The organism is Janthinobacterium algoris (genome assembly GCF_051380935.1).
Classification (GTDB): domain Bacteria; phylum Pseudomonadota; class Gammaproteobacteria; order Burkholderiales; family Burkholderiaceae_D; genus Janthinobacterium.
In genome coordinates this window covers 12,306-69,976 of record NZ_JBNYXZ010000004.1, presented here as the reverse complement: position 1 = coordinate 69,976, position 57,671 = coordinate 12,306, and the positions used below count along the sequence as shown (strand labels likewise).

The 57,671-nt window shown below is 65.0% G+C and carries 45 protein-coding genes and 5 pseudogenes (1 of these 50 only partly in view); 35 read left to right on the top strand and 15 right to left on the bottom strand.

What is annotated here, in order from left to right:
• From ACQ4W7_RS07255 to ACQ4W7_RS07225, 7 genes and pseudogenes are all read left to right on the top strand, one after another.
• Window positions 1–396, top strand: the 3' end of a protein-coding gene (locus ACQ4W7_RS07255; RefSeq protein WP_436529473.1) for a multidrug efflux RND transporter permease subunit. 2,751 nt of this gene lie to the left of the window's left edge; only the last 396 of its 3,147 coding nucleotides appear in the window; its start codon lies off the left edge, out of view; the stop codon is at window positions 394–396.
• On the top strand, window positions 396–1,766 hold the full coding sequence (locus tag ACQ4W7_RS07250) for an efflux transporter outer membrane subunit (protein WP_436529471.1): 1,371 nt from the start codon (window positions 396–398) through the stop codon (window positions 1,764–1,766). Before ACQ4W7_RS07255 ends, ACQ4W7_RS07250 begins: the two co-directional genes overlap by 1 nt.
• A gap of 291 nt (window positions 1,767–2,057) precedes the next feature.
• A complete protein-coding gene (locus ACQ4W7_RS07245) occupies window positions 2,058–3,704 on the top strand; it encodes a DUF4394 domain-containing protein (protein WP_436529469.1) in 1,647 nt (548 codons plus the stop codon).
• A gap of 122 nt (window positions 3,705–3,826) precedes the next feature.
• The gene (locus ACQ4W7_RS07240) at window positions 3,827–5,107 is read left to right on the top strand and encodes an arsenic transporter (protein WP_436529467.1); all 1,281 of its coding nucleotides are present in this window, start codon (window positions 3,827–3,829) and stop codon (window positions 5,105–5,107) included.
• A 46-nt stretch (window positions 5,108–5,153) separates the two neighbouring features.
• The gene (locus ACQ4W7_RS07235) at window positions 5,154–5,783 is read left to right on the top strand and encodes a Rossmann-fold NAD(P)-binding domain-containing protein (protein ID WP_436529465.1); all 630 of its coding nucleotides are present in this window, start codon (window positions 5,154–5,156) and stop codon (window positions 5,781–5,783) included.
• Between the two features lie 46 nt (window positions 5,784–5,829).
• Window positions 5,830–6,255, top strand: a pseudogene (locus tag ACQ4W7_RS07230) (GNAT family N-acetyltransferase); the annotation flags it as partial.
• A complete protein-coding gene (locus ACQ4W7_RS07225) occupies window positions 6,256–6,861 on the top strand; it encodes a flavin reductase family protein (RefSeq protein ID WP_426074432.1) in 606 nt (201 codons plus the stop codon).
• Here the strand turns inward: ACQ4W7_RS07225 and ACQ4W7_RS07220 are convergent, their stop codons facing one another.
• The 4 genes from ACQ4W7_RS07220 to ACQ4W7_RS07205 all read right to left on the bottom strand — a co-directional run bounded on the left by ACQ4W7_RS07220 (window position 6,862) and on the right by ACQ4W7_RS07205 (window position 10,424).
• On the bottom strand, window positions 6,862–7,782 hold the full coding sequence (locus ACQ4W7_RS07220) for a DUF2145 domain-containing protein (RefSeq protein WP_436529463.1): 921 nt from the start codon (window positions 7,780–7,782) through the stop codon (window positions 6,862–6,864).
• 8 nt (window positions 7,783–7,790) lie between these two features.
• Window positions 7,791–8,222, bottom strand: coding sequence for a hypothetical protein (locus ACQ4W7_RS07215; protein ID WP_426074433.1), 432 nt, complete (start codon window positions 8,220–8,222; stop codon window positions 7,791–7,793).
• A gap of 112 nt (window positions 8,223–8,334) precedes the next feature.
• The gene (locus ACQ4W7_RS07210) at window positions 8,335–9,168 is read right to left on the bottom strand and encodes an HDOD domain-containing protein (protein ID WP_436529461.1); all 834 of its coding nucleotides are present in this window, start codon (window positions 9,166–9,168) and stop codon (window positions 8,335–8,337) included.
• 158 nt (window positions 9,169–9,326) lie between these two features.
• Complete coding sequence (locus tag ACQ4W7_RS07205; RefSeq protein ID WP_436529459.1) at window positions 9,327–10,424, bottom strand: acyl-CoA dehydrogenase family protein; 1,098 nt, start codon at window positions 10,422–10,424, stop codon at window positions 9,327–9,329.
• Window positions 10,425–10,603: 179 nt separating this feature from the next.
• Here ACQ4W7_RS07205 and ACQ4W7_RS07200 point away from each other — a divergent pair, with 179 nt between their 5' ends.
• Window positions 10,604–11,050, top strand: a complete 447-nt coding sequence (locus ACQ4W7_RS07200; RefSeq protein WP_426074361.1) for a PaaI family thioesterase — start codon at window positions 10,604–10,606, stop codon at window positions 11,048–11,050.
• Window positions 11,051–11,072: 22 nt separating this feature from the next.
• Here the strand turns inward: ACQ4W7_RS07200 and gstA are convergent, their stop codons facing one another.
• Window positions 11,073–11,687, bottom strand: coding sequence for a glutathione transferase GstA (gene gstA, locus ACQ4W7_RS07195; protein WP_426074362.1), 615 nt, complete (start codon window positions 11,685–11,687; stop codon window positions 11,073–11,075).
• A gap of 147 nt (window positions 11,688–11,834) precedes the next feature.
• Window positions 11,835–12,227, bottom strand: a pseudogene (locus ACQ4W7_RS07190) (LysR family transcriptional regulator); the annotation flags it as partial.
• Between the two features lie 85 nt (window positions 12,228–12,312).
• Here ACQ4W7_RS07190 and ACQ4W7_RS07185 point away from each other — a divergent pair.
• The 6 genes and pseudogenes from ACQ4W7_RS07185 to ACQ4W7_RS07160 all read left to right on the top strand — a co-directional run.
• The gene (locus ACQ4W7_RS07185) at window positions 12,313–12,522 is read left to right on the top strand and encodes a hypothetical protein (RefSeq protein WP_436529457.1); all 210 of its coding nucleotides are present in this window, start codon (window positions 12,313–12,315) and stop codon (window positions 12,520–12,522) included.
• Window positions 12,523–12,837: 315 nt separating this feature from the next.
• On the top strand, window positions 12,838–13,617 hold the full coding sequence (locus tag ACQ4W7_RS07180; protein WP_436529830.1) for an MFS transporter: 780 nt from the start codon (window positions 12,838–12,840) through the stop codon (window positions 13,615–13,617).
• Window positions 13,618–13,734: 117 nt separating this feature from the next.
• The gene (locus tag ACQ4W7_RS07175; RefSeq protein WP_436529455.1) at window positions 13,735–14,529 is read left to right on the top strand and encodes a TOTE conflict system archaeo-eukaryotic primase domain-containing protein; all 795 of its coding nucleotides are present in this window, start codon (window positions 13,735–13,737) and stop codon (window positions 14,527–14,529) included.
• Window positions 14,530–14,652: 123 nt separating this feature from the next.
• Window positions 14,653–15,303: a DUF1579 domain-containing protein gene (locus ACQ4W7_RS07170; protein WP_436529453.1), complete on the top strand. Its 651-nt coding sequence runs from the start codon at window positions 14,653–14,655 to the stop codon at window positions 15,301–15,303.
• Window positions 15,304–15,407: 104 nt separating this feature from the next.
• The gene (locus tag ACQ4W7_RS07165) at window positions 15,408–16,649 is read left to right on the top strand and encodes a hypothetical protein (RefSeq protein ID WP_436529451.1); all 1,242 of its coding nucleotides are present in this window, start codon (window positions 15,408–15,410) and stop codon (window positions 16,647–16,649) included.
• Window positions 16,650–16,725: 76 nt separating this feature from the next.
• Window positions 16,726–16,947, top strand: a pseudogene (locus tag ACQ4W7_RS07160) (hypothetical protein); the annotation flags it as partial.
• Window positions 16,948–17,112: 165 nt separating this feature from the next.
• Here ACQ4W7_RS07160 and ACQ4W7_RS07155 read toward each other — a convergent pair.
• Entirely contained in the window at window positions 17,113–17,466 is a 354-nt protein-coding gene (locus ACQ4W7_RS07155) for a YybH family protein (RefSeq protein WP_436529449.1), read from the bottom strand.
• Window positions 17,467–17,567: 101 nt separating this feature from the next.
• Window positions 17,568–18,464, bottom strand: coding sequence for an AraC family transcriptional regulator (locus ACQ4W7_RS07150; RefSeq protein ID WP_436529447.1), 897 nt, complete (start codon window positions 18,462–18,464; stop codon window positions 17,568–17,570).
• Between the two features lie 135 nt (window positions 18,465–18,599).
• Between ACQ4W7_RS07150 and ACQ4W7_RS07145 the strand changes: the two genes are divergently transcribed.
• From ACQ4W7_RS07145 to ACQ4W7_RS07135, 3 genes are all read left to right on the top strand, one after another.
• A complete protein-coding gene (locus tag ACQ4W7_RS07145; RefSeq protein WP_436529445.1) occupies window positions 18,600–19,343 on the top strand; it encodes an SDR family NAD(P)-dependent oxidoreductase in 744 nt (247 codons plus the stop codon).
• 86 nt (window positions 19,344–19,429) lie between these two features.
• Window positions 19,430–19,843, top strand: coding sequence for a VOC family protein (locus ACQ4W7_RS07140; protein ID WP_436529443.1), 414 nt, complete (start codon window positions 19,430–19,432; stop codon window positions 19,841–19,843).
• A gap of 11 nt (window positions 19,844–19,854) precedes the next feature.
• Complete coding sequence (locus tag ACQ4W7_RS07135; protein WP_436529441.1) at window positions 19,855–20,841, top strand: saccharopine dehydrogenase family protein; 987 nt, start codon at window positions 19,855–19,857, stop codon at window positions 20,839–20,841.
• 26 nt (window positions 20,842–20,867) lie between these two features.
• On the opposite strand, the gene ACQ4W7_RS07130 is transcribed toward ACQ4W7_RS07135, so the two are convergent.
• The gene (locus ACQ4W7_RS07130) at window positions 20,868–21,929 is read right to left on the bottom strand and encodes an NAD(P)H-dependent flavin oxidoreductase (protein ID WP_436529439.1); all 1,062 of its coding nucleotides are present in this window, start codon (window positions 21,927–21,929) and stop codon (window positions 20,868–20,870) included.
• Window positions 21,930–22,028: 99 nt separating this feature from the next.
• Between ACQ4W7_RS07130 and ACQ4W7_RS07125 the strand changes: the two genes are divergently transcribed.
• A complete protein-coding gene (locus tag ACQ4W7_RS07125) occupies window positions 22,029–22,904 on the top strand; it encodes a LysR family transcriptional regulator (protein ID WP_436529828.1) in 876 nt (291 codons plus the stop codon).
• Here ACQ4W7_RS07125 and ACQ4W7_RS07120 read toward each other — a convergent pair.
• Entirely contained in the window at window positions 22,865–23,083 is a 219-nt protein-coding gene (locus ACQ4W7_RS07120) for a hypothetical protein (RefSeq protein WP_436529437.1), read from the bottom strand. The two genes, ACQ4W7_RS07125 and ACQ4W7_RS07120, sit on opposite strands and share 40 nt — an antisense overlap.
• Window positions 23,084–23,124: 41 nt before the next feature.
• Here ACQ4W7_RS07120 and ACQ4W7_RS07115 point away from each other — a divergent pair, with 41 nt between their 5' ends.
• On the top strand, window positions 23,125–23,415 hold the full coding sequence (locus ACQ4W7_RS07115; RefSeq protein WP_436529435.1) for a YbfB/YjiJ family MFS transporter: 291 nt from the start codon (window positions 23,125–23,127) through the stop codon (window positions 23,413–23,415).
• Between the two features lie 3 nt (window positions 23,416–23,418).
• Here the strand turns inward: ACQ4W7_RS07115 and ACQ4W7_RS07110 are convergent, their stop codons facing one another.
• Genes ACQ4W7_RS07110 through ACQ4W7_RS07100 form a run of 3 tightly spaced genes read right to left on the bottom strand, consistent with a single transcriptional unit; the run spans window position 23,419 to window position 26,287 of the window.
• Window positions 23,419–24,480 (bottom strand): serine hydrolase domain-containing protein, encoded by a 1,062-nt coding sequence (locus tag ACQ4W7_RS07110; protein ID WP_436529433.1) that lies wholly within the window; start codon window positions 24,478–24,480, stop codon window positions 23,419–23,421.
• Between the two features lie 2 nt (window positions 24,481–24,482).
• The gene (locus tag ACQ4W7_RS07105; protein ID WP_436529431.1) at window positions 24,483–25,274 is read right to left on the bottom strand and encodes an alpha/beta fold hydrolase; all 792 of its coding nucleotides are present in this window, start codon (window positions 25,272–25,274) and stop codon (window positions 24,483–24,485) included.
• Window positions 25,271–26,287: a M14 family zinc carboxypeptidase gene (locus ACQ4W7_RS07100; protein WP_426074371.1), complete on the bottom strand. Its 1,017-nt coding sequence runs from the start codon at window positions 26,285–26,287 to the stop codon at window positions 25,271–25,273. The genes ACQ4W7_RS07105 and ACQ4W7_RS07100 overlap by 4 nt, the downstream gene beginning before the upstream one ends.
• Window positions 26,288–26,496: 209 nt before the next feature.
• Here ACQ4W7_RS07100 and ACQ4W7_RS07095 point away from each other — a divergent pair, with 209 nt between their 5' ends.
• The 11 genes from ACQ4W7_RS07095 to ACQ4W7_RS07045 all read left to right on the top strand — a co-directional run bounded on the left by ACQ4W7_RS07095 (window position 26,497) and on the right by ACQ4W7_RS07045 (window position 51,533).
• A complete protein-coding gene (locus ACQ4W7_RS07095; RefSeq protein WP_436529429.1) occupies window positions 26,497–27,240 on the top strand; it encodes a hypothetical protein in 744 nt (247 codons plus the stop codon).
• Window positions 27,237–27,812 (top strand): RNA polymerase sigma factor, encoded by a 576-nt coding sequence (locus ACQ4W7_RS07090; protein ID WP_426074373.1) that lies wholly within the window; start codon window positions 27,237–27,239, stop codon window positions 27,810–27,812. Before ACQ4W7_RS07095 ends, ACQ4W7_RS07090 begins: the two co-directional genes overlap by 4 nt.
• 8 nt (window positions 27,813–27,820) lie before the next feature.
• Entirely contained in the window at window positions 27,821–28,798 is a 978-nt protein-coding gene (locus ACQ4W7_RS07085) for a FecR family protein (RefSeq protein WP_436529427.1), read from the top strand.
• A gap of 143 nt (window positions 28,799–28,941) precedes the next feature.
• The gene (locus ACQ4W7_RS07080) at window positions 28,942–41,616 is read left to right on the top strand and encodes a filamentous hemagglutinin family protein (RefSeq protein WP_436529425.1); all 12,675 of its coding nucleotides are present in this window, start codon (window positions 28,942–28,944) and stop codon (window positions 41,614–41,616) included.
• On the top strand, window positions 41,613–42,326 hold the full coding sequence (locus ACQ4W7_RS07075) for a sigma-70 family RNA polymerase sigma factor (protein ID WP_436529423.1): 714 nt from the start codon (window positions 41,613–41,615) through the stop codon (window positions 42,324–42,326). Before ACQ4W7_RS07080 ends, ACQ4W7_RS07075 begins: the two co-directional genes overlap by 4 nt.
• 76 nt (window positions 42,327–42,402) lie before the next feature.
• The gene (gene paoA / locus ACQ4W7_RS07070) at window positions 42,403–43,062 is read left to right on the top strand and encodes an aldehyde dehydrogenase iron-sulfur subunit PaoA (RefSeq protein ID WP_436529421.1); all 660 of its coding nucleotides are present in this window, start codon (window positions 42,403–42,405) and stop codon (window positions 43,060–43,062) included.
• On the top strand, window positions 43,059–44,018 hold the full coding sequence (locus tag ACQ4W7_RS07065; protein WP_436529419.1) for an FAD binding domain-containing protein: 960 nt from the start codon (window positions 43,059–43,061) through the stop codon (window positions 44,016–44,018). Before paoA ends, ACQ4W7_RS07065 begins: the two co-directional genes overlap by 4 nt.
• Window positions 44,019–44,022: 4 nt before the next feature.
• Window positions 44,023–46,221 carry an aldehyde oxidoreductase molybdenum-binding subunit PaoC gene (gene paoC / locus ACQ4W7_RS07060; RefSeq protein WP_436529417.1) on the top strand — a complete coding sequence of 733 codons (2,199 nt, stop codon included), beginning with the start codon at window positions 44,023–44,025 and terminating at the stop codon, window positions 46,219–46,221.
• Window positions 46,222–46,343: 122 nt separating this feature from the next.
• A complete protein-coding gene (locus ACQ4W7_RS07055) occupies window positions 46,344–47,981 on the top strand; it encodes a response regulator (protein ID WP_426074381.1) in 1,638 nt (545 codons plus the stop codon).
• On the top strand, window positions 47,978–49,006 hold the full coding sequence (locus ACQ4W7_RS07050) for an ABC transporter substrate-binding protein (RefSeq protein WP_436529414.1): 1,029 nt from the start codon (window positions 47,978–47,980) through the stop codon (window positions 49,004–49,006). The genes ACQ4W7_RS07055 and ACQ4W7_RS07050 overlap by 4 nt, the downstream gene beginning before the upstream one ends.
• A 10-nt stretch (window positions 49,007–49,016) precedes the next feature.
• A complete protein-coding gene (locus ACQ4W7_RS07045; RefSeq protein ID WP_436529412.1) occupies window positions 49,017–51,533 on the top strand; it encodes an ATP-binding protein in 2,517 nt (838 codons plus the stop codon).
• On the opposite strand, the gene ACQ4W7_RS07040 is transcribed toward ACQ4W7_RS07045, so the two are convergent.
• Window positions 51,530–52,165 (bottom strand): class I SAM-dependent methyltransferase, encoded by a 636-nt coding sequence (locus tag ACQ4W7_RS07040; RefSeq protein WP_436529410.1) that lies wholly within the window; start codon window positions 52,163–52,165, stop codon window positions 51,530–51,532. The genes ACQ4W7_RS07045 and ACQ4W7_RS07040 overlap by 4 nt on opposite strands.
• A 74-nt stretch (window positions 52,166–52,239) precedes the next feature.
• On the opposite strand from ACQ4W7_RS07040, the gene ACQ4W7_RS07035 reads away from it, so the two are divergent.
• Both ACQ4W7_RS07035 and ACQ4W7_RS07030 read left to right on the top strand, forming a co-directional pair.
• Complete coding sequence (locus ACQ4W7_RS07035) at window positions 52,240–52,491, top strand: hypothetical protein (protein WP_436529408.1); 252 nt, start codon at window positions 52,240–52,242, stop codon at window positions 52,489–52,491.
• Window positions 52,492–52,571: 80 nt separating this feature from the next.
• A complete protein-coding gene (locus tag ACQ4W7_RS07030; RefSeq protein ID WP_143451831.1) occupies window positions 52,572–53,204 on the top strand; it encodes a hypothetical protein in 633 nt (210 codons plus the stop codon).
• Between the two features lie 226 nt (window positions 53,205–53,430).
• On the opposite strand, the pseudogene ACQ4W7_RS07025 reads toward ACQ4W7_RS07030, so the two are convergent.
• Window positions 53,431–54,725: pseudogene (locus tag ACQ4W7_RS07025) on the bottom strand (integrase core domain-containing protein); the annotation flags it as partial.
• 341 nt (window positions 54,726–55,066) lie between these two features.
• On the opposite strand from ACQ4W7_RS07025, the gene ACQ4W7_RS07020 reads away from it, so the two are divergent.
• From ACQ4W7_RS07020 to ACQ4W7_RS07010, 3 genes and pseudogenes are all read left to right on the top strand, one after another.
• A complete protein-coding gene (locus ACQ4W7_RS07020) occupies window positions 55,067–55,222 on the top strand; it encodes a helix-turn-helix domain-containing protein (RefSeq protein WP_143451830.1) in 156 nt (51 codons plus the stop codon).
• 492 nt (window positions 55,223–55,714) lie between these two features.
• Window positions 55,715–57,267: pseudogene (locus tag ACQ4W7_RS07015) on the top strand (IS3 family transposase).
• A 99-nt stretch (window positions 57,268–57,366) separates the two neighbouring features.
• On the top strand, window positions 57,367–57,671 hold a 305-nt coding region (locus ACQ4W7_RS07010; protein ID WP_436529406.1), incomplete at its 3' end, for a hypothetical protein.

The window sequence follows — 57,671 nt, the reverse complement described above, 5'->3', positions numbered from 1 at the left end:
GTCTTCTTCAAGGTGGGCATGATCACGATCATCGGCCTGTCGGCGAAGAACGCCATTTTGATCGTCGAATATGCGCGCCAGTTGCAGGCGCAAGGCAAGGGGCTGGTCGAGGCGACGGTGGAGGCGGCCAGGTTGCGTTTGCGCCCGATCCTGATGACATCATTGGCGTTCGCGCTGGGCGTGGTGCCGCTGATGCTGGCCACGGGCGCCAGCGCCGAAACCCAGCACGCGATCGGCACGGGCGTGTTCGGCGGCATGATCACCGCCACCGTGCTGGCCGTCTTTTTCGTGCCCGTGTTCTTTGTCGTGGTGCTGGGCGCCGTCGACAAGGTGGGCAGCTATTTCAAGAAACGCAATAATCACACTGCGATTAAAGCGGTGGAAGGAGAGTTGTAATGCGTTTGATTTTTATCACGCCCCTGGCCGCGCTGGTCTTGTCGGCCTGTTCCTTGACGCCGCCGCTGGTCAAGCCGGCGGCGCCCATTCCCGCCAGTTACGAGGCGACGCCGTCATTCGCCGCGGGCAGTGCCGCCGACCTGGGCTGGCGCCAGATGCTGCTCGATGCGCGCCTGCAGCGCCTGGTCAGCCTGGCGCTGGAAAACAACCGCGACTTGCGCGTGGCATCCCTCAACGTGGAAGCCGTGCGGGCCCAGTACCAGATCCAGGATGCGGGCCGCTATCCCGCCATCGGCGCCAATGCGGGCGGCGTGCGCCAGCGCGGCGCCGATGCGGTGACGCAAAATCAGTTCACGGCGGGCATCGCCATGAGCGCGTTCGAGATCGACCTGTTCGGCCGCCTGCGCTCTTTGTCGGATGCCGCGTTTGCCCGCTACCTGGCCACGCAGCAGGGACAGCGCGCCGCGCACATGGCCCTGATCGGGGCCGTCGCCGATGCATATCTGGAACAGCGGCTGGCCGAAGAGCAGCTGGCGCTGGCCCGCCAAACCCTGGCCGACTGGCGCCAGGCGTTGGTCCTGACACAGCGCCTGCACGGCGCGCAGCAGGGCAGTGGCCTGGACGTGGCGCAAGCGCAAGGGCAGGCGGCCACGGCGGAAGCGGATGTGCAGGCACGGGAGCGGGCCAGCGCCTTGGCGCGCAACAACCTGGAATTGCTGCTGGGCGCGCCGCTGCCCGCCGACTTGCCGGCTGGCCGGCCGCTCGATGGCCAGCCCGTGCTGACGCAACTGCCGCCCGGCCTGCCGTCGGACTTGCTGGCGCGCCGTCCCGACATCCTGCAAGCCGAATCTGCGCTGGTGGCGGCGAATGCGGAAATCGGCGCCGCCCGCGCCGCCTTCTTCCCGCGCCTGTCGCTGACGGCGTCGCTGGGCCTGGCCAGCCCGGAGCTCGGTGATCTGTTCCGTGGCAGCGCGCGCAGCTGGTCGTTCGCGCCGCAAGTCACGCAACCCTTGTTCCAGGGCGGCCAGCTGCGCGCGGAACTGCAACTGTCGCGCCTGCGCAAGGACGTGGCCGTGCTGCAATATGAGCAAGCCATTCAGACAGCCTTCCGCGACGTGCGCGACGGCCTGGCGGGCAGCGCCACGTATGCGCAGCAGATCGATGCGCAGCAGCGGGTGGTGGCGGCTGCCGAACAGCGGCGCAAGCTGTCGGCCTTGCGCTATGGCGCGGGCCAGGACAGCCGGCTGGAATTGCTCGATGCGCAGCGCCAGTCGTATGCGGCCCGGCAAACCCTGCTCGACGTGCGGCGCGACCAGTTCAAGTCGTCCGTGGCCTTGTACAAGGCGCTGGGGGGAGGGCTGGAGGAGTAGCCGCCTTGCGGGCTTAGCCCGTAAAGGCGCCGATAGGCCGCTTGCGTGCCAGGCTCCAGCCCGCCGTGTGTTGGGCGGCAGTCTTGCCGTCCGCCTGCTGCACGCTGTAGGTGCAGAGGATTTCCGTAAGGCTTAACTTGAATTAAGTTGTCCAAAGGTAAGCATAAGCGGGGGCAAAAATTTTTTCGCGCCGCTGCATCCAAATGCGCGCATGGCGAGTAGTACAGGGGTGCGCTCGCCGCAACGGCGGCACGAGCGGCACTTCCACTCACTCTTTCAGGGGCCACGACCATGCCGATATTACCGACCTTGCCATTTGCCGAGCTGCTGCTCGTTTCCGCCATCGCCATGACCTTGTCCGCCTGCGGCGGCGATGACCATGATGATGTTGTCGTCACGCCACCGCCGCCCGTGGCGGTGGCCGGCGATGTCTTCGTGTTGACAAACAGCAACAAGCTGCTGTCGTTCGACCGCGCCACGCCGGCCACCATCCGCACAGCGGTGACGGTGACGGGCCTGCAGGCCGGCGAAAACTTGCTGGGCATAGATTTCCGTCCCGCTGATGGCCAGCTGTATGGTGTCGGCAGCACGGGCCGCATCTACACCTTGAATGGTGTAACGGGCGCGGCCACCCTGAAGGCGAGCCTGGCGGCCGATGCGGCCGACGCGACGTCGCCCTACACGGCGCTGGCCGGTACGGAGTTTGGCGTCGATTTCAACCCGGTCGCCGACCGCCTGCGCATCGTCAGCAACACGGGGCAAAGCTTGCGCATCAATGCCGATACGGGCGCCACCACCACGGATGGCAACATCAACGGCGGCGTGGCCAGCACCGCCATCACGGCTGCAGCGTATACCAACAGCCTCGCGGGTACGGCCAGCACCACCCTGTACGTCATCGATGGGGCCAACGCCACCCTATACACGCAAAATCCGCCGAATAACGGCACCCTGGCCGGCGCCGTGCCGTTGGGCGTGGCGGCCACCAGCGTATCCGGTTTCGACATCGATGCACGCACGAACACAGGCTATGCCGTCATGACGGTGGCCGGCGCGCGCAACCTGTACACCCTGAATCTGGCGGCTAGCACCGCGCCGGCGACCCTGGTGGCGGCCATTGGCGTGACGGAAGAACTGCGCGGCATCGCCTTGAAGGCGCCGGCGACGCCCATCGCCTATGGCTTGACGGACGACAATCGCATCGTCACCTTCAAGACGGCCACGCCAAACACCCTGGACGCCAACGTGGCCGTCACGGGCTTGGCGGCGGGCGAGCGCCTGCTGGGCGTTGACATTCGTCCCAAGGATGGCCTGCTGTACGGGATTTCCTCGGCCGGGCGTATCGTCACCATTGACCCGGCCACGGGCGTGGCCAGCGTCAAGGCGACGCTCACCGCCGATGCGTTGGATACCACCGCACCCTACGCAGCCATCGCCGGCACGGCCTTCGGCGTGGATTTCAACCCCGTCGCCGACCGCCTGCGCGTGATCGGCAATACGGGGCAAAGCCTGCGCATCAATGTCGACACGGGTGCGACCACCACCGACGGCGCCGTCAACCGCACGGGCGCGGCGCCCATCGTCACGGCAGCCGCCTATACCAACAGCTTTGCGGGCACTACGGCGACCATGCTGTTCGATATCGACACGGCCAGCGTTTCGCTCGCCTTGCAAAATCCACCGAATGACGGCACCCTGGTCAATATAGGGCTGCTGGGTGTCGCGGTGGCGGGCGACGTGGGCTTCGATATTGCGGGCGGCGCCAACGGGCTGGCGCTGGCGGCCCTGCGCACGACGGCCGGCGGCCCCAGCTCCCTGTACCGCATCGACCTGGCGACGGGCGCGGCGGTGCTGAGCGGCGGCGCGGCCACGCCGGCCGCATCCGCCATCGGCAATGGCGCTGTGGGACTGGTCGATATCGCCATCGCACTGAAGTAAGGGAGTACCGCCGCGGCCTTTGCATTCATTCAATAATTCCAGTATTATGGAATTATTGTTGACATTCACAGGCTGCGGCGCATGGTGCCCGCGACGCCGCATTTGCACGGGACCATCACCGCATGCTGACCGCTTTCCTCATTTTCCTCGCCACCCTGACCCTGGTCATTTGGCAGCCGCGTGGCCTGGGCATCGGCTGGAGCGCCGTCATCGGCGCTTGTGTCGCCTTGCTGGCAGGCGTGATCCACTGGGGCGACATCCCCGTCGTCTGGCATATCGTGTGGAATGCCACCGGCACCTTCGTCGCCGTGATCATCATCAGCCTGTTGCTGGACGCGGCCGGCTTCTTCGAGTGGGCCGCGCTGCACGTGGCGCGCTGGGGCGGCGGCAGCGGACGCAAGCTGTTCGTGCTGCTGGTCTTGCTGGGCGCGGCGGTATCCGCCGTGTTCGCCAACGACGGCGCCGCGCTGATCCTGACGCCCATCGTCATCGCTATGTTGCGGGCGCTGAAGTTTTCCACCAAAGCCACGCTGGCCTACGTGATGGCGGCCGGCTTTATCGCCGACACGGCCAGCCTGCCGCTGGTGGTGTCGAACCTGGTGAACATCGTTTCCGCCGATTTCTTCAAGATCGGCTTTGCCGAGTACGCTGCCGTGATGGTGCCCGTCAACGTCGTCGCCGTGGCCGCCACCCTGGGCGTCTTGCTGCTCTTTTTCCGCCAAGATATCCCGCGCGACTACGATGCGTCGCAACTGAAGCGCCCGGACGCCGCCATCCGCGACTTGCCCACCTTCCGCGCCGGCTGGCTGGTGCTGGCGCTGCTGCTGGTGGGATTTTTCTCGCAAGAAGCCCTCGGTGTTCCCATCAGCCTGATCGCCGCCGTTGGCGCCGCGCTGTTGCTGGGCGTGGCAGGCAAAGGGCATGTGATTTCCACGCGCCACGTGCTGCGCCATGCGCCGTGGCATATCGTCGTCTTTTCGCTGGGCATGTACCTGGTCGTATATGGCTTGCGCAATGCGGGTTTGACGGCTTACCTGACGGGCATGCTGAATTACTTTGCGCAATATGGCGTATGGGGCGCGGCCATGGGCACGGGCGTGCTGACGGCCTTGCTGTCGTCCGTGATGAACAATCTGCCGACGGTGCTGGTGGGCGCGCTGGCCATCGATCCCACGACGGCGCAAGGGGCCGTGCGCGAAGCGATGATCTACGCAAACGTCATCGGCAGCGACCTGGGGCCGAAGATCACGCCCATCGGCAGCCTGGCCACCTTGCTTTGGCTGCATGTGCTCGACAGCAAGAATATTCACATTTCCTGGGGCTACTATTTCCGCGTCGGCATCGTGCTGACCGTGCCCGTGCTGCTGCTGACCCTGGCCGCGCTGGCGCTGCGCCTGTCCTGAATTCCCTGTATGGTGGTGGCTGACAGCAACTTTTTACTGGGAAACGATGAAATTACTGCTTGTGGGCGCCACGGGTCTGGTGGGCCGCGAAGTGCTGCGCCTGGCGCTCGCCGACGCGCGCGTCAGCCTGGTCGTCGCGCCCGTGCGCAAGGCCTTGCCGCCCCATCCGAAACTGCAAGCGCCTCTCGTTGATTTCGATCACTTGCCGCCCGACGCGCCCTGGTGGCAGGCAGATGCCCTCATCTGCACCTTGGGCACGACCATGAAGGTGGCCGGCACGCGGCAGGCGTTCCGGAAAGTCGACCACGACTATCCGCTGGCCGCAGCGCGCCTGGCGCTGGCGGCCGGCACGCGCACGTATGCGCTCAATTCCGCAGCCGGCGCCAACGCCGCCTCGCGCTTCTTCTACAACCGCGTCAAGGGCGAGTTGGAACGCGACCTGGAAGCGCTGGGTTTTGACTCTCTCACGCACGTGCGCCCGGGCCTGATCGGCGGCGAGCGCGACGTGGCCCGGGCAGGCGAGGGCGCCGCCTTGCGCCTCCTGCGCGTGCTGGGTCCCGTGCTGCCGGCGCGCTGGCGCATCAATCCGGCGCCGCGCATCGCCCAAGCCTTGCTGGAGGCGGCCATCGCCGCTGCGCCAGGCCTGCATGTGGTGACGTCGGAACACTTGCTGTGAAGGGCGGCGCCGTATAATTTCTCTTCCTGTTTTTGAAAGGATAACAATGCAGACAGTACGTCCTTACCGTGCCAGCGACCGCGATAGCTGCCTGGCCCTCTTCGACGGCAACACGCCGCGCTTTTTCGACCCGTCGGAGCGCGCCGGCTTTGCCGCCTGGCTCGACACATCGACGCACCCGTATCTGGTCATCGAACGTGACGGGGACATCGTCGCCTGCGGCGGCCATGCGCTCGAGGCGGGCGGCACCGTCGCCAGCCTGTGCTGGGGCATGGTGGCGCAGGATCTGCATGGACAGGGACTGGGCCGCGCGCTGACGCAGGCGCGCCTGGACGCCATCCGTGCAATGCCTGGGGTCGCCAGCGTAAGCATGAAAACCAGCCAGCACACGCAGCGTTTTTATGCGCGCTTCGGCTTTCAACCAGTTAACGTGACGCCGGATGGCTTCGGGCCAGGCATCGACCAGTGGGATATGGTCCTGTCCCTGAAAAACAAGGAAGCTGATCGTAGCCATATCGCCGCCGTGCCGCTGGAAAAAGCGTATCGCCTGCTCAATCACGGCCCTTCCATCCTCGTCTCGGCGCGCCATGCGGGCGTTGACAACGTCATGGCCGCCGCCTGGGCCTGCGCGCTCGACTTCGCGCCACCGAAACTGACCGTGGTGCTGGACAAAGCCACGCGCACGCGCGCGCTGGTCGAAGGCAGCGGCACGTTTGTCATCCAGGTGCCGACGGCGGCGCAGCTGCAGCTGACGCACGCCGTAGGCACGCACAGCCTCGACGCGCAGCCCGATAAACTGGCGCGCGCCGGCGTGCAGCTGTTTCACATGGAAGGCTTTGATGTGCCATTCGTGGCGGGATGCTCCGCCTGGCTGGCCTGCCGTCTGATCCCCGAGCCGCACAATCAGGCGGCCTACGACCTGTTCATCGGTGAAGTGGTGGGCGCCTGGGCCGACACGCGCGTGTTCCGCGACGGGCACTGGCATTTCGAGGAGGCCGATCCATCCTGGCGCAGCCTGCACTACATTGCGGGCGGGCGCTTTTATGCGATCGGCGAGGCGCTTGATGCGCAGGCTTGATCAATCGAGGGCGATAACCCGGTCGTTTGCGCCGGGCACGCAGCCGTCGGCGATTGGTTCCCAGCCCCGGTGCACCACCACCTGCTTGCCGTCGTGGCAGATTTCCACGCGCTCGCTGGCGGGCAGGCGCTGGCGCGCGAACGCTTCCAGGCTGGCCGGCAGGCTCACTTCCAGCCGCATCGTGCCGATGGCTTCCTGCGGGTGGTCGTCCATGTGCACGAGGGGCACGAAGATCGAACCGAGCATCAGCCAGCGCGCACCCACGTCGACGGGGGCGGGCGCATAGGGCACGGCGCGCAGCCAGTCCTGGGCGCGGGCGCGCAAGTCGCTGCCCGCGGCCAGCTCGCCCCAGGCCGTGGCCAGCAATTCCACCACCCACTGATTGCAATTCTGGTATGTCAGATTGAAGGCATACGCGTTGGCGCTGTAGCGGCCCGCCAGCAACTGCTGCACGCGCACGGGGTCGAGCAGGGCGCGGCGCAGGGGCGGCACGGTTTCGGCCGGCAGTTTGACCAGCGAGATGTACCCAAGAGCCGGATTGTCCGTGCCCATGACGAAACCGGCCGTGCCCTGGTCGAAGATGCGCGGACGGCCTTCATCGCAGGCGTAGTACAGCTGGCGCGCGGACCAGCCATTGTCATTGTCGTGGCGCCAGGCCAGGGCAGCATGCGAATAGCGGATGCCGAAGCGTGCCAGGTCCAGGCCGGAACGGCTGATCAGGGCCACGCTGCCCTCGCTGGCGGCCAGTTCTTCGCGCACCACGGCGGCAAAGCGCAACAGGCGATCCTGTTCCGTGGCCGTGAGTTCCTGCGCGCGGTCGCAAAAGCGCGCCGAGGCCAGTGAAGTGCCCGCATGGGCCGCGCCAGCCAGGGCGAGTGCGGCGCAGCCAGCCAGCAGCCGCGCCAGCTTGTGCAGGGTCACACTTTGGATCAAAGGCTGACGGGACGCGTGGCCATTTCGCCGTACCAGTCGTCGGCCAGCACCAGGAAGAAGGCGGCACGCGTGTCGTTGCGCGAAAATTCGATGCCGTAGCTGCGGTTTTGCGCATGCACCACGTCGCCTTGCGCCAATTGTTGCTTGTCGAGCGCCGCTTGCGGCAAGTCCAGCACCAGCGGCGTTGCCGTGGCGTCCGCCTGCATCGTCAGGCGCGTCATGCCGTTGCGGCCCGGCACGGCAGCCACGTCGATGATGCGGTAGGGACCATTAGCCACCTTGTTGTCGCGCGAGGAGCTGTTGCTCGAACCGTTGAGCGAATCGGAAATACTGCCGCTCGATTGGGAGCCGGCACTGGAGGCCGATGAAACGAAGCTGTCGGCGTTGGCGTTGCAGGCCACGGTCAGAGCTGCGGCCAGGCCGAGCATGCGTAAGGAGGTAGTCAAGGCAGTTTTCCAGTGGACTGAGTAGCCGTAGCCATTACATCAATGAAAGCGGGCCGGGTCCATCCCGGCCAGCGCCATCATAGCAGATCGGCCATCAGCTGAGCAGTACCTCGATCAGGGCTTTTGCTTCGGCCGATGGCTGCGTGCGCAGCACCTGCAGCACGGGATCGTGCTCCAGATAGGCTTGCAGCGGCGCGCTGACGGTGACGCTGGCCTGCGGCAGCGGCGAGGCAACGGGCGAGAGCGCCTTGGCCAGCAACAGGGTGTCGCGCAAGCCTTCGGGCGGCAGCATGATGGTCGAGCCGGGCAAGGCATTGACGGCATCGGCCACCGGCAGCGGCACGCCCAGCTGGCGCATCAGCGCGCGGCCGATCACTTCCAGGGTGGACGCCATCTGCGTTTCCAGCTGGGCGTACAGGCCCGGGGTCTTGTCGGCCTGGGCCAGCATGTAAAAGCCGGCCACTTCATGCACGATGCCGGCGAACAGCGCCGTATCGGCATCCGTATGCGTGACGGCGCCGGCCAGCGCATGCGCCAGCGCCGCCACATGCACGGTGTGCGCCCACAGCTGGGTGGCGCGGTCGCGCAAGGCTTCGTCGCGGATGCCCGCGTTCAGCTGGCGGATGACGGCCGCCGTCGCCAGCGCATACAGGTTGCGGTGGCCCAGCCGTTCGACGGCGGCGCGCACGCTGGTGATGGCAGGGGCCAGTCCCGGCGCGAACAGGGCCGAGTTGGCCAGCGCCACGGCGCGCGCCGACAAGGTGGGTTCGCACAGCAGCAGCCGGCTGATGTCGGCCGAATGGCAATCCGGATTGGCCAGTTCCTTTTGCAGGAGCAGGGCCGTGTTGATACTGGTGGGAAAGGCCAGGGTTTCCGTTTCGGCGCTGGCCAGGAGTTGCGCCAAGCTGTTGAGCGTATTGACGTGCATGGGTAGTGTATAGAAAAGAGTTTGCTGTATGGAATAGCCTAACATTATCTGTCAAATTCGCCGCCTGTGCCGTTCGATGGCGCACCGTGGCGCAAGACGGCATGACTTGGCTGTGCCGTCCAGCATGTCAGTGCTTGCGTCGAACAGGCGCGGCAGCTTTACGGCAGCAGCAAAGCGTGCTGGCTGGCCGTATGGAAATCGCGCCAGACGCGGTTGATGGGGCTGTCTTCGCGGGCCGCGTACAGGCCGCAGTAGGGGTAGAGCTCATCGACCGCGGCGCGCGCGATGGCCACCAGTGCCAGCGAGCTCGCTTGCACCGAGCGCATGGCGTTCGCGTCCAGCGGCGAAGCGGCGGCCACCTGTGCCCAGCTAGCGTCGAGCACGGCATAGAAATGCGTGCGGGCGGCGGCGAAAGCGTGTTGCTTGTCGCGCAGCAAGGCAGCCACTTCCGGCACCTCCAGCAGCGGCAAGCCTAGCCCGGCATGCCGGCGATGGCGTATGCACTGCCGCGCCAATTGCAGAAAATGGCTGGCCATGCCGGCCATGTTGGCCGCCAGGGTCACATACGCCAGCGCGTAAAACGGGTAGCGGTACAAGGGACCAGCGGCCGTGGCAAAGGCGGCGTCGATGGCGAAGCCGTGTTCCCTGGCCACCCATTGCCCGTCGATGCGGTAGCTGTGCGAGGCGCTGGCGCGCATGCCGATGCAGTTCCACGTCGGTACGATGTCCACCAGCGCGGCAGGTACCAGGAAGGCGCGTATGCGCGGCGCGCCCGCTTCGTCAAGCAGCGGTTGGCCGTTGGCGCGCAGCTGGGCGTTCAAGGTGAAATGAGTCGCCATCGGCGCGCCGCTGGCGTAGTCCCAGCAGCCGCTGATGCGGTAGCCGGCGCCTTCCTGCTCGGCGTAGCCGGTTGGCGCGCCGCTGCCGCCCAGGCAGACGCGGGGAGTGCCGATGATGGCGCGCGCCAGTTCCGGTGCCAGGAAGCCGGCAAACCAGCCGGCGCCGGCGCACAAGGTGAGCACCCAGCCCATGCTGCCGTCGATGGCGGCCACCGCTTCCTCCAGGCGCACTGCTTGCGGTAAGGGCAGTTCGGCGCCGCCGGCGCTGCGCGGTGCCAGCATCGTCAGCCAGCCGCGCCGGTGCAGCAGGGCCTGCTGGACCGGATGCAAAAAGCGGGCGGCGTCGGCCGCCTGCGCATGGCGCGCGATGCGGCGCGCGTCGCACTCGCTCAGGGTATCGATGGCGGCTGGTTTCATGGCAGAGTTCGACAATGGCAAAAGCGGGCATTTTCGCACAGCGCGGGGTGTACCGGGCAGTTCGCGGCCTGTACGTCGCAATCGGTGAAAATGACGACAGCGGATGGCCGGGGCGGGCCATAAGCGGGTACAGTCGCATGATCTCTTCCATGCAGAACTTATCCTGAAAGCACAAAACCATGTCCCGTCTTCCTGACCCGCAATTCGCCGAGAAAGTCCGTGCCAGTTTTGATTTGCAAAACGCCATGACCTTGATCCAGGCCAGCCTGCCCGTGGTGGCACATGGCAGCACGGAAATCCACGTGCCGCACTGGAGCGGCATCGAGCAGCAGCATGGCTTCGTGCATGGCGGCGTGGTCGGCATGATCGCGGACTCGGCCGCCGGCTACGCGGCCATGACCATGGTGCCGGACGGCGCTTCCGTGCTGACGGTGGAATACAAGATGAATTTGCTGGCGCCCGCCGATGGCGAGAAACTGATTGCGCGCGGCAAGGTGGTGCGTCCGGGCCGCACCTTGATCGTCACGCAGGCCGAAGTGTTCGCCGTCAAGGATGGCCGGGAAGCCTTGTGCGCGCTGATGCAGCAAACCATCATAGTGATGCACGGCAAGTCGGAAAAGACTTGATCCGTGCACCACGGCACGCGATTCAGCCGGCTTTTGCCAGGCCTTCCGCTTCCCAAGCAGCTTTGACGCTGTCGCGCTGGGCCATTCTGCCCAGGAATGCCTGTACATTGGCCAGCGCGGACAAATCCACGCCCAGGCCTGGCGCCCAGCCCGTGATGACGAACAGATAGGCGTCGGCCACGGTAAAGGTGTCGCCGGTCAGGTAGGGCTGGCCTTCCAGGCGGCTGTCCACCCACTTGTATTTCTTGCCCAGTTGCTCATTGAACAAGGCCTTGGTGGCGGCGTCGTAGCGGGGATCGAACAGGGGACTGAACGATTTGTGCAGCTCGGACGTGATGTAGTTCTGCCATTCCAGCACCCTGTAGCGGGCAAAGTTGCCCACGGGCGGCAGCAGATCCTGCCTGCCCGCCTGTTCGGCGAGGTACTGGGCGATGACGGGGCCTTCGCTCAAGGTAGTTCCATCGTCGAGCGCCAGCAGCGGCACCTGGCCTTTCGGGTTGAGCTCGTAGTAATTGCCGTCTTCCTGCGTCCGGTGCCGGCCCAGGTCGACCTTGACCAGGGTGAACGGCGTGCCCGTTTCGCGCAGGATGATGTGCGGTGCCTGCGAGCAGGCGCCCGGCGAGTAAAAGAGTTTCATGGCGATCCTTGAACAGGTGGGAAAGAAGCCACTATAGTCCTGCGCCGCCGCACGGTAAACGTGTGTTCGTGTGGTCACACTTTCTGCCCGGTGAAGGATTGCGCTGGCTCAAACCACGGGATAGCGCAAGGTGTCGAGCAGCAAGGTAAACGCGGGCGCAACGACGACGGCCATGCGGAAATCGGGGCCGATGGGCATGGCGATCATGTCCTTGGCCACTTGCTCGCCCAGGCGCACGCCCGCGTCGCAGCGCGCGGCCACGATATCGGTCATGCCGTTGTCGACGACTTCGATGTTAATATCCGGAAAGTTCGGCAGCAAGCGGGCGATGGCCGGCTGCAATACCATCAGCGCCGAGTGTTCTCCCGCGCTGATGCGGATGTTGCCGGCCGGCTTGTCGCGCCGGGCGCTGCGCGTGGTGCGCACCGTCTGGCTCAGCGCCGATTGCGACACGCCCAGCTTGGCTGCCGCCCTGGTAAAACTGCCTTCGCGGGCCACGGCTACGAAGGCGAGAATGTCGTTGAAGTTGGTTTGTGCCATGTTGTCACCTTTCAGTCATTCATCACGCTGCGTTATGCTGTTATTCTGCAAGCATCTCCCTGCCATGTGGCCGGACTATCGCCTGATGAAAACTTTTCTTTGCTCACTACTGGGTTTTGTCCTTGCCAGCGTCATCGCATGGGGCGCCCTGTTGCTGTGGGGCGGCCTGGTCTTGCAACTGCCGCCTGGCGACAGTTATTGGGACCGCACTCCGTACGCGGCCGACATTTTCCTGGCTTGCTGGCTATGCCTTGCCGTCGTGGCGGCAATGCTGGCGGCTCGGCTGGTCCGTTGATCCGTGCTCCGTGCAATTCATTAGCCTAGCTACTAAGTTCACGCAGGCTTTAGCATCTGTTCATGGTAATGCGTTAGCCTTACAGTGGCGGTATGAAAAATCTTCCCGCTAAATCCGCCGCGCCGCACAAGGCGGCCATCCTCGCCATCATCCTTGTCAGTTACGTGATGATCGTGCTCGACACGTCGATCGTGCTGACGGGCTTGTCAAAAGTACACCGTGGCCTGGGCTTTACAGATACGGGCCTGGCCTGGGTGCAAAGCGCCTACACCTTGACGTTTGGCGGCTTGCTGTTGCTGGCCGCGCGTGCCGGCCATGCTGATCGCCGCGCGCGCCATCCAGGGCGTGGGCGCGGCCATCCTGGCACCATCCACCCTGGCTTTGCTGCAAACCACGTTTGCGGAGGGGCGCGAGCGCACGCGGGCCATCGCCCTGTACAGCGCCGTGGCCGGCATTGCCGCCAGCGTGGGCCTGGTGCTGGGCGGCGTGCTGGCTGAATGGCTGTCGTGGGGCGTGGGTTTCTTCATCAACCTGCCCATCGGCGCCGCCATGCTGGTGGCGGCGCGCCGCTACATCGCCGAGAATAAAACCGCCCGTGGCCGCTTCGACGTGGCCTGCGCCGTCAGTTCCACTCTTGGCATGACGGCCCTCGTGTACGGCTTGATCCGCTCGGCTGGCGCCGGCTGGGGCGATGCCCTGACGCAAGGAACCCTGGAGGCGGACGGGTCTGGCTTTCCTGCCCATGACCCTGGTCAACTTCGGCGCTGGCGGCACTGGTGGCCGTGGGCAGCGCGGCCGTCATGCTGGCGCTGGCCTTGCTGCTGGTGCTGTCATGCCGCCGCAGCAGCTGACCACTCGCGCAGCAATTGTCCGAACGCATCGGCCTCCGCCGTCGTGCTGGCGGTGCGCCAGAGCAGCTGGAACTGGGCTGCGGGCAGGACGGGCAAGCCATGCTGGCCATCGATGACCACCATGCCCGCCTCCAGGTCGCCTTGCGGCAGGGCCGTGATCGCCAGCCCGGCCAGTACGGCGGCGCGCAAACCCTGCCGGCTGGCGTGGCAAAGCTTGCGCTGGTACAAGGTTTTGGCGCCGTGATGCTGTATGGCGGCGTGGCCGCCTGCCGGGCTGCCGGTGCGCTGAAATCCGGGAGCAGGGGAGGCTATAATCTGGGCACGTTGGCAAGTGTTGCCTAACGTCATTACGAGGCCGCCCATGCATAAACTGATTTCTGAACTCACCCGCTTGTATCTGTTCGATGAACAGCAGCACTATCTGGAGGCGGATGGCGGCGCGCAGCCGCTGACGCCGGCCGTGCTGGCGCGCCATCTGTCGGGCGAGCAGACGGTGGCGGTGCAACTCGTGACCGAGGGCGGCCTGACGCGTGCGCTGGTGCTGGAGTTTGGCGGCAAGGGAGGCGGCGAAGCGCACTGGAGCGCGCTATGCACGATTGCCAATGCCGTGCAGCACGAGCTGGACTTGCCGGCGCCCGCCGTCAGCATCTCGGGCACGGCATTCCAGTTATGGCTGTCGCTGGCCACGCCCGTGCCCGTCGCCCAGGCGCGCCAGTTCGTGCAACTGCTGCGTTCGACCTTTTTACCTGCCTCGACCGACATCCTTGCCGCAGCACCCCCCGCTGACGTGGAGCAGGTGGCGCTGCCGCCATGCTTGCAGCCATCGGGCAAGTGGGCCGCCTTCATCCACCCCAGCATGGGCGCCGCCTTCGTCGATGAACCGGGCCTGGACATGCCGCCGCCGCCAGCGGCCCAGCTGGGTTTCCTGGAAAGCTTGCGCAGCATCAACCCGGCCCAGTTCGCGCAGGCGCTGGCGAAGTTGCAGGGACATGCAGGGCTGGCTGTCGCCGTGCCCGCTCCCGTCGTTGCCGCATTGCCAGTGGCAACGTCCGCCACTGCGCCGGGCTTGCTGCTGCAGGACGCCACGCTGGAAGACATCGTGCGCTGGCTGCATGCGCGCAATATCGAGCCGACGTTCTTGCACAGGCTGCCGTAGCGGGTTGTTCCCCGCTTGTCCGGGCAGCGTGGCCATACTTCCTGTATTTGACGAGGCGAATGAATATTTCTCAATTAGCGCCTGGTTTATGCCGGCGCAGATGCTGGCAGCAGGCGGCAAGTGATGGACATATTGACGGATGTGACAATGTCTGTATTTTTCTTACCGGCAATTTGCTATTCTCTTTGGCTGCTCTCGACCAATGCCGGCAATGAAAAGTCAGGCCGAGCATCGCCTTATATTGATTCCAGGAAACCATCAATGCACTTGTCTGCCGAGAAAAACGCCCCCCGAGATTTTGATTTCATCATCGGCGATTGGCTAGTGAAACATCGCCGGCTCAATTCCAGATTCACCAATTGCAAGGAATGGACGGAGTTTGACGGGCTCTCTTCGACCGTCAAGACACTGGGTGGCTTTGGAAACCTGGAGGACAACGTTCTCTACTTCCCGGAAGGTAGCTTTCGCGCCCTTGCACTCCGCTCGTTTTGTATAAAATCCGACACCTGGTCGATCTGGTGGCTCGATGCACGCAACCCGACGACGCTCGATGTCCCTGTTGTTGGAAAATTCTCCAATCACATCGGTGTATTTTTTGCAGATGACCTACTCGATGGTCAAGCAATAAAAGTGCGTTTTACCTGGACTGCAACATCTGGGGAAAATCCTCGTTGGGAGCAGGCTTTTTCCAAGGACCAAGGAAGAGCATGGGAAACGAACTGGACTATGGATTTCGTGCGCGCCGCACAGGCAATGGCACCCATTCAGCCTTGAAGGCTGAGACTGCCAATGGCGGCAAGCGGCCACAAGCCGACGTTGCTAGCGACAGTTTAAACTGTTGACTCATTCACTGACCGCCCTGATCGGCCCACACTACTATGTTCTTCCGTCTCGCCTTCCTTGCCGCCACCCTGACGCTCGGCTTCGCCGATTCGGCCGTCGCCGATACCGCCGTCCTTGAAAAACTCACAGCTAGCCGACTCGCTATCACCCTTGACAAAGGCACGTTATCGGGACCCGGTGCAGCACTGCTGCTGCAGGCTTCGCGTCAGGCGCAGTACGTCCTCCTCGGCGAGGATCACGGTGTCGCCGAGATCGCCCAGTTCTCATCCGCCTACTTCAATGCCTTGCCCCCTGCCGGCTTCACGACCTTGGTAACTGAAAATGGTCCAGCCGTGACGAGCGCGCTCGAAGGGATACTCAAGGGCGCCGACGCGGTTGCTGCTATCGCCAGATTCGACGCCACCTATCCGGACTCCGTTGCTTTCTACACCATGCGCCAGGAAGCAGAGATGCTCGCCGGCTTTGCCCTGGCCGCAGGACCGCGCTTCGAGCACTGGGGCATCGATCAGGAATTCGTGGGTGCGGCCAAGTACCTGATCACCCTGATGCTGGCCCAGGCGGTTAATCCGGCCGCCCGCGCGAAGCTGGAAGCCTTGCGTCAAATGGAAGCTGTCGCGTCTCAAAAGGCGGCAGCCACCGGCAATCCCTTCGAGTACTTTATGCTGTCGGCCTCAACCGAGGAACTGACCTCGTTGCGCCCGCTACTTGCCGGCCCCAAAGAGCAAACCGCGCTAGGCCTGCTCGATGCATTGCTGGCCACCCGCACCATTTATCAGAAAAGCGCCTCGCAAGTGCCCGGCGATCGCGACCTATCCAACCGCTTACGTTTGACGCTGTTAAAGCGGACCCTGGAAACCCGGCTCGGCATGCAAGAGCAAAAGCTGGTGGTCAAGGTCGGCGCAAATCACGCATACAAGGGTATTAATCCACTCAACAATCGTGATATTGGCAACTTTCTGGCTGAACGCGCCGAAGGCCAGGGCCAAACCTCGCTGCACCTGATCGTGCTGGCGGCGAAGGGTACGCAACTGAGATTCGCGGGAGCGGGCAAGCCATATCAGCCGGCACAAATCGAACTTGACAGCTCGGCCTTCAAACTGTTGGCCAGTGCAGGCGCCACCGACGGCAGTTGGTCTCTATTTGATCTGCGGTCACTGCGGCCAGGCTCGCGCAAACTGGCGGGGGGCGACATTGAAATGTTCAACCTGATCAACGGCTACGACTTTGCCCTGATTATCCCCGAAGGCAGCGCTTCTGCGCAGCTCGTGACACCGTAGAAGGGGTGGAGGGCATTTCAATAATTGTAATTTTGCAATTAAACTGATGTGAGAATTAGTGCATTTTACAGATGGGCAAACCAGGTTCACGTCCGCTGCAGAGCTCGAATCGACCCTGCGCGGCTATCTGAAGATCTACAACAACAGCATCCCGCAGCGCGCGCTAAACCACATAACACCGATTCAATCACTCAAGGACTGGCAAACAAAGAAGCCCGAATTATTCGTTAAGCGCGTGTATAACCAAGCGGGTCTTGACAGGCTTGCCAAGCGCGGCATGCGTCCCTGGGATGCTTGACTGTCCGCTATGGCACACGCAAAAAAATCGACCAGAAAAGAGATGTCTTTACTATCTGCAGACGAGGATCGGAATCTGCCCCGGGCCTGCAAGCCATTCCAGGCAGGAAGTAAGCCTGTGTACAGTTTCGCCTTCCAGCAGGTGTTGTTGCTATATGGTCAGGCCTTATTCGAGACTCGCATCGATGCGAACGATCAGGCCTCCTGTATCCACCGACATCTCCAGCAAACCGATTTCGTGTCCAAAATCGCCGGTGAAATCGACCCGCATCCGTACCAGGTCGACGCTGAGATTTTCCAGCGAGAGGAAACGCGTCACCGTGTGATAAACGATGAAAAACTGCTCGATATAGGTGCGAATCCCGGTATGTCCATCGAAACAATGCCCAGTCGATGGGTCGTCGATCACTGCATCTGGTGCGAACAATTTCAACACCGCGTCAACGTCATAAGCATTTGTGGCGGCGATAAAAGCATCGGCGGTCTTACGTAGCTTGGTCGTATTTCGGACAAGTTTCATTGGTGGCTCCATTAGTCGTTTGAAAGAGCATTCATCGGAATTGGCACTGACACGTCAGCAATTCGCCGTTCTGGTCGCAGGCATGGAGGGGGCATGGCTGATCAGGCATTGCGCGTGTGCGCCAACATCCGCGCCGTGTCGCGCCGCGGCGCCATCCCGAACAGGCGCGCATATTCCCTGCTGAACTGGGTCGCACTCTCGTAGCCGACATCGTACGCGGCCGCTGCCACGCTGCTGCCCTTGGCCACCATCAGCGTGCGCGCGTGCATCAGGCGGATGCGCTTCTGGTACTGCACCGGGCTCAATGACGTCGCCGCCTTGAAATGACGATGAAACGCCGATACGCTCATGGCCGCATTGCCGGCCAATTCCTCAACGCGCATCGGCAAATTGAAATCGCGCCGTATCCATGCGATGGCTGCCGCCAGGCGCGCCATGGCGCTGTCGGGCGTCGCGATTGCACGCAACATGGCGCCATGCGGCCCCTGCAGCACGCGATACAGGATCTCGCGCTCGTAAGCAGGTGCCAGCGCAGCGATATCGTCGGGACGGACCATCAAGCCCAGCATGCGCGTCCAGGCATCGAGCAGTTCCGGCGTGACAGCTGCGACGGAAAAGGCATTGCCACGGTTTTCGGCGCAGCCCGGTGGCAGGTCCGCTATCAGTTCGGCCAGGATGGAAGGCACCAGTGTCAAGGCCACGGCCATGTAAGGTTCACCGGCCGCATTGGACCTGATGACGCCTACCGCCGGCAGCTCAACCGACATGACGAAATAGGTCGCCGGATCATAGTCAAACGTCTGTTCTCCGACCGTCATTGACTTGCTGCCCTGCAGGATCAGGTTGATCATCGGCTCGTACACGGTCGCCAGTTCATGTTCGGGAATGGCGCCCTGCACCATCGCCACGCGTGGAATGCCCGTCTCAAGGCGCCCATTCTTGTTCTGGGCGGCAAGTGTCCGCAAACGGCCCATCTGCTCGTTGATTTGATTGTCCATTACTCATTGGACCCTAACGCGGCACATCGTGCAAGGCCAAAGCAGAATCAGGCAGGTTTCAGGCAGGATCGGATGTGTCCACAAACCCCAACGCCGCTACAGTGAACGCCTCACTTTCAATCACTGGAGTCTCACATGAATGTCATCGTCATCACCGGCGGCAGCCGCGGCATCGGCGCCGCCGCCGCCATCGAAGTTGCCAAACTCGGCATGGGCGTCATCCTTACTTACAACACAAATGCCGCCGCAGCTGACAGGGTCGTCGCGACCATCGAAGCGGCTGGCGGCAAAGCCGTTGCGCTGCCACTTGACGTCGGTAACGCTGACAGCTTTGGCGCCTTCAAGGAAGCCGTCATTCAAGCGCTAGCAACCACCTGGAACACCACACGCTTGCACGGTCTCGTCAACAACGCTGGCTACGGCCTGTTCAATCCAATCGAATCCGTCACTGAGGCGCAGTTTGACGGCTTGATGAACGTGCACTTGAAGGGGCCTTTCTTTCTGACCCAGGCGCTGCTGCCGTTGCTGGCAAGCGGTGCGGCCATCGTCAACCTGACCAGCGCGACTACCCGTGTGGCCACTGCCGGCGTAGCGCCCTATGCGGCCTTCAAGGGCGGCCTGGAAGTCCTCTCGCGTTACATGGCCAAGGAGTTCGGCGCACGCGGCATCCGCGTCAACGCGGTCTCGCCAGGTGCAATCCGCACCGAACTTGGTGGCGGCCTGAACGATGAATTCGAAACCATGCTGGCAGGGCAAACAGCGCTTGGACGCGTTGGCGAACCGGAGGATGTGGGACGCGTCATCGCCACGTTGCTCTCACCTGTAACCGGCTGGGTCAACGCACAAACCGTCGAAGTCGGCGGCGGATACATCATCTAAGCGAACAAAAGGTGCACACTTAACCAGTGCCAGAGCCAGATGACTTTTACGGAAATTAAACGACCTACACCTGCCAAGGAGCCGCAATGCTGGACCACCTGTTTCTCTCCGTCGCCAATGTCCCGGCCTCGATCGCCTTTTACGAGCGCGCATTGGCGCCTCTCGGCATCGCTCACGTCCATGACTACAACGGGGCCGACGGCCCGCCCGGCCACCCCGACTTGAAAGGTTTCGGTAGCAACAATCGCATCTACTTCTGGCTGCGCGCCGGGGCCGCCGATGCGCGAGCCGTTCACATCGGCTTCGTGGCCGACAGCACCGCCGCCGTTGATGCCTTTTATGCAGCCTCGCTGCAGGCCGGCGCGACGGACAATGGCCCGCCCGGTGCCCGCCTGCACTACGACCCTCGCTACTACGCGGCCAATATTTTTGACCTTGATGGCTACAGCATCGAAGTCGTCTACAAAAGCTGGCAGCACGCGCAGCCAGCATCCACATAGAAAGCTATTCCATGGCCCCGACCATCCTGATATACGGCGCCACCGGCTACACCGGCAAACTCGTCGCCATGCAAGCCCGCGAAACGCATCTGTCCTTCGAGATCGCCGGCCGCAATGGCCAGCAAGTGACTGCACTGGCCGACCAACTGGACGTGCCATGCCGCATCTTTGCGCTCGATGACCCAGAAACCATCATTACCAGCCTGGCCGGCGTCACGGCCGTCCTGAACTGCGCTGGCCCGTTCGCCAGTACTGCGCGTCCACTGATGGAAGCCTGCATCGCTTGCGGCGTCCAATATCTCGACATCACAGCCGAATACAAAGTGTATGCATGGGCTGAAGCATGGTCCGAACGCGCGGCTGCCGCCGGCGTCATGTTGCTGCCCGGTGTAGGCTGGGACGTGGTGCCGAGCGATTGCCTGGCCATGTACCTTGCCGCCAAAGTCGATCAACCCCAGAGCCTGCGCATTGCGCTCCAGGTTGCCAATTCAATGTCGCGTGGTTCGACCACCAGTGTGGGCGAGATCCTCGGTGTTGGATTGCTGGTGCGGACCGAAGGCACTATCGTGGCCAAGCTCGATGCCGCGCCAGCGCGTTTCGACTTTGGTGCCGGCCTGGTGGATAGTGTGCCCCTGTCATTCGGCGACCTGGTCACTGCATGGAAGTCGACCGGGATTCCGAATATCGCCATGTTCGTCAACATAAAAGAGAACGTCATGCCGGAAGGCGTCGCTGCCATGCCTGAAGGTCCATCGCTGGAAGAACGCGTTGCCAACCGCGCCTGTGCCGTCGCTGAAGTAACAGGCATTGATGGCGCCGTGGTGCGCGCGCGTATTGATACCGTCAACGGTTATTCATACACGCCGCTGGCTGCCGTCGAAGCGCTGCGTCTGGTGGCGGCAGGTCAATTCAAAGCTGGTTTCCAGACTCCGGCCACCGTGTTTGGCGCCGGTTTTGCCGTCTCGATTGCAGACACCCGCATTGTTGACATGGTCTGAAGTCCCATGTCAGCGGCATCCTGAAATCAGCGCGCCATTTCCCTTGCCAAGGTCAAAACCAGCTGCTCCGCCCCCATTTCTCGCGCCAGCGGCGCGCCCTGGCCGGCCCATTGCGCGGCAAATTCGCTGTCGCCGTGCTGGCTTGCCAGCGCGTTCAATTGTTTGGCGGCATCGTAGGCGACAGGGTAGGCGGCCGGCGGCGGGCTGCCTGGCGCTTCGCCGTGTTCGATCAAACGGTTCAGCATGCCGCGCGCCAGGCGGCCCGAGAGCACGCTGGTCAGGCGGGTGGCCGCCGCCCGCCCGCTTTTCAGCTTGGCGCGGTAGTCCGCATTGGCCGACGATTCCGGGCACAGCACGAACGCCGTGCCCAGTTGGGCGGCCACGGCGCCCAGGTCCAGCGCGGCGCGGATGCCTAGGCCATCCATGATGCCGCCGGCGGCGATGAGGGGCAGGGCGGTGCGGCCCGCCAACAGACGCAGCAGCACTGACGTGCTGTGACGCTCGTCCGGCGCTTGCGGATCGAAGACGCCGCGATGGCCGCCCGCTTCCACGCCTTGCGCCACGATGGCGTCGACACCCGCCTGTTCGATCAGGGCCGCTTCGCGCAGATTGGTGGCCGTCGCCATTGTGTAGATGCCGGCCTGGCGCAGGGTGGCGATTTGCTGTGTCGTCGGCAAGCCGAAATGAAAGCTGACGACGGCGGGGCGCTGTTCCAGCAACAGGGCGAATGCCGGTTCATCGCCGATAAAGGTTGTATAGATCTCGTCGAGTTCCACCGGCAAGGCCGCACCCAGCTCCGCAAACAGGGGTGCCAGATGGGCCAGCCAAGCAGCTTCGCGCCGCGCATCCCTCACCGCCGGCGCATGGCAAAACACATTCACATTAAAGGGGCCGTCGGTCAGCGCGCGCGTGTCGGCTATCACTTGGCGCGCCTGCGCCACGGTGCCCGCTCCGATAGCCAGCGAACCGAGGCCGCCCGCATTCGAGACAACGGCGGCCAGGCGCGGCGTGGAGACGCCCGCCATCGGCGCCTGGATGATGGGGTACCGCAAGCCGAGGCGGTCGAGGAAGCGCTGGGACGAGGTCATGCTGTTTCCTTCATGAAGTTGAGGATGCCGTGTCGTACGCATATTCGTATTCTTATTTTGAGAATATAATATCACAATCATTTCAAAAGAAAGAACATGATGGATATGGAGTCATTGACGATTTTTTGTGCCGTGGCCAGTGAACTGAGCGTCACCCAGGCCGCAGCGCGGCTGGGCCGCGCGCCGTCCAGCGTCACCACGCGCATCCAGCAACTGGAAGCCGATATCGGCGCCGAACTGTTCGTGCGCACCAACAAGCGCATGGCCCTGACGGCGGCGGGCGAGCGCTTTCTCGAGTATGCACAGCGCCTGCTGGCGCTGGCGGAAGAGGCCAGGCATGTCGTCACTGGCGGGCGCGAGGGTGGCACCTTGCGCGTCGGCAGCATGGAAAGCACGGCGGCCAGCCGCTTGCCGGCGCTGCTGGCCGCGTATCACGCCCGCTATCCGGCGACGCGCCTGGCGCTGAGCACGGGGCCATCGCGGCCCCTGATCGAGCAGGTACGCACGGGCTTGCTTGACTGCGCCTTCGTGGCCTTGCCGCCATCGTTCGGCGGCGCTGCCGCCTTGGTGGAGCTGGGCCTGGCATCGGCAGCCGTGTGGCGCGAGGAACTGTGTTTGCTGCTGCCGGCCAGCGAAACGCAGGCGCGCCGCGCCGTGGATGTGCGCACGCGCTCGCTGGCGGCCTTCCCGCAGGGCTGCACCTACCGCGGCATCGCCGAAGAGGTGCTGGGCGTGGCCGGCAGCACGCAGTGGCGGGTGCAGGAAATGAGTTCGTATCACACCATGATCGCCTGCGTGGCGGCCGGCGCCTGCGTGACCTTGTTGCCGGCCAGCGTGCTGGCGCTGTCCGATGCGCCGGCCACCCTGAAGACGCTTTCCGTAGGGCAAGCCGACACTCTGCTGGTGTGGCGCGCGGGATTCGACGTGCCCGCCTTTCAATACTTGCTGGCGCAAGTGGGCGAGATGGCGCCGTGAACGCGCCGGCAAGGCTGCGCGCGGCCATCGCAGGGGCGGCCATCCTCGCCATCGGCATGGGCTTCGGCCGCTTCGCCTTCACGGCCAACTATGCCGGTTACTTGCTGGGCGCCATCCTGGCCATGCGTGCGCAGGCCCACAGCGCGCACCGCCCGCACCCGCTGCGTCGACGCTGGCACCGGAGGCACCGGCTACACGAGCGCCTCGGCACGCGCCAGGCGTGGCGCTGCCCGTGCAGGCGCTCTTGGCCGCCGGCTATCTGCTCAGCGCCATCCTCGGCGGCGGCACGTTTGTCGGCACGGTGACCATCGCCATGCCGGCCGCGCAGCGGGCCGCCGGCAAAGCGGGCGCCAGCATGATGGCCATCATGACGGTGGTGTATGGCGTGGGCCAGATCATCGGCCCCGTGCTGGCGGGCAGCCTGTATGCGCAATCGCACAGTTTCAACAGCGCACTATTGGCGGCGGCCGGCGCGTTGCTGCTGGCTATTGCCGTGAGCCTGCGCTTGTAAAAATCAGAGATCGAATGCGCAGCGCATGAAGTCGCCCCGCAGCGCGTTGATCCTGGCGAAATCGCGTGTGTAGTACAGCTTGTTCGTCAGCAGCAGCGCATAGCGGCCGCGCCGGGGGCTGAGCCACAGGGCGGTGCCGGTGAAGCCCAGATGGCACCAGACGTCGTCTTCGGGCCTGGTGCCTGCCGCCGGGTGCCAGAACAGGCCGCGCGAGGGAGTCAGGGCACCGGTCTGCACCGTCAGCGAGGCGCGCACCCAGTCGGCGTCCAACACCTCGCCGTGGCGTCCCGCTTGCGGCGCCAGCATTGCCAGCAGGAAGCGCTGCAGGTCGGGTACGTTCGAAAACAGCCCGGAGATGCCGCACACGCCGCCCAGCAGCCGGGTCGAAAAATCATGCGTCACGCCGGAAAGGTGCGCGCCCGCCTGCTCGCAATACTCGGTGGGCGCGACCTGCTTGCCATGCGCAGCTGCCAGCGGGCCAAAGCCCGTGGCGGCCATGCCCAGCGGCCGCAGGACATGCTCGGCCAGGGCCTGGTCCAGGGGCAGGCCCAGCAGCCGCTCGATGACCAGGCCGAGGATCAGTGCCGCGCGGTCCGTGTATTCGACGGCCTGGCCCGGCGTGCCTTCCAGCGGTTCGCGCAGCACGCCGCGCACGATATCGTCGTACACCTCGCCATAGCTGGCGCGCAGGCGGGCGCGCAGCGGCAAGCCGGCCGTATGGGTGAGCAGCTGGAACATGGTGATGGGCGCCAGCGCATGGCCAGCCGTGCCGGGCAGCACGTCGGCCAGGCAGCTGTCCAGGCGCAGGCGATTGCGGCGCACCACCCAGCCCGTCAGCGACCATACGCTGATGATCTTGGTCAGCGAAGCGATGTCGAACAAGGTGTCGACTTGCATCGCGGCACTGGCGGGCTCGGGCGTGAGCCGTCCGGCCGCGCCTGCCACGCTGTGATGGATGGTGCCTATGGCCCAGGCCGCGCCTGGGAAAATGTGTTCCTGCACGCCGGCCTGCACCAGTTCTGCCAGTTGGCCGCCCGGCGCGGCCGGATCGTCTGTTATCTGCATGCTCATCGTGATGTTGTTTTCAGCTCATGTTCTGGCGCTGCCACCCCCAGCCAGCGCGCCACCGATAGCGCCACCCACAGTCCCTCGTCCAAGGGCAGGTCGTGGCCCGCGTCACGGTGAATCAGGCAGTCCGCCTGCCAGGCGCGCGCCAGTTGCTGCGAGCAGCGGTGGTCGACCAATTGATCTTGCGCGCCGGCCATTACCAGCACGGGCATGGCGGGGCGGCTGGCGGGGGCGCGGTAGCGGGCGGCCGACAGCAGCTGGCGCAGCGCGTTGCGGCGGCTGACGGGGTATTCCTGCTGATATGCATACCAGTCGGCCAGCAGCGCGGGGTTGCCTTGTGCATATCGGCGGCTGGTCAGGCGCAGGATCAGCGCTTCCTGGCTGTGTGCATCGCCCAGCAGCAGCTGGCGCAGCAGGGCAGCGTAGTTTTGCCAGCGCAGGCGCCGGTAAAACGGACTGTACGGCCGCATGCTGGTGTTGAGCAGCACGCAGCGGGCAATTTCCTGCGGGTAGCGACTGGCCCATTCCACGGCCACCATGCCGCCCAGCGACAGGGCCAGCAAGTGGTACGGTGCAGCGATGCCGCGCGCCAGCATTTCCTGACGGCAGGCTTCCACCATGTCTGCCACGCGGGTGGCGCTGTAATGCGCGTGGCGCCTGCCATTGCCGGGCAAATCGGGCGTGATAATGTTGGCGCCGGGCAAGGCGCGCGCGAGGCTGGAGGGAAACTCGCCCCAGTGGCGCTGTTCGCGCATCAGGCCGCGCAATAAAATCCAGGTGGGCGTCGTCATGATTCGTACCATTGCATGAGCGCGCGCCGGCGCTGCGCTTTGCGCAGCAAGCCTTCCGGCATCCAGCGGCCGTGGCTGCTGGCGGCGCGCATGAGGAAATCGAACCACACCAGGTGCCGCCGCAGCACGCGCTGCAAGCGGTGCGCAGCCGTGGGGTTGAAGATGCTGACTCGGTTGAACAACTGGCGCGGGTTTTTCTTGACCCACAGCCACGAGCCCATTTCCAGGGTCAGCGGCAGGAACACGCGCCCGCTGTAACTGGTGCCGTTCAGGTACAGATAGTCCCACAGGTCGCCATGCGTGCGGTACTGGCGGCTTTGCGGCTCGAACACATAGTTGTGGTTGGGGTAGCTTTGGCTGAACAGCTCTTCCAGCGCGCCGATCTCGGCCAGGTGTTTGATCGGCACCTTGGTATGTGCATGGGGAAACCAGATGCGGTCGCGCAAGCCGAAACCGGAATGACAATCGAGGGCGATGCTGAACTGGCGCGACAGCAATTCGCGCTCGACGAGGTTGCACACGGCTTGGCTTTCCAGTTCCATCGGTCCCCCGGCCGCGCCACGGTACCAGGGCAGACGGGCGCTGTAACGCTGTCCGCCCAGCATGAACGGCACTTTTTCGCGCGCGCTGAGCGGTGCGTTGCGCATCAGGTCCACGCCGCGCGGATTGCAGCGCGTGGCTTGCCACATGCCGCCCGGATTGACCAAGGGCATGAACACCAGGCGCATGCTTTCCAGCTGCTGATGCAGGGTGGCGTCCCAGCGCAGGCGCGCGATCAGGCTTTCCAGGAAGGACAGGAGCACTTGCGTGCCGATGCGTTCGAGGCCGTGGATGCCGCCAAAAAAGCCCAGCACGGGCACGTCAGGGCTGGGGTTGCCCAGCGCGATTGTGTACACGGGAAATTCGCGCCCATCCATGGCGATGCTGCAGGGCGCGGCCACTTCCAGGTGGCTGCCACCCTCGTCGATGAGGCGTTTCAACATGACCAGCTCGGGCAGATTCTTTTCGATCATCAGGCGTCTGAAAGGGAAAGTGACAGCCAGTGTAGCCGAAATAACTGCCGCACCAGACGTCCCGCATGGCGAAATATATGGATAGCAAGCATGTCACGAAGCCGTCATTTTTTCTGTGTAGGCTATTGCAGTTGACGCAAGAATTGTTACTTGGCAATGCCCCATTTCCACGCAGTTCCACCCTCACACGATAGCGACACGATAGCGATATGACAGGCAGCCCGGCATCCGTCCATGTGCTCGCGCTGGCGGGATACCTGGTTCTGCTGGGCTTCCTGACCGCGGTGGGGCCAGTGCGGGCGCAGTCGGCCGAGGGTTCCGTGCTGCAGTTCGACATTGCCGCGCAAAACCTCGGCGATGCGCTCGACCTGTACAGCCGCCGCACGGGCATCGCCGTGCTGATGGATCAGCGCTACGCGCAGCGTCAGTCGGCCGCCGTACGCGGCGCGTATGCGGCAGGCGCGGCCCTGCAAGTCTTGCTGGAGGGCACGGGGCTGCTATCGCGCCTGTCCGACGCGCAAGCCGTCATCGTGTATGCCCCTGCCGGCACTCCGGCTGCAGCGGCGGCGGACTTGCCGCCGGCCGCCGTCGTGGCCGCCGCCGACATCCCCGGCGCCCTGCAGGGCGGCAGCGACCATGCAGCCTATGTGAGCCGGCTGCAGCATGTGCTGCTGGGGCTGCTGTGCCGCGCGGCGCAGACGCGTCCCGGCGGCTACCGCCTGGCCCTGCAGCTGTATCTGAACCGCGCCGGGGTGGTGGACCGCGTGCACTTGCTTGACAGCACGGGACTGCGCGCGCGCGACACGGCCATCGCGCGCGTGGTGCTGGGCATGCGCGTGGGCGCGCCGCCGCTGCCTTCGATGCCGCAGCCCGTCTCCATCCTGCTGCTGCCGCAAGGGCCGGGCAGCGAAGTCGATTGCGCCGCCAGCGCGCCGGGTAGGGCCGCCCCATGAGCATGCCCGACCTGCGCACCAAGCTCAAACGCCACCTCAGTTCGCGCTACGCCGTGCTGCGCTGGCGCCTCGAACGCGTGGTCGGCTGCAAGCACAATGCGGCCGATGCGCTGCAGGAAACCTGGTTGCGGCTCGAAGCGATGGTGGCACCTGGCCCCGCCGCCGCGCCCATCCACAATCCCGACGCCTATCTGCTGCGCATGGCGGCCAATATCGCCACCGATGCCTACCGCCGCGACCACATCATCGTCACCGAGCGCGAACGCGAAGAGCTGATGCACATGGCCGACGAGATTGGCGACGACATCAGCGATCCCGCGCGCATCGTCTCGGCGCGTCTCGACGTGCAGGCGCTCGACGTGGCGCTGGCGGGCCTGTCGCCACGCCGCCGCGCCATCCTGACGGCGGCGCGCATCGATGGCATGCTCAACGCGGAGATTGCCGAGCGCTTCGGCATTTCCGTGGCGATGGTGAAGAAAGAATTGCAGGCCGCCATGCAACACTGTAAAACGTGCATGGCCGACGCCGAGGCCGCCCAGCGCAGCGATGTGTCGGGCCGCCGTAAATATTGATGAATCCCATGACTGCTCCTGACCGCGATCCACGCGACCCTCTAGATCATGCCGACACCGCCATCGGCCAGCAAGCCGCTGCCTGGTGGGCGCGGCTGCGTTCCGACGATTTTACGCAGGCCGACGCCGACGCCTTGCGCGCCTGGTGCGCGCGCAGCCCCGACCATGCGCGCGCCTGGCGCGAACTCAAACAAGTGTGGCAGGCGCTCGATCCAGCGTTGACCCATGCCGCCGCCGCTGCGCCACAGCGGGCGAACGTGCTGGCGTTTCCCGTCCGGCCGGGGCGGCGTGCTTTTCTGGGCGGCGCGCTGGCGGCCGGCGTGGCCGTGCTGGCGCTGCGTCCACCGCTGGGGGCCTGGCCTTCGCTGCAAGAGTTGAGCGCTGACTACCGCACGGGTACGGGCGAGCAGCGGCAAGTGGCCCTGTCGCAACAGATGACGGTGCAGATGAATACGCAGACGCGCATCAATGTGCGGGCGCCGGAAGCTATCGAACTGCTGGGTGGCGAGGCGGAAATCCTGGCCAGCGGCGCGCGCCAGCCCGTGACGGTGCTGGCGGGAGCGGGGCGCTTGCTGGCGCAGTCGGCTCGCTTCAATGTGCGTCACACGGACGACGTCGTTTGCGTGACTTGCCTGGCGGGCGCCGTGGACGTGCTGTGGCAACAGCGGCGCCAGACCCTCGATGCAGGGCAGCAACTGGTGTACGACGACCGGAGCGCGCAGGCGGTCACGGCCGCGCCGACGCAGGAGGCGAGCGCCTGGCGCACGGGCGCGCTGTCGTTTGTCGGCAAACCGCTGTCCCAGGTAGTCGATGAAATCAACCGCTACCGGCCCGGCCGGGTGCTGCTGCGCAATCCCGAACTGGGCCGCCGCCTGGTGCGCATGCGCTTTTCCATCGGGCAAACCGATGGCGCGCTGGCGATGATACGCGACCTGTATGGGGCGCAAATGACCAGCTTGCCGGGCGGCATCGTGCTGCTCAGCTGATTCCGGGTTTCTCTGCGGGGGCTGGTCAAAAATATTTTTCAAAAAACATTATCCCTTCCGCCATCGAGCTACGTCATGGAGGCATGGACGCCTGCGCCACCGCCAGGCTCCGTTCCCTACTCTCTAGCCAGGAAACCATTGCCATGACCAAGCTTCACACTGCCCAGCGCCCAGTCCCGAACGTTGACACGGGCGCGCAGCGGTCCTCCACGCTGGGCAGCCGCTTGCGGCTCACGCCGCTCGCTTACGCACTGACCACGATGCTGATGGCGGGCGCCTTTACCACGCCGGCGCGCGCGCAGCAGGCGTTCAGCGGCGGCTGGTTCGCGGCCAAGGGCGCGGCGCAAAATACGGCGGCCAGCTCGGGCCGCTTGCCGAATGCTCAGCCGCTGCCGCTGGGCAGCCGCCCCGAGGGCCAGCAGGCGAATCAGCAACTGCAGCGCTCGCTCAACAACCTGAACCTGGCCGCGCGCGCCATTGCCGCGCAGCAAGCGGTGCAGGCGCAGGCGCGCCAGCAGGCCGCTGGCGACCCCAGCGTGCCAAATGGGCTGGCGCAGGGCGGCTTGCAGGTCGACACCAACAGCCTGACGGCCGGCTGGCTCAACGCCCAGGCGCCCGTGCAGACGGTGGCGGCGGGCAAGATGGCCGTGGTGGTGCAGCAGACGGCGGACAAGGCCATTCTGAACTGGGAAACGTTTAACGTCGGCAAGGATACGACCCTGACGTTCCAGCAACAAAAAGACTGGGCCGTACTGAACCGCGTCAATGATCCGCAGTCGCGTCCCAGCCAGATCCAGGGCCAGATCAGGGCCGACGGCACGGTGCTGCTCGTCAACCGCAACGGCATTGTGTTTACCGGCACGAGCCAGGTCGACACGCGCAGCCTGGTGGCGGCCGCGGCTCGCGTCAGCGATACCCAATTCCAGAAGAACGGCATCTACAGCTCCGGCACGGCCGGCGCCACGACGTTCACCGATGCGGCCGGCAAGGTGCAGGTGCAGGCGGGCGCGCGTATCGCCAGCAATGCGCCCAAGGGCAGCACGGAAGGCGGCGGCTATGTGATGCTGCTGGGTAAGGAAGTCCACAATGCGGGCGAGATCAGCACGCCCAAAGGCCAGGCCCTGCTGGCCGCCGGCGACAGCTTTAATATTAAAAAAGGCGTGGGCACCGATGGCAACCCGCTGTCGAGCACGCGCGGCAGCGAAGTCACGCCGCAGTTCGCGGCCGCCAGCACGGCGGGCAAGGTCGTCAACACGGGCCTGATCCAGGCGCGCGAAGGCGACATCACCCTGGCCGGGCGCACAGTGCAGCAGGACGGCGTGCTGCTCGCGTCCACCACCACGGCCACGCGCGGCACCATTCACCTGAATGCCTTGGGCAGTGACGCGGCCGTCACCGTGGGACGCGGCGCCACCACGGCCATCCTGGTCGAAGACGACGGCAAGACCACGGCGCTCGACAGCCAGCGCGACGCCATGCGCGGCCCGGCCGTGACTTCGACGGAAAATATTCTCGCCGTGAACGACCGCCGCGACCAGTCGCGCATCGAGATCGGCAGCGCCGGCACGGTGGAATTCCTCGGCGATTCCCTGACCCTGGCCACGGGCGGCCAGATCGCCGTCAACGCCGCCAGCCGCAGCCTTGTGCGCGACGGCGCCCAGCTCGACGTCTCCGGCGCCGTGGGCGTCAAGGTCGCCATGGCGGCCAACAATGTGGAAATCAACGTGCAGGGCAACGAGCAGCGCGATGCGCCCGTGAACCGCGACGGCAAAGCCTTGATCAACAACAATATCTGGGTCGACCGCCGCAAGCTGGTGTTTGTACCGAAGGGCACGAACGGCTATGACAGCGACCGCTGGTACACGGCCGGCGGCTTGCTGGAAGTGGCCGGTTACCTGGGCACGCAGGGCCATTCCGTCAGCGAGTGGATGGCGCAGGGCGGCACCGTCAGCTTCGGCGGCAAGGATGTCGTCACGCAAGCCGGCTCCGGCATCAACCTGTCGGGTGGCACCCTGGATGTGCAAACGGGCGCACTGCGCCAGACTTGGCTGAAAAGCGCCGATGGCAAGCTGGTTGAAGCGGGCAGCGCGCCCGCCGACTTGCCGTATGCGGGCGTGTACAAGGGTTACGAGGAAGAGCATGCGCGCTGGGGCAAGGAGGCCAGCGCGTTCTACGCCAGTCCATTGATCGCCGCGCAGCAGCGGCTGGAAAACGGCTACACGGTGGGCCGCGACGCCGGCAAGCTGGTGATCGCCACCGGGTCGGCCGTGCTGGAAGGGGGCATCGCGGGCGACGTTTTCCAGGGCGAGCGCCAGATACAGGCGCCGCAGGCGCTGCTCGACGGCTACCAGCAGTCGCCACTGGCGGCCGCGCAGCGGGGGCAGTTGATCGTTGGCCAGTATCAGCCGATGTTCGACAAGCGCACGGGCGTGCTGCAGCATGCGCTGTCGGCCGTCATGGACGAGGTGCGCTTGACGCGCGTGCAGGACGGCATCGCCGCCGGCCTCGAGGTGGCGGACGTGCTTGCAGTGGAACGCCAGGGCAAGCTGCTGCTCGATACCAACTTGCTGAACGAACAACAGCTGGGCGCCATCCGCATCGCCGCGAAAGGCGCGATCACGGTCGACAGCGCGCTGCAGGTGGCCGACGGCGGCAATATCACCCTGTACGGCACGGACGTGGCGCTGAACGCCAGCCTGCGCAGCCATGGCGGCAGCATTGCGGCCGGCAATGTGCTGAACCAGATCGGTGCGGCGGGCATGGCTGACACCTTCGTCATTCCGGGCGGACCCGCCGGCAAGCTGGTGCTGACCGATGGCGTGAGCCTGGACACCAGCGGCTTGCTGGCCAATGTGCTGCGCGACCCGCTGGCCGCCGCCGGCTTGCCGTACCTGAACGGTGGCAGCGTTTCCCTGCGCGCGGTTGGCGACGTGCGCATCGGCAATGGCAGCCTGATCGACGTGAGCTCGGGCGCGGCCATTCTTTCACAGGCGAAGCAGCAGGGCGGCAAGGGCGGCAACGTTACCCTGGCCAGTTATGGGCCTAAGGCCGACCTGCTGCTGGGCGAGGGCGCGCAAGTGCGCGGCCATGGCGTGGCGGGTGGCGGCAAGCTGGAATTGCAGGCGAACAAGATACTGGTCGGCCCAGCGGATACCGCACAGAAAGGCAGCCTGCAGCTGGGCGGCGACTTCTTCGACAAGGGTTTTTCCAGCTATAGCCTGCTCGGCAAGCAGGGCTTGACGGTGGCGGACGGCACGCTGGTGGACGTGCGCATGCCCGTGCTGCGCGTGGTGGACAATGAAAAATTGGCCTTATGGACGCCGGAGCAATACACGCAAAATGCATTCAAGGGCACCTTGACCCAGCGCAAGGGCGCCAGCCTGGCCTTGCAAGTGGGCGATATCCAGTCCGACGCGGCCGATATGGCCAGCGCCGAACTGCTGGTCGGCAAGAATGCGGTGGTGAATGTCGATGCGGGCCAGGCCATCAAGCTGTCCAGCGTGGGCCAGTTGACGGTGGAAGGACGCTTGAACGCCTGGGGCGGCAAGATCAGCTTGGGCGGCGTGGGCGTCGACGTGAATGTGTCCGAAGCGGTGGAAGCGGCCGGCCATGGCCGTTCCCTGTGGATCGGCGAGAATGCCGTGCTGGACGTGGCGTCGCGCGCCGTCACGGCCACCGACGTGCAGGGCCGACGCTACGGCAAGGTGAGCGATGGCGGCAGCATCGTCGTCGGCGGCGAAATCAACCATGCGCAGGGCAGTACCTCGGCGGCCAGCCTGTTTGTCGTCGTGCGCGACGGTGCCGTGCTCGACGCTTCCGGCGCGCACGCCGTGCTCGATGTGAACGGTGTGAATGGTGTGAATGGTGTGAATGGTGCGGCGGTCGATGTGGCCAGCGCGGGCGGCAGCATCGCGCTGGCCTCGAACAATGGCTTGTACCTCGATGGCCAGCTGCTGGCCAGGGCGGGTGGCGCGGGCGCGGCGGGCGGCACCCTGTCCGTGGCTACGGGTTCGCCCGAATACCGCAAGGAGCTGGCGCATGCCAGGGTGCTGCAGGGACGCCAGTTGAAGTTGACGCAGCAGCAGGTCGCCAGCGACCTGGCCGATGGCGTCAGTGCACAGGAGGCGGCGCAGGACGGGGCGCAAACGCTGCAGTACGGCCATGGCCGTTTTTCGGTGGAGCAGGTGGACGCGGGCGGTTTCGGCAACCTGGCCCTGCTTGGCGCGGCAAGCTTCGATGGTGACGTGTCGCTGAGGCTGCAGCAAAGCTTCCAGCTGTACGGTGCGCCCATGCTGTCGCCTGGCAGCAAGCCTGGCGCGAAGGTCAGCATCGCGGCGCCGTATGTGCGCCTGGCCAGCGTCAAGCCTGTCGGCCGCGATTTCTATACGACGCCAGGCAGCGCGGGAGAATCGCCGGTCGCCCGGCAGATCAACATCGCGGGTGACTTGATCGACGTGCGCGGCATGGTCAGCATCCTGGCCGACGATGTGCGCCTCACCAGTCGCGGCGACCTGCGTTTCCTGCTGTCCCCGCTGGGCTGGGATGGCAATCAAGCGACGACGGTGCTGTCCTCGCCAGGCGACATGACCCTCAGTGCAGCCCAGCTGTATCCGGAAACGGGCGCCGGTGCCGCCGTGCGCGTTGGCTCTGGCTTGGTCGAGGGAAAGTTCGGCTACGATCCTGCGCGCAGCCTGAACATCGCCCGCACGACCGACAGCGTGCCAGCCATGCCGTATTCCGCCTTCGGTTCGCTGGAACTGGAGGCTGCGCATATCGAGCAGGGTGGCGTGGTGCGCGCGCCGCTGGGCCGTCTGGCGATCGGCGCGGCCCGCTATAACAATGACAAGAGCCTGACGGTGAATCTATTGCCTGGTAGCATCACCTCCGTCAGCGGCGCCGGCCTGGTCATGCCGTATGGCGGCACCGTCGATGGACAGGCCTGGAATGTGGATGGCAAGCCGGCCGCCCTCCTGGGCGTGGGCGGCTTCAGTGGGCAGGGCGGCCTGCTACGCGTCGGCGTGGAAATGGCTGGCGTGGCCGTGGACGTACAGCCTGGCGCGCTGCTCGACCTGTCCGGCGGCGGCGAACTGACGGGCGCCGGTTTCATCGCCGGTCGCGGTGGTTCCACCGACGCGCGCACCCATCCGCTGGTGCAGGTGGGCGCGAACGGCGGTTTCGTCTTGCCTGGCCTGGCGACCAACCCTGTGTACGCCATCGTGCCGGGGGTGCAAACGCCGCAGGCGCCTGCGGGTGGCGAAAAGGGTGCTGCCGATGCGGCCGTGGGCCGGCAGGTGACCATCGGCAATGGCGTGCCGGGCTTGCCCGCCGGCACCTACACCCTGATGCCCTCGACCTATGCCTTGCTGCCGGGCGCCTTCCGCGTCGAATTGAACGGCCTGGCGGGCCAGGGGGGAAGCGCCGCCCTGGCGCAGCAGCTGCGCAATGGTTCCTGGGCCGCGCCCGGCACCTTGTCGATTGCCGGCACCGATATCCGCGCGCCGCTGGCCAGCCAGCTGATACTCACGCCAGCCAAGGTCTTGCGCACGTATTCCCAATACAATGAAACGGGCTATGCCGCGTTTGCCCTGGCCGATGCGCAGACGCGCGGCATTCCCCGGGCAATGCTGCCGTCCGATGCCAAGACGCTCAAGCTGACCCTGGCGCAAGATGGCGGTCTGGACACATTCCAGTTCCGGGGCACCGGCAAGTTCGCCGCAGCCGAAGGCGGCTATGGCGGCACCGTGATGCTGGGATCGAGCAATGTCTCCAATGGCGAGATTGAAATTCTCGCCGATGGCGCGCCGGCCACCAGCGGCGCCGGGTTGGTCAGCGTGCGCGCCTCCAGCCTGAACAATATCGGTGCTGCCCGCATTGTGGTGGGCAACATACCGACGGTGGCATACGGCCAGGGCGGCAATTACGTGAACTTCGGCGTCAACTCGGCGCGCGCCATCTACCTGCGCGCGGGAGCCGTCCTGTCGGCGCCCGAGGTATTCCTGGTGGCCCAGGACCCGGGCAATGAGATGCAGGGCGATGGCTTGATCGATATCGCGCCTGGCGCGGGTATCAGCACCTTGGGACGCGGCAAGGCCGCGTATGACGCCAACGACGGCTTCATCTACAAGACCCGCGCGGACATGCACGTGCTGGCCGCGTCGAACGGCTTGCTCAATGCGGCGCCGGTTGGCGGTTCGGCGCGTGGCGGCATCCGCATCGGCGTGTGCGACGACGCTTGCGCCGGCACCAGTACAGCGAGCCTGTACTCGGAAGGCACCTTGCTGCTGTCGACCAATGGCAGTTTCCAGCTGGACGACTCGGCCCGCTACGGTACGCGCAACCTGAGCCTGTCCGTGGGCGCCATCAACATGGGCAGCAGCGAAGCGCTGGCGGCGGCGCAGGCCAACGGCACGCGTTCCAGCGGCCTGGCCCTGAACCAGGGCGTGCTGGACCGCCTGCTGCGCGGTGATACCAGCACGGGCGCACCGGCGCTGCAGGCGCTGATGCTGAGTGCGGCAGACGGCGTCAATTTCTATGGCGACGTGGTGCTCGATACCTACGACAAGAGCACGGGAAAATCCACCCTGGAGCGCCTGGTGCTGACCACGCCGGCCATGTACGGCCAGGGCGGCGCCGATACCGTGGCTACCATCCGCACGGCCAACCTGATCTGGGGCGGCGCGCTGTCTCCAGCTGGCAATATCATCGCGCATGGCGCCGGCACGGGCAGCGGCACCCTGAACCTGGAAGCGGAACGCATCGATTTCGGCTTCGGCCCGTTCACGCAACCGGCCGGCGTCGCCTCGTTCGACCGCCTGGCGCTGGGCTTTGGCACCGTCAACCTGAAAGCCTCGGGCCAGGTCACGGCCAACCACAAGGGCAGCCTGTCCGTCTACCAGGCGCAGGGCGCCTACGAGGTAGGCAAGGGTTACCAGGTCAGCGGCGGCAAGCTGAACATCATCACGCCGCTGTTGACGGGAGACGCCGGTTCCGCGCACAGCTATACGGCGGGCGGCGCGCTGACGGTGGCGGCGCCGGCCGGCGCGACGCCAGCGGCTGCCGTCAAAAACAACGATGGGCTGGGCGCCCAGCTGGCCTTGCATGGCGATAGCGTCAGCGTGGCGACGGCCGTGGTATTGCCTAGCGGCAAGCTCACCGTCAACGCGCAGCACGACATTACCGTGGCCGACGGCGCGCGCATCGACATGGCGGGCCGCAAGAGCACCTTCTTCGACGTGGATAAATACAGCTGGGGCGGCGACGTCACCCTGGACAGCCGCGCCGGCGATATCCGCCAGGCTGCGGGTGCCGTGATCGATCTGTCGGCCGAGAACAACCGCGCTGGCAGCCTGAAGGCCGTGGCGCTCGATGGCGCGGCCGGCATGGTGGACTTGCAGGGCAAGATACTCGGCGGCGCCAGCGGCAGCTACGACGCGGGCGGCACCGTGGTGCCATACAAGAAGGGCAGCGTGGATGTGCGCGCGCAAACGCTGGGCGCGGGCGGCACGCTGGACAGCCAGTTCGCCGCGCTGAACACGCGCCTGACGGAAGGCGGCGTGACGGGCGGGCGCAGCTTCCAGCTGAAACAGGGCGATCTAACGATAGGTAATGAGCTCAAGGCGGGTGAAGTGCAGGTGTCCGTCGACAACGGTCGCCTGGTCGTCGCCGGCGTGATCGACGCCAGCGGCGAGCGCGTGGGCAGCATCCGCCTGGCCGGCAAGCACGGCCTGACCTTGGCCGGCAATGCCGTGATCGACGCGCATGGCAGCGTCTTGCGCGTTGACAGCTATGGCAAGATTATCGACAGCCCGAACCGGGCCATGGTGGAATTGAACGCGGGCGAGGGCACATTGGACCTGGCCGGCGGCGCGCAGATCGACGTGCGCCATGGCACGGCGGCCATGGCTGGCAAGGGCAAGGGCCAGTACGACGGCGCCGCGCGCGGCACGCTGGAGCTGAACGCGCCGCGCCTGGGCAGCGGCGGCACCCGCACGGATGCAGACGCCGCCACCTTTGGCGACATCGCCATCGCGGCCGGCGGCGGTTTTACCATCCGCGGCGTGAAATCGATCGCCGTCAACGCCATGCAGCGCTACGACGACGCGGCCTACGCCATGGCGCCGGACGCGAATGGCGTGCTGGTGCCGGAGCTGTCGGCCAGCGGCCGTCCTTATCAGGTGATCAACCAGGCGTATCTCGACAGCAAGCATGCGGACAGCACGGCCTTCATCGATGCGGCGCTGGCCAACACGAAATTGCGCAACGGCAAGCTGGCGGGCTTAACGACGGCCGCGTATGCCGATGCGCTGCACCTGCGCCCAGGCGTCGATATCGTCAGCAAGACGCCCGATGGCGACCTGGTGGTGCAGGGCGACCTGGACCTGTCAGGCATGCGTTACGCCAGCCTGAATCCGCGCTTCCAGCAGACGGGCGTGCGCGGTTCGGGCGAGGTGGGCAGCTTGCTGCTGCGCGCCGGCGGCGACTTGAGCATTTACGGCAGCATCAATGACGGCTTCGCGCCGCCGCCCGCCACCAAGGATGACAAAGGCTGGGTATTGCTGCCGGGCCGCGACATCAATGGCAGCGACGTCATCGTGCCGGGCCAGGGCGTGACCGTGGCCGACGGCACGCTGTTCCCGGGCGGCATCGCGCTCAACTACGATTTACCCATCAAGGGCTTCAATCTGGGCGCCAATACGCGCCTGCCCGCGGCCGTGACCCTGGACCAGGCCGTGACCTTGCCGGCAGGCACGGTGCTGGCGGCGGCCGTGCGCGACAGCGCCGGCAATATCATCCATGCGGCTGGCAGTCTGCTGGCCACGGCGCAAACCTTGGACGCCGGCATGCGCCTTGACGCAGGCAGCGTGCTCAAGCAACCGGTGAAAGTGGGCGCCATGACCTGGCCCAAGGGCATGCCGCTGCCTGGCGTGGCGGGCGAACGCTCCATCTTCATACTCAACGGCAACCTGGCGCTGGCTGTGGGCTCCCTGATCCCGTCCGGCACCGACGTCAAGCTGATGGCCGGCGTGGCGTCCATCCAGCTGCGTCCGGAAGTGGCGGGCAGCCAGGGCAAGTTGTGGGCCATCGCGCCCATGCTGGCCGAAGGCTCGCAAGCGTGGGGCATGCGCCTGGTGGCGGGCGCCGACCTCGATGCAGCCGACACGCGCAGCGTGCAGGCGCATCCCGAGCATGGCACCCTGCGCCTGGCCGACAGCCATTACGGCATGTCCGGGATCCTGATTCCGCCGAAGGGCGTGCAGTACTGGAGTCAGGCTGCTGCGGACCTGGGTATCGAAGGCATCGTGGCCGGTGAAATTATCACTGACGAATTCCTTAGCCGGTTCGATACCAATATCGTGGATTTCTGTGCCGGCGACCCGACCATGTGCGTGTTGAAGGTAGCGTACATCTGGACCAAGGTCGGCGCGGAAGAGTTTGCCGACGACAGCGTGAAGGCGGGCGACGTGGTCGACCCGGTGGCGCTGAAGTGGTTGACCATTTGCGAGGAAAATCCCACTTGGTGCGGCACCTCCAGTTCCACGTTCGACTACAAGGCGTCCAGCTTGCGCTACAGCGTGCTGCGCACGGGCACGGGCGATTTGGACCTGCTCAGCGGCGGCGACTTGCGCATGGACAGCCTGTATGGCGTGTACACGGCCGGCATGTCGTCCACGGCGACGTTGCCGGGCGACCCGTTCAACCAGGCACGGGCGCGCAATGCCGACGGCAAGGTATTGAACAATCTGGACGGCGAGCATGAACACCTGGTCGATGGCGGCACCGGCAGCATCTACCGCGCCTGGTACCCCGACCAGGGCGGCAACCTGCTGCTGAAGGTCGACGGTGACCTGAGCGGTTCGTTATTGGGCCGCAGTGCCGCCATCAATTTGCGCCCCGTGACGGCGGACGCGGGCTATGACAGCACGGCCGTGGGCAACTGGCTGTGGCGCCAGGGCAGCGGTGGTCTCGCCATCGGTGGCCTCGCGCAGCCGGTGGCTTGGTGGGTCAATTTCGGCACCTATGTGGGCCGCAGCACCCTGGCCGACGACGTCCTGGGCTTTACGGGTTTCGGTACCCTGGGTGGCGGCAATCTGCGCGCCGACGTGGCGGGTGACGCCGGCGCGCTGGCGCTGGCGCAGGGCAGCAGCTATGACGGCAATATCAATACCCGTTCGCAGGGCTTGCTGCTGGCGGTGGGCAGTACGGGCCGCGTGAATGCCGATGGCAGCATGGTGTTGACGGGCGGCGGCGACCTGGACCTGCGCGTGGGCGGCGCCATCAACCCGGCAGGCATGCCGAATGCTGGCCACATGAATGGCGCCCTGGTCGACTTGCGCGGCCACGCGGAAACGTCGGCCGCGCAACTGGGCAGCCTGAAGCTGCAATATGGCACACAAAGTACCGATCATGCGCCGAAAGAAACACGCGCCTACGATGCCTTCACGGCCACGCGCGCCACGCCGCAGGGCGGCATGACCCTGGTGCCGGGCGACGCCACGTTCAGCGTGGCGACCCTGGGCGACCAGGTGCTGCAAGATGTGGCCGATCCCGGCCGCGTACTGATGGTCAACCCGACATCGGCGCTTGCGCCATCTGGCGAACTGGGCATCGCCACCAGCTGGTTCAGCCTGTGGACGCCGCACACGGCGCTCGACCTGTTCTCCGCCGGCGGCAATCTGACGCCATTGACGGGGGCGATCGGCACGGAAACCGACTTCGCCACCATCTACCCCTCCATCGTGCGCGTTGCGGCAGCGCATGGCAGCCTGTACTACGGCAAGACGATTGTGGACAGCAATGCTGCCAACAGCTATGCCGCACCATTGCTGCTGGCGCCGTCGCCGAATGCACAACTGCAGTGGCTGGCCGGTGATTCCATCTATGCTGGCGGTTTTACCATCGGCCAATCCGGCGCGGCGGCGGACAGCATGGCGACGCCGTTCAAGCCCGCCTACCTCGCCCTGACCCCGAATTCGTGGTCGACCGGTCCGCTGGCCAGCAATCTGTCCAGCACGGGGGTGCCGGCGAGGGCAGATGTATACCAGCTGTTCGCCTTCGGTCCCGATTCGGCCGCCGGCCCTGGCAACAGCGGCACGCAAGCGGCCCGCATCTATGCCGTCAAGGGCGATTTGCTCGGCGTCAACGTCGGTCGCATCGTCGAGTTCTACGACGCCAAGCATGCGGGCATCACCTGGTATGAGGGTGCGCAACCGGTCTGGATGAAGGCCGGGCGCGACATCGTCAGCAGCGGCACGGCGCTGCTGGAAGGCGTGGGCGGCAGCGAGAGCGGCATGTTATTCAACAACAGCAGCAACCTGTTCGTGCATAACAACGCCTACGACGTGTCGTTGGTCTCGGCCGGGCGCGATATCCTGAATAGTTCCTTCAACGTGGCCGGCCCCGGCACGCTCGATATCAGCGCCGGGCGCAATATCCTGATGCAGGACAAGGGCAGCGTCGTCAGCCTCGGCCCCGTCGTGGCAGGCGACAAGCGTGCGGGCGCCGGCATCGCCATGCAGGCGGGCGTGGGCGCGGCCGGTCTCGACTACCTGCGCTTCGTCAAGCCCTACCTCGACCCTGCGAACGTGGCGCAGACGGGCGTGCCGCTGGCCGAGCAGGCTGGCAAGATCGTGAAATCGTACGAGAAGGAGCTGGCTGCGTGGCTAGGCGAGCGCTACGGCTTCAAGGGCACGCCTGCCGAAGCGCTGGCCTTCTACCTGGCCTTGCCCGAGCCGCAGCAGCGCGTGTTTGCCCGCACTGTGTATTTTGCCGAACTGAAGGCGGGCGGACGCGAGTACAACGACTGGGACAGTTCGCGCTACGGCAGCTTTTTGCGCAGCCGCAACGCCATCGCGGGCTTGGCGCCGGCCACCGACGCCGGCGGCAAGGCGATTTCCTATGCGGGCGACATCGTCATGTACCGCGGCACGTTTGGTCTCTACAATCCGAGTTCGGGAAACAATGACCGCATGGTTCCCCGCAGCGGCTACGTGCACACCAACTTCGGTGGCGATATCGCGCTGCTGACGCCGGGAGGCAAGCAGGTATTCGGCATCGAAGGCGAGGCGCCGCCGTCGACCTCGGGCGTCATCACCAAGGGCGGCGGGAATATCAACCTGTTCTCGCATGGCAGCATTCTGCTGGGCCAGAGCCGCGTCATGACCACGTTTGGCGGCGATATCCTGGGCTGGTCCTCGGAGGGCGACATCAACGCGGGGCGTGGTTCGAAGTCGACCATCGTCTACACGCCGCCCAAGCGCGTGTATGACAACTGGGGCAACGTGACCCTGTCATCCGACGTGCCGAGTACGGGCGCCGGCATCGCCACCCTGGCGCCGATTGCCGAAGTGCCGGCCGGCGACGTGGACTTGCTGGCGCCGCTGGGCACCATCGACGCGGGCGAGGCGGGCATCCGCGTCTCGGGTAACGTCAACCTGGCCGCGCTGAAGGTGATGAACGCGGCGAACATCCAGGTCAAGGGCGAAGCCAAGGGTATGCCGACGGCGGCATCCGTCAACGTGGCTGCCATGACGAATGCCAGCGCGGCCGCCACGCAGGCGACGGCGGCGGCGCAGGACGTGGTGCAGCGCGAACGCGCCGCCACCCGTTCGGCGCAGCCATCCGTGTTCACGGTGCGCGTGCTGGGTTTTGGCAGCGACGCGCCGCCTGACAGCGCGCAAGCGATGCCGCAGGACGGCGCGCGCATCGAGGCGGCCGACTACAACCCGCGCAGCGCCGTGCGCGTGCTGGGCCTGGGCCCGCTGCCGGAATCGGCCACGCGTCAGCTGACGGCGCAAGAACGCAGCAGGTTGTCGCCATGATGGCCCGCTTGGCCGAACCCTTGCCCTTGCGCGCGGCCGGCATGGCCTGGTGCCTGCCCGCTATCCGGCCCCGTCTGCGGGCGGCCAACGACATGGCGCCAGCGCCAGCGTCGTTGCCGGGGCAGGGCAGGCAGATGCAGGCTGTGCTGGAAAGCAATTACCGGGGCTTGCACCGGCGCCTGACGCGCCACCTGGGTTGCACCGAGCTGGCCAGCGACAGCCTGCACGACGCCTGGCTGCGCCTGGGCACGCTGGCGGCGGGCGATGGGGCGCCGCTGGCGCACAGCCCCGTCGCCTATGTGTTTCGCGTGGCTTGCAATGCGGCCATGGACAGCCTGCGCCGCAACCGCGCCTGGCTGTATGCGGACGAGGGCGATGTGGACGGCGCCGCTGGCCAAGTCGATTTTCTGGCCGATATGGCGGCCGGGCCGGAACGCCTGGCCGAGCTGCATGCCGACGTGCGCCGGCTGGCGCAGGCTGTCGACTTGCTGCCGCGGCGCCACCAGCAAGTGCTCGAAGCGTTGCGCGTGGACGAACTGACCCGACAGGAAGTGGCCGAGCGGCACGACATGTCCTTGCGTAATGTCGATACGGCTCTGCGCCAGGCGCTCGACCATTGCGCGCGCCACACTGGCCATGCGGCACAGGGTGGCGTCGGCACGTCCCGGCGCAGCCTGAGACTGAACGTTCGTTCGCGTACAGACGCTTAAATCTCCTGCTGCCAGACTGGTACTTCGGGCCTGCATGCGCCCACCCAGCCAGTTCACAGCCAGGAGGAAGCGCGAGATGACAGACTGTAATCACATCAATGCCGGCAGGCGAGGCTTGCTGATCGCCGGCGCGCTGTCGGCCACGGCAGTGGCAGTGCCCGGCGTGGCGGGAGCGGCGGAAGCGGTGACTTCGGCCAGCCAGGCCGCTGCCTCCCCGCCGCCCGTGCTGATGAACGTCAATTTGGAAGTCAACGGCCGGCGCCACAGCCTGGAACTCGACACGCGCACCACCTTGCTCGACGCCTTGCGCGAGCACCTGCACTTGACGGGCACAAAAAAGGGCTGTGACCACGGCCAGTGCGGCGCCTGCACCGTCATGCTCGACGGCCAGCGCATCAATGCCTGCCTGAGCCTGGCCGTGATGCATGATGGCGCCAGCGTCACCACCATCGAAGGGCTGGGCACGCCCGGCAAACTGCACCCGATGCAGGCCGCCTTCATCGCGCATGACGGTTATCAATGCGGCTACTGCACGCCGGGGCAAATCTGCTCGGCCGTCGCCGCCCTGGGAGAAATCCGTCAGGGCATCCCCAGCCACGTCAGCGCGGACTTGAACGCGCGCCCGCAGGCGACGCCGGAAGAATTGCGCGAGCGCATGAGCGGTAATCTTTGCCGCTGCGGCGCCTATTCCAACATCATCGAGGCGATTTCCGAGGTGGCGGGGAGGCCGGCATGAGAGTGTTCAGCTACCAGAAGGCGGCCACACCCGCCGAAGCGGCCGCCGCAGCCTTGCGCACGCCAGGCGCCAAGTTCATTGCCGGCGGCACGAATCTGCTCGATTTGATGAAACTGGAAATCGAAACCCCCGCGCACTTGATCGATGTCAATGGCCTTGCGCTGGATACGGTGGAAACGACGGCCGACGGCGGCTTGCGCATCGGCGCCCTCGTGCGCAACACGGCGCTGGCGGCGCACGCCACGGTGCGCCGCGATTACGCGGTGCTGTCGCGCGCCTTGCTGGCCGGCGCTTCGGCGCAATTGCGCAACAAGGCGACGACGGCCGGCAACTTGCTGCAGCGCACGCGCTGCCCATATTTTTATGACACGAACCAGGCCTGCAACAAGCGCGTGCCGGGCAGCGGCTGTTCCGCCATCGGCGGTTTCAGCCGGCCGCTGGCTATTTTGGGCGGCAGCGATGCCTGCATTGCCACGCACCCCAGCGATATGGCCGTGGCCATGCGCGTACTCGACGCAGGCATCGATACGGTGCGGGCCGACGGCGCCGTACGCAGCATCCCCATCGCCGATTTTTACCGCTTGCCGGGCAACACGCCGCAACTGGAAAGCGTATTGCAGCCGGGCGAACTGATCACCAGCGTGACCTTGCCCAAGCCCATTGGCGGCACGCACGTGTATCGCAAGGTGCGCGACCGCGCCTCGTATGCGTTTGCGCTGGTATCCGTCGCGGCGATTATCTTGCCCGATGGCAAGGGCAGGCTGGCCCTGGGCGGCGTGGCGCCGCAGCCGTGGCGGGTTGCCGGCGCGGAGCAGGCCATGTCCGCCGGCGCCGGCGCCGTGAGTGAACGCCTGCTGGCGGGCGCCAAGCCGACGGCCGACAATGCCTTCAAAGTCATCCTGGCGCAGCGCACAATAGCGGCCGTGATGGCGACAGCACCCGCACAGAAAGGCTAGGGCCATGAAATTTACGACACCTGCGACCACCAACCCCATCGACCAGTTGAAGGTCGTCGGCCGTCCCACGGACCGTATCGACGGCCCCCTGAAAACCACGGGCACGGCGCCGTACGCGTATGAGCAACACGCTGCCGCACCACATGCTGCCTACGGCTACGTGGTGGGCGCGGCGATTGCCAAGGGCCGCATTGCCTCGCTTGATACCGGCGCTGCGCGGCGCGCACCTGGCGTGCTGGCCGTGGTGACGGCAGAATCGGCGGGGAAATTAGGCAAAGGCAAGATGAACACGGCAAACCTGCTGGGTGGCCCCGAGATCCAGCATTACCACCAGGCCATCGCGCTGGTGGTGGCGGAAACCTTCGAGCAAGCCCGCTCGGCCGCGCAGTTGCTGGACGTGAAGTATGTCCAGCAGCAGGGCGTTTTCGACCTGGCCAAGGCCAAGGGCGGCGCGACCAAGCCGAAGGACGGCAAGCCCGACAGCAAGACGGGCAACTTCGCCGGCGCCTACGCCCATGCCCCCGTGCGCCTGGACGCCACTTACACGACGCCTGACCAGTCGCACGCAATGATGGAGCCGCACGCCTCGATAGCGGCCTGGGAGGGCGACAAGGTGACGCTCTGGACGGCGAGCCAGATGGTGGACTGGGGCCGCGGCGACCTGGCCCGTACTTTGGGCATACCAAAAGACCAGGTGCGCATCGTCTCGCCCTATATCGGCGGCGGCTTCGGCGGCAAGCTGTTCGTGCGCGCGGAAGCCTTGCTGGCGGCGCTGGGCGCGCGCGCGGTGCGGCGCCCCGTCAAGGTGGCCCTGACGCGGCCCTTGATGTTCAACAACACCACGCACCGGCCCGCCACCATCCAGCGCCTGCGCATCGGCGCCACGCGCGACGGCAAGATCACGGCCATCGGCCACGAATCGTGGTCGGGCGACCTCAAAGGCGGCCAACCGGAAACGGCCGTGATGCAGACGCGGCTGCTGTACGCGGGGCCGAACCGCATGACGGCCATGCGTCTGGCCGTGCTCGATTTACCGGAAGGCAACTCCATGCGCGCGCCGGGCGAGGCGCCGGGGCTGATGGCGTTGGAAATCGCCATGGACGAGATGGCGGAAAAACTGAACATGGACCCCATCGTCTTGCGCATCCTGAACGACACGAAAGTGGACCCGGAAAAGCCCAGCCGGCCGTTTTCCCAGCGCCGCCTGATCGACTGCCTGCGCACGGGCGCCGTGGAATTCGGCTGGAAGGAGCGGCAAGCGCGGCCGGGTACGCGGCGCGACGGCCGCTGGCTGGTGGGCATGGGTGTGGCGGCGGCCTTCCGCAACAACCTCGTCATGCAATCCGCCGCCCGCGTGCGCCTCGATGGCAAGGGCATGATCACGGTGGAAACGGACATGACGGATATCGGCACGGGCAGCTACACGATCATCGCCCAGACGGCGGCGGAAATGCTGGGCGTGACCTTGAACAAGGTCATCGTGCGCCTGGGCGACTCGGATTTTCCCGTTTCGGCAGGTTCGGGCGGCCAGTGGGGCGGCAACAGTGCCACGGCCGGCGTGTACGCGGCCTGCGTGCGCCTGCGCCAGGCCATCGCCGGCAAGCTGGGTTTCGATGAAAAGGAAGCGCGTTTTTCCGATGGACAAGTGAGCCAGGGCGAGCGCAGCGTGCCGCTCGCTGCCGCCGCCTTCCATGGCGATGTCGTGGCCGAAGACCATATGGAATACGGCGACCTCGACAAAAAATTCCAGCAATCGACGTTTGGCGCGCATTTCGTCGAAGTGGGCGTGGACGGCGACACGGGAGAAGTGCGTGTGCGCCGCATGCTGGCCGTCTGCGCAGCCGGCCGCATCCTGAACCCGAAAGCGGCGCGCAGCCAGGTGATCGGCGCCATGACCATGGGCGTGGGCGCGGCCCTGATGGAAGAACTGGTGGTCGACCGGCGCCGCGGCTTCTTCGTCAACCACGACCTGGCCGGTTACGAAGTGCCCGTGCACGCCGACATCCCGCACCAGGACGTCATCTTCCTCGATGAAACCGATCCCATGTCCTCGCCCATGAAAGCCAAGGGCGTGGGCGAACTGGGCATCTGCGGCGTGGCGGCGGCCATCGCCAATGCCGTGTATAACGCGACGGGGGTGAGGGTGCGTGAGTATCCGGTGACCTTGGATAAGCTGCTGCGGGGGCTTCCCGAGGTCGCCTAGCACCCTTGCGCCGCCGCGCGCGTGACAATGCGTGTATTTTTAGTAATTTTCAAGTGCTATGCTCGGAACGCATGTTGCGGGGCAAGTTCCCGGTCCGCAAGGTCATGCCGTCAGGAGAATGCATGAACAGCTCATCAATGCTGCCGCGGATACTGATCGTCGATGACGAACTGGCGCATGTGCGCGCGCTGTGCGACACCCTGCGGGGCCAGTACTACGACACGACGGGGCTGGCTTCGGGCGAGGCGGCGCTGTCCCTGCTGGCTGTCGAATCGTTCGACCTGCTACTGGTCGACCTGATGATGCCGGGCATGAACGGCATCGCCGTGGTGGAAGCGGCGCGCCAGATCGATCCGGACCTGGCCTGCATCATCATGACGGGCGAAGGCACGATCGCCTCGGCCGTGCAAGCCATGAAGGCGGGTGCGCTCGATTATGTCGTCAAGCCGTTCAAGGTCTCGGGTATCCTGCTGATACTGGCCCGGGCGCTGGAAACGCGCCAGTTGCGCATCGCCAATGCGCGCCTGGAATTGCTGCTGCGCCAGCACACGGCCGAACTTGACGCCATGAACAAGGATTTGCAGCTGGCCCGCGAAGTGGCCGAGCGGGCGAACCAGGAAAAGACCAATTTCCTGTCCAGCATGAGCCACGAGCTGCGTACGCCGCTCAACGCCATCCTGGGCTTTTCGCAGATGCTGATGTCCGATTCCATCCCCTCGACGGCGCAGGAAAAGAAAACCTTTGCGTCGCACATCTTCGGCGCGGGCCGGCACCTGTTGACCCTGATCAACGATATCCTCGACATCGCCAAAATCGAGTCGGGCAATATGTCGCTGTCGATGGAAGCCGTGGGTTTGGCCGACATTTACCACGAGTGCTGGCAAATGATGGAACCGCTGGCGCACAAGCGCGGCATCACCTTGACGTTCGTGGAAGCGGGCGGACTGCACGTGCTGGCCGACCGCACGCGCCTCAAGCAGGTGCTGCTCAATTTGCTGTCAAACGCCGTCAAGTACAACCGCGAACAGGGCGAGATCCACGTCGATTGCCAACCCGTCGATGCGCGGCAGCTGCGCCTGTCCGTGCGCGACACGGGCGGCGGCATGAGCGCCGCGCAGCTCGAAGCGCTGTTCCAGCCCTTCAACCGCCTGGGACGCGATGCGCGCGACGAAGAGGGCACGGGCCTGGGGCTGGTGGTCAGCAAGCGCCTGGCCGAAGCCATGCAGGCCAGGATAGGCGTGGCCAGCACGCCCGGACGCGGCAGCACCTTCTGGCTCGATATCGCCAGTTGCCCGGCGCTCCAGCCGCTGCAGGAAAGTGCGCGCCTGCCCGCCATTGCCCGGCCCGCTGAAACGATACGGCTGCCGGACCGCAAGACGCTGCTGTATGTGGAAGACAATCCCCTGAATCTGGCGCTGGTGGCGGGCCTGATCCATTTTCGCCCCGACCTCGACCTGCTGTCGGCCGGCGATGGCCAGGCGGGCCTGGACCTGGCGCGCCGCCACCTGCCGCAGCTGATACTGATGGACAGCGACCTGCCCGACATCAGCGGCACGCAAGTGATGCAGCTGCTGCGCGCCGATGCCCGCACTGCGCATATCCCCGTCATCGCCCTGACGGCCGTGGCCGGGCCAGGCGATATCCGCCAGGGACTGGCGGCGGGCTTCTACCGCTATCTCAGCAAGCCGATCGACGTGGTGGCGTTTTCTGAGGCCATCAACAGCGCGCTGGAGTCGGCCACGGCGCAGCGCAGCGCATGAACGGCACAGCGCCGGTGCGGCGGGTGATCTGGCTGGCGGCCGTCGCGCTGTTGCTGGCGCTTGCCGCCACGGCCATCTGGCGGTTCAATGCCCGTGCCGCTGCGCCGCCCGGCCCCGTGGAAGTGCTGCGTCTGGCCGTGAATGCCGAGTACGTGGGCAGCTGCCCCGTGCTTGCCGCGCGCGCCCAGGGCTACTTCGCGCGCGAGGGCATCGAGGCGCTACTGCAGCCGTATTCGTCGGGCAAGGCATCGCTGGAAGCCGTGCTGCAGGGCAGGGCCGACCTGGGCACCGTGTCCGACATCCCCGTGGTGCTGGCCAGCCTGCAGAACCAGTCCGTCGTCATCATCGCCAGCATCTTCGAGGCCGAGCGCGACCACGGCATCGTGGGGCGCCTGGACCGTGGCGTGTCCACGCCCGCCAGCCTGAAGGGAAAACGCATCGGCGTGACCCTGGGCACGTCCGGCCATTTCACGCTGGACGCTTTCCTGAACCGCCAGAAGCTGCTGCCCGGCGAAGTCATCTTGCGCAACTACACGCCGGACCAGCTGGTCGGTGCGCTGGCGCGGGGCGAGGTCGACGCGGCGGCCGGCTGGGAACCCTTTCTGACGGGCCTGACGCATGCGATTGCAGGCAACGCGGCTATCTTCTATGGCGAGGACGTGTATGCGGGCCTGTTCAATGTGGCCGGCACGGGCGGCTATGTGCGCAGTCATCCGGCGACCATGCGCAAGGTGCTGCGCGCGCTGCTGGCCGGTGCGCGTTTTTGCCGCGACGAGCCCGACGCCGCGCGCGCCCTGTTTTCCAGCGCCTCGGCCAGCGAGGCGGCGCGCCTGCAGGCGGCCTGGCACAGTTATCAGTTTGGCATTGTGCTCGACCAGGGCTTGCTGCTGGCGCTGGAAGACGAGGCGCGCTGGGCCATCAAGAACCGCCTGCCCGGGAACGGCGATATGCCGAACTTCCTCGATGCCGTCTACCTGGATGGCCTGGAAGTCGTGGCGCCATCGGCCGTGACGGTCATTCATTGAGAAAGCCACCGTGAAAATCGTAACGCGCTTCAAGCTGGCCCAACTGTTTTGCGTGGTGCTAGTGGCCATCATCGTCGCCGTGCTGTTCTCCACCACCATGGCGATGCAGCGTGAACTGGCGAAGAACAAGGCCGCAGGCGATATCCTGCAAGCCGTCACGTCGCTGCGCTACTTGTCGATTGAGTATGCGCTGTACCATAGCGCGCGCACGCGGGCCCAGTGGCAGCTACGCAGCGAATCGTTGGCCACGGGCCTGCTGGCCACGCCCGCCTTCAGCACCGGCGAGGAGCGCGCGCTGTTGCGCGAATTGCAGGGCGACCTGGCCGGCGTGGGCGCTCTGTTCGAGCTGTTTGTCGCGAATCACCGGGAGCTGGGGCAGGACCCGCAGCGGCGCGAGGTGCTGGGCGAACTGGAGTCGCGCCTGTCCGGCCAGATCATGGGCAAGGTGCAGGGCATGATCTCGGACGCGATGAGGCTGTCCGAATTGAGCCGGCAAGGCGTGCTCGATGCGCAGCAGCGGGCCAACGTGGCCGTAATGTTGTTCGGCGGCATGATCATCGCGCTGGTGGCCGGCCTGATTTACTTCACCATGACCAGCGTCACGGGACCGTTGGAAAAGTTGCGTCAGGGCACCCTGATCGTCGGCGCCGGCAAGCTCGATTTTGCGCTCGGCGTGCATACGAAGAATGAAATCGGCGACCTGGCGCGCGCCTTCGACGGCATGACGGAAAAGCTGCGGCGCACCACCGTCTCGCGCGACGAGCTGGCGCACACGAATGCCGCCCTGGAAACGCAGATCGCCGAGCGCCAGCTGGCCGAGCGCAAGGTGCATGAACAGCTCGAACGCCTGAACCTGCTGCAGCAGATCACGCGCTCGATCGGCGAGCGGCAGGACTTGCGCAGCATCTTCCAGGTGGTGGTGCGCAGCCTGGAAGACCAGCTGCCCATCGATTTCAGCTGCATCTGCCTGTACGAGCCGTCCCAGCACGCGCTGCAGGTGACGTGCGTGGGCGTACGCAGCGAAGCGCTGGCGCATGCCTTCATGATGGGCGAACAGGCGCACATCCCCATCGATGAGAATGGCCTGTCGAGTTGCGTGCGCGGCAAGCTCGTGTATGAAGCCGACATCGCCGAGGTGGCGTTTCCGTTTCCGCAGCGGCTGGCGCAAGGGGGGCTGAGCGCCCTCGTCATGGCGCCGCTGCTGGCTGAAAACACGGTTTTCGGCATCCTGATCGTGGCGCGCCGCGCGGCGCACAGCTTTACCAGCGGCGAATGCGAATTTCTCAGCCAGTTGAGCGAGCATGTGGCGCTGGCCGCCAACCAGGCAAAGCTCTATGGCGCGCTGCAGCGCGCGTACGACGATTTGCGCCAGACGCAGCAGTCGGTGATGCAGCAGGAGCGCCTGCGCGCGCTGGGGCAGATGGCCAGCGGCATCGCGCACGACATCAATAACGCCATTTCTCCCGTGGCGCTGTACACGGAATCGCTGCTGGAGACGGAAACCAATCTCAGTCCGCAGGGCCGGCATTGCCTGGAAGTCATCGAGCGCGCCATCGACGACGTGGCCGCCACCGTAGCGCGCATGCGCGAATTCTACCGCCAGCGCGAACCGCAACTGGCGCTGTCGCCCATCAGCGCCAACCTGGTGGCGCAGCAGGTGCTGGACCTGACGCGCGCGCGCTGGAGCGACATGCCGCAGCAGCGCGGCATCGTCATCGCCCTGCGTGCGGAGCTGGCGGATGACTTGCCCATGCTGCCCGGCAGTGTGGGCGAAATCCGCGAAGCATTGACCAACTTGGTCTTCAACGCCGTCGACGCCATGCCGGACGGCGGCACCCTGACCGTGCGCACCAGCTGCATCGGCATGCCCGGCCAGACGGCGCGCCAGGTGCAGATCGAGGTGGGCGACACGGGCATCGGCATGGACGAGAATACGCGCCGCCGCTGCCTGGAACCGTTTTTCACCACCAAGGGCGAGCGGGGCACGGGCCTGGGCCTGGCCATGGTGTACGGCATGATGGAGCGCCATGGCGCCAGCATCGACATCCTCACGGCGCCTGGGCAGGGCACGGCGGTGCGCCTGGCTTTTCCCGCCTGCGTGGTGGGCGAGGGGGAGGAAGCGCCCGACACGGCCCACGCCGTGCCGCCACGCCTGCGCATCCTCGTGGTGGACGACGACCCGATGGTGCTCAAGTCCCTGCGCGACATCTTGGAAATCGACGGCCACGAGGTGGTGGCCGCCGATGGGGGCCAGGCCGGCATCGACTGCTTCCTGGCCGCGCGCGACAGGCACGCACACTTTGCGGTGGTCATCACGGACCTGGGCATGCCCCACGTGGACGGGCGCAAGGTGGCCAGCGCGGTGCGCCAGTGTTCGCCGGACACGCCCATCATCATGCTCACGGGCTGGGGCCAGCGCCTGGCGGCCGACAGCGACTACCCCGAACACGTCAACTGCGTGCTGGGCAAGCCGCCCCGGTTGAAAGAATTGCGGCGCGCGCTGAATGCGGTCATGTCGACGGGCTAGCCTGCTGCGGCATCTCTCATCGCTGAAAAAACCAGCCAGGACCAGCTGACTCCCGCCTGGCGATTCTGCTGCTGAACGGACGGCGCCTGCGCACTCAAAACGACCTTGATATGGTGGCGTGCCGCAAGGGCGATCGTTTCATGGGCCGAGACCTCAAAGATGCGCCGGTTCGCCTGGGCGGGACCATGCCTGAGTGACATGACGAGCAACGTGCCCGGTTTGAGCAGCTTGCTGATATTTCCCATCGCCTCGCTTCTTTCTTCCGCTGCAAGATGCATCCAGACGGCGGCGAGTACAACCAGGTCGAACCTGGCCTCACGTGCGCCTGTCGCGGCAAGCGCGGGCAGGCTATCGTCCAGCCACTCGATATCGGACGACGCGTGGGTCTTCATGCCCGCCTCGCGGAACGCGACGACGGGCTCAACTGCCACCACCTTGTGCCCCAGGCTGGCAAGCCACGCCGAGTCGGTGCCTGTCCCGGCCCCGATGTCGAGCACGGCGCCTGCCCGTCCAGGCAGCAAATGGCGCACGACCTGGTATTTATCCGCAGCGATTACGTTTTCATACCGGGCAATGAGCTGCTCGGCATCTTCGGCATACCCTTCGGTGCCCGGGACAGAGGATGAATGCATGCGATGGCGGATGTTAAATTGGGGTGATATTGAATGGATAATACCGCTATTTCTCAAGGTCCGGTCTTCGCCCCATGATGCCTGGGTGCCGGCGATATCCGGGCTGCCAGGATAACTTTGCCGAGTCTGTCGATGCCGTCAACAAGATGACGGACATGGATGCCTGCCGCGCCATCGACGGCGTGCGCTCGCGCGGCGTGGTGCTGGAAGTGTCGGGCCAGCTCAGCCTGTACCGCACTGGGCAGCTGATGCCGCGCTCCTGGCAGTGGGCGGTGGCGCGCGCTGGCAAACCGCACGAGATAAAATTGCCATATGGAAATATTTAATATATTATCTTTTATGGCAATGTTAGTTGTGTTGAATTAACTAATGTTTCGATGAAACCTACTTTGAATCTGGATTTCTTGTGCGTAAAGATAGTGTGCGTGGTGTATTGAGTGTCTTGCTGGCTGCCGCCAGCGTGAGTGCCTGGGCGGCCGAGGCGGGTGACGAAGTCGTGGCGAAGCAGGCGGTGGAAACCCCGGTGGCGCAGCCTGTCGTCGCGGAAGCGGCCGCCGTGCCCACGGTTGCGAAACTGAGCCTGATATCGTCGGGCGAGCAGATGGTGGTGGACTACGGCACCAGTGGCAGCGCGGAAGAGTGCAAGGACTTCACGCCGGCGGGCAAGGTGTATGACGCCACGACCTTGCGCGAAAAATTGTTGCCGTTTATCTCGAAGATGGTCGAGCGTTCGCGGCGCATGACGGGCGTGCTGCCGGAAGTGGAGAAGACGCTGACGGCGGGCGCACCGGTCTGGGTGCAGGCTTACGCCGACTGGCCGGCCGAACACGGCTTGCGTGCCGGTTCCTGCGGCCCGCTGACGTTGCAGCTGACGCCGGAAGCGGGCAAGAAATATCAGGTGGAATTCCACTTCCTGGGTGAAAACAAGTGCAAGCAGATGCTGTTCGATGTGACGGATCCGGCGGCCAAGCAGGAAATCGAGGCGCCCGTTACCGCGGCCTGCACGGCCCCGAAAAAATCGCTGTTCGGCCTGTTTTAAGCTTCGTTGCGGGCGACGGTGGCTAACTTAACAGAATGATAGTTTCGTTCCGCTATACTGACGGCCCGACATCGTAGCCCGAAAATTATCATGGACCTGAGTACCCACGCCGCCGTCGTCAACTGCGAAGCGTATCGCGATGGCAGGAAGATCGCCCATTTCGACATCGACAAGGTGGGCGACTTCGGAGCGTGTCAAACTATTTGAGACCATTTTTGCGAGTAGTTTAGGGAGCAATTTTGGCTTGTTTATTCTCCAAAGAACCTGGTTTTGGCATATTAATCCCGGCTTCGGTCGGCAGCGCCGGCGGCTGGGGGCGGCGGTTTTTGAATCGATTCGGATGCTGCGAGAAGGCGCTTTCCAACACCTGTTCGCGTTGTTTGTAAATGATCGGCGCCACGCCGGTGTGCATGGCCGCCGGCGTCATATAGCCGATGCCTGAATGCCTGTGCTCGTAGTTATACTAGGTAAAGAACGTCTGGCAGAAGGCGCGCGTGTCGGCCAGCGACTGGAACCGCTCCGGGAAGTCGGGCCGGTACTTCATCGTCTTGAACTGCGCTTCCGAGTAGGGGGTGTCGTCGGAGGTGTAGGGCCGGCTGTGGCTCTTGACGACGCCCAGGTCGACCAGCAGGTCGGCGACCAGCTTGGAGCGTGTCCGATTCGCAGTCGGCGATCATCCAGCCGACCACGTAACGGCTATCAATATCGAGGATGACGTAGAGGTGGAAATGCGCGGACTTGACCGGCCCCTTGATCTTGGTGATATCCCACGACCACACCTCGCACGCCGCGTCGCCAGCAACTCCGGGCGCACATAGGCCGGATGCGCCAGTTCGTTGCGCCGCCCTCGCGTGCCGCTGTGGGTGCGCAGGATGCGGTAGAAGGTCGAGGCGGACGCCAGGAATATGCCGGCGTCGAGCAGCATCGCGTACGCCGTGCGCGGCGCCACGTCTGCGTACTCGGGCGAGTGCAGCACGTCGAGCACGCCCTGGCGTTCGAGTGCGCTCAGGGCGAGCGGCGAGCGGCGCGGCCGACGCACCTTGTGTAGCGGCGCACGCGGCGGCTGCGCACGGTAATAGCTGGCGCGGGGCAGCCCCAGGCTGCGGCACACGGCGCGCGCGCCGTGCAGCGCCACGAGGCCGGCGGCGGCACTCATCACGGCGCTTCCCCTGCCGTGGGCAAGCCCAGAAGTTCGCAAAGTTTTTTTTGGACGTCGATGATCTGCTCGGCCCGCTCGAGCTTTTTGCGCAGTTTCTCGTTAGCCAGTTCCAGGCTGGCAACGCGCCGGTCGACCGCTTTGGCTGCGTCCGGTTTGGGGCCGCGCGCCTTGTTCGGCGCTGTGGCTGCGTCGCTGGCCGCGACCTCCAGGCGCCACTTTCCCAGATGCGAGCTGTACAGGCCTTCCCGGTGCAGCAGCGCGCCGATGGCGCCAGACGCGGTGCAGGCGTCGGCCTCGCGCACGATGCGCTGCATGTAGCTGGTGGTGAATTTGCGGCGGCGCGCCATGGCGACAACCTCCGACCCGGTTGCCGGTTTTTCTGACGGGGCCTCTGCGCTCGCCCTCCGGGCTCCCTGCGAGGCCCCGTCAGAAAAACCACCCGGGCCAACATCTGGCTGTTCCGCTACTATTGTCATTTTAGAATCTATGTGTGTCAACTTCCTTAATTAGAGCGATGAAGTTGTCTAACAACAGTTTGATACAGGGGGATTTTTGCGTCATCCGCTCATGTCTCGACACGCTACGCAAACAAGGCCTTGGCATGCTCGAGGTTCTGCTTCGGGCCTTCAATGGCAATCCTATCCAGATCGCCGCGTAGCGGCTGAACAGTCACAATATTTTATACATTTACAGAAAGCAGTTCATGGACATCTACGAGGTCGGAAAAGCAGTTAGTGCTCGCCGGTTGGCCGTCGGGTTAACGCAGCAACGTCTAGCGAAATTGGCTGGGCTATCACGTCAGACAGTGCAACACCTAGATTCATTTGGTGACGCAAATGCTTCCTTCCTGTTGAAGTAGGAATAACTTCTGTAAGCGACTTCGTGTCGCACCTTCTGTTTGACCTTGGGAATGCGCACGGCGCGCTCGCCAACGTTGTTGGTGAGGGCACGGCCGGGTCGCTGATGAAGCGCAGGACGGCGTCGGCGTGCAAGCGGAAGCGGCGCAGAAGGTTGGCCGCGATCGATTGTTTGCCGCGGCCGCGCTGGCCCGGCGACTGTGCGGTTTCGGGATGCAGAGCTTCGCCTTCCCGCACCAACGCGTCGTACACGGTGCGGTTGAGCCGCCACTGCGGGAAGGAACGGCCGCGTTTCGGCCGTGACTTTTGCGCTGAATCAATCCACATGGAAAGTATTATTGCGCAATTGAAATGTCCATATATGATTATGGAAAGCAATAAAAATATTGACAGGTTTCAATCTTAATTTTGAAGTCTGTTTTTTCCCCGGTGTCAGAATAGTTGTCGCGTCACCTGATGAGTAAAAACGTATCGGGGGCGGGCAAGAGAGTCGTGTGAACAAATATCCGGCAGAACGAAGAGAAGCGCTACTGCGGCAGATGATGCCGCCCCAAAACAAGCCGGTGTCGGAGTTGGCCCGGGAGAGTGGAATCACGGAGCAACCCCTTTATACTTGGCGCCGTCAACTTCGTAATCAAGGAACGTCGGTTCCAGGTAGTGGGAAAAATGCTGAGGAATGGACCTCGGAAGACAAGTTCGCGGTGGTGCTGGAAACGGCGGCGCTGAACGCAGCCGAGTTGGCGGAATATTGCCGCCGCAAGGGACTGTACGTCGAGCAAATCGCCGCGTGGAAAGCGGCCTGCATGTCGGCCAATGCCAGCTTGGTGCCGCTCACGCGCGAGCAGCAGAAGCAGGCCAAGGAAGACAAGAAGCGCATCCGCGAATTGGAGAAAGACTTGAGTCGCAAGGAGAAAGCGCTGGCTGAAGCGGCCGCGCTGCTGATCCTGCGAAAAAAAAGCCCAGGCGATCTGGGAAGGCAAAGAGGAAGACTGACCAGCGTCCCGGATCGCCTGAAATGTATTGAACTAGTCCGTGAGGCGGTAGATGCCGGAAGCCGTCTTGCGCCGGCGTGCAAGGAGCTGGAAATGAGCCTGCGTACGTTCCAGCGCTGGGTGCGCGATGGCGACGAAGCGGTGGCCGCCGACAAGCCGCACGATCAGTGCGCGCCCTGAGCCGGCCAATAAGTTGAACGAGGAAGAGCGCGCGCAGATACTGGCCGTTGCAAACAGCGAGGAATTCGGCTGCCTGCCGCCCAAGCCAAATCGTGCCGGCACTGGCCGACCGGGGCGTGTACATCGCCTCGGAATCGATCTTCTATCGTGTGTTGAAAGCGGCATCGCAGCAGCATCACCGGGGCCGGGCGAAGAAGCCCGCCAGTCGTGTCTTGACCAGCCACTGCGCCACCGGCCCGAACCAGGTCTGGAGTTTGGAAATTACGTCGATGCCGGCCGCCGTGAAGGGCCAATACTGGTACATGGTGCTCGATATCTTTAGCCGGGAAATCGTCGGTCACGAGGTCCACGTGGCCGAATCGGCGGAACTGGCCTCGCTCCTGATGCGCCGCACCAGCCTGGCTGAAGGGCTGGCGGGCCGACCGCTGGTGCTCCATTCGGACAATGGCAGCGCCATGAAGGGCTCAACCATGCTCGCCATGCTGGAGCAACTGGGCGTGGCGCCGTCGTTCAGTCGGCCGCAGGTGAGCAACGACAATGCTTACGCAGAGTCCTTGTTCCGGACGTGTAAATACCGGCCGAACTACCAGGACAAGCCGTTCGGCAGCATCGATGAGCCGCGCGAATGGACGCTGAAATTCGTGCAATGGTACAACCACCAGCACAAACACAGCGGCCTGAAATTCGTGACGCCGGCACAGCGCCACGATGGCCGAGATGCCGCGATCCTGCGGCACCGAGAGCACGTCTACGAGGCCGCGAAACAGCGGCGTCCGGAGCGATGGTCCGGCACGACTCGGGACTAGCAATTGAAGGCGGAGGTTTGGCTGAATCCGGAGCGGAGTCAGCCAGAAGCACTAAAGCAAGCCGCATGACTTGTCGCGACATCTTTGTTGGCAACTACCGTTTGCGTGGGATGGTTTGTCTTGGCTATTTATTGTCCGACAATGAATTGAAAAAATAGAGGCTAGGATATGCAGAGTTTTCCATCGCTTATCACTATCGTTAGATTGCTGGCAGTATTCTTCTTCAGCTATTTTATCGTTTCAGCGCCTGCCGCCATGGCCAGCCCTCCTGACACGACTGCCGCCATTGCGATTGACGGACCGGCAGTTACGGTGACGACTACGCTAGCGGAGCAGAACGCCCGCCTCACATTCAACGGCACGGCCGGACAGCGCATTAGCGTCAATGCCAGTGCCATTTCCCCTTCGCTCACCTGCACGAGGTTCTCCGTGGTCAACCCCGATGGCAGCAACCTGAGTGCCCCCAATACCAG

Excerpts from the sequence above, each read along its gene's own strand:
- ACQ4W7_RS07250 (WP_436529471.1), top strand. The coding sequence starts at position 396 with ATGCGTTTGATTTTTATCACGCCCCTGGCCGCGCTGGTCTTGTCGGCC.
- ACQ4W7_RS07245 (WP_436529469.1), top strand. The coding sequence starts at position 2,058 with ATGCCGATATTACCGACCTTGCCATTTGCCGAGCTGCTGCTCGTTTCC.
- ACQ4W7_RS07240 (WP_436529467.1), top strand. The coding sequence starts at position 3,827 with ATGCTGACCGCTTTCCTCATTTTCCTCGCCACCCTGACCCTGGTCATT.
- ACQ4W7_RS07235 (WP_436529465.1), top strand. The coding sequence starts at position 5,154 with ATGAAATTACTGCTTGTGGGCGCCACGGGTCTGGTGGGCCGCGAAGTG.
- ACQ4W7_RS07225 (WP_426074432.1), top strand. The coding sequence starts at position 6,256 with ATGGTCCTGTCCCTGAAAAACAAGGAAGCTGATCGTAGCCATATCGCC.
- ACQ4W7_RS07215 (WP_426074433.1), bottom strand. The coding sequence starts at position 8,222 with ATGCTCGGCCTGGCCGCAGCTCTGACCGTGGCCTGCAACGCCAACGCC.
- ACQ4W7_RS07210 (WP_436529461.1), bottom strand. The coding sequence starts at position 9,168 with ATGCACGTCAATACGCTCAACAGCTTGGCGCAACTCCTGGCCAGCGCC.
- ACQ4W7_RS07205 (WP_436529459.1), bottom strand. The coding sequence starts at position 10,424 with ATGAAACCAGCCGCCATCGATACCCTGAGCGAGTGCGACGCGCGCCGC.
- ACQ4W7_RS07200 (WP_426074361.1), top strand. The coding sequence starts at position 10,604 with ATGTCCCGTCTTCCTGACCCGCAATTCGCCGAGAAAGTCCGTGCCAGT.
- gstA (WP_426074362.1), bottom strand. The coding sequence starts at position 11,687 with ATGAAACTCTTTTACTCGCCGGGCGCCTGCTCGCAGGCACCGCACATC.
- ACQ4W7_RS07185 (WP_436529457.1), top strand. The coding sequence starts at position 12,313 with ATGAAAACTTTTCTTTGCTCACTACTGGGTTTTGTCCTTGCCAGCGTC.
- ACQ4W7_RS07180 (WP_436529830.1), top strand. The coding sequence starts at position 12,838 with ATGCTGATCGCCGCGCGCGCCATCCAGGGCGTGGGCGCGGCCATCCTG.
- ACQ4W7_RS07175 (WP_436529455.1), top strand. The coding sequence starts at position 13,735 with ATGCATAAACTGATTTCTGAACTCACCCGCTTGTATCTGTTCGATGAA.
- ACQ4W7_RS07170 (WP_436529453.1), top strand. The coding sequence starts at position 14,653 with ATGGACATATTGACGGATGTGACAATGTCTGTATTTTTCTTACCGGCA.
- ACQ4W7_RS07165 (WP_436529451.1), top strand. The coding sequence starts at position 15,408 with ATGTTCTTCCGTCTCGCCTTCCTTGCCGCCACCCTGACGCTCGGCTTC.
- ACQ4W7_RS07155 (WP_436529449.1), bottom strand. The coding sequence starts at position 17,466 with ATGAAACTTGTCCGAAATACGACCAAGCTACGTAAGACCGCCGATGCT.
- ACQ4W7_RS07150 (WP_436529447.1), bottom strand. The coding sequence starts at position 18,464 with ATGGACAATCAAATCAACGAGCAGATGGGCCGTTTGCGGACACTTGCC.
- ACQ4W7_RS07145 (WP_436529445.1), top strand. The coding sequence starts at position 18,600 with ATGAATGTCATCGTCATCACCGGCGGCAGCCGCGGCATCGGCGCCGCC.
- ACQ4W7_RS07140 (WP_436529443.1), top strand. The coding sequence starts at position 19,430 with ATGCTGGACCACCTGTTTCTCTCCGTCGCCAATGTCCCGGCCTCGATC.
- ACQ4W7_RS07135 (WP_436529441.1), top strand. The coding sequence starts at position 19,855 with ATGGCCCCGACCATCCTGATATACGGCGCCACCGGCTACACCGGCAAA.
- ACQ4W7_RS07130 (WP_436529439.1), bottom strand. The coding sequence starts at position 21,929 with ATGACCTCGTCCCAGCGCTTCCTCGACCGCCTCGGCTTGCGGTACCCC.
- ACQ4W7_RS07125 (WP_436529828.1), top strand. The coding sequence starts at position 22,029 with ATGGATATGGAGTCATTGACGATTTTTTGTGCCGTGGCCAGTGAACTG.
- ACQ4W7_RS07110 (WP_436529433.1), bottom strand. The coding sequence starts at position 24,480 with ATGCAGATAACAGACGATCCGGCCGCGCCGGGCGGCCAACTGGCAGAA.
- ACQ4W7_RS07105 (WP_436529431.1), bottom strand. The coding sequence starts at position 25,274 with ATGACGACGCCCACCTGGATTTTATTGCGCGGCCTGATGCGCGAACAG.
- ACQ4W7_RS07100 (WP_426074371.1), bottom strand. The coding sequence starts at position 26,287 with ATGATCGAAAAGAATCTGCCCGAGCTGGTCATGTTGAAACGCCTCATC.
- ACQ4W7_RS07095 (WP_436529429.1), top strand. The coding sequence starts at position 26,497 with ATGACAGGCAGCCCGGCATCCGTCCATGTGCTCGCGCTGGCGGGATAC.
- ACQ4W7_RS07090 (WP_426074373.1), top strand. The coding sequence starts at position 27,237 with ATGAGCATGCCCGACCTGCGCACCAAGCTCAAACGCCACCTCAGTTCG.
- ACQ4W7_RS07085 (WP_436529427.1), top strand. The coding sequence starts at position 27,821 with ATGACTGCTCCTGACCGCGATCCACGCGACCCTCTAGATCATGCCGAC.
- ACQ4W7_RS07080 (WP_436529425.1), top strand. The coding sequence starts at position 28,942 with ATGACCAAGCTTCACACTGCCCAGCGCCCAGTCCCGAACGTTGACACG.
- ACQ4W7_RS07075 (WP_436529423.1), top strand. The coding sequence starts at position 41,613 with ATGATGGCCCGCTTGGCCGAACCCTTGCCCTTGCGCGCGGCCGGCATG.
- paoA (WP_436529421.1), top strand. The coding sequence starts at position 42,403 with ATGACAGACTGTAATCACATCAATGCCGGCAGGCGAGGCTTGCTGATC.
- ACQ4W7_RS07065 (WP_436529419.1), top strand. The coding sequence starts at position 43,059 with ATGAGAGTGTTCAGCTACCAGAAGGCGGCCACACCCGCCGAAGCGGCC.
- paoC (WP_436529417.1), top strand. The coding sequence starts at position 44,023 with ATGAAATTTACGACACCTGCGACCACCAACCCCATCGACCAGTTGAAG.
- ACQ4W7_RS07055 (WP_426074381.1), top strand. The coding sequence starts at position 46,344 with ATGAACAGCTCATCAATGCTGCCGCGGATACTGATCGTCGATGACGAA.
- ACQ4W7_RS07050 (WP_436529414.1), top strand. The coding sequence starts at position 47,978 with ATGAACGGCACAGCGCCGGTGCGGCGGGTGATCTGGCTGGCGGCCGTC.
- ACQ4W7_RS07040 (WP_436529410.1), bottom strand. The coding sequence starts at position 52,165 with ATGCATTCATCCTCTGTCCCGGGCACCGAAGGGTATGCCGAAGATGCC.
- ACQ4W7_RS07035 (WP_436529408.1), top strand. The coding sequence starts at position 52,240 with ATGATGCCTGGGTGCCGGCGATATCCGGGCTGCCAGGATAACTTTGCC.
- ACQ4W7_RS07020 (WP_143451830.1), top strand. The coding sequence starts at position 55,067 with ATGGACATCTACGAGGTCGGAAAAGCAGTTAGTGCTCGCCGGTTGGCC.